Source organism: Bacillus sp. BS3(2021), assembly GCF_021043345.1.
Lineage (GTDB): Bacteria > Bacillota > Bacilli > Bacillales > Bacillaceae > Bacillus > Bacillus paralicheniformis.
Window position 1 is genome coordinate 55,540 of record NZ_JAJNDM010000008.1, and the last position, 57,671, is coordinate 113,210.

The following is a 57,671-nucleotide window of genomic DNA, read 5'->3' on the forward strand; positions in this document are numbered from 1 at the left end:
CCCGGGTAATTTCGCTCTCTCCGCTAATATGAAGCTGCAGGACGCGCTGGCGCTTGAGAACATGCCTGACCGCTACCGCAATCAAGTGGTAGTGGATGAAAAAAACAAAGACAAGCCATTCGCCAAAGATCTCAAAGAAGCGGTAAAATCCAAAGCTTTCGAAGATGCGATCGATCGGGAATTCGCCGGTTTCGGAAAGCCAAAATGGATGACGCAATCATAAAAAAATTCCCCCTTTAAAAAGGGGGTTTTTTATGTTGAAAATCGAAATCGTGTCAATTGAAAAAAATGGGCAAAACGAATAGAATCTAGAGGGAATGCTAAAGAGAAAGAAGGAAACGCTATGCCGCGCACATTATGGCTTTTGGTCATCGGAATGTTTATCAATGTCACAGGGGCATCTTTTTTATGGCCGCTGAATACCATCTATATCCATCAGCATTTGGGAAAGTCGCTGACAGCGGCCGGATTTGTGCTGATGCTGAACTCAGGGGCAAATGTGCTGGGCAACCTGTTCGGAGGATATTTATTCGATAAAATCGGCGGATTTAAAACGGTCGTACTTGGAATTGTGATCACGTTTGCGAGCCTTTCAGGCCTCGTCTTTTTTCATGAGTGGTTCCAATACATTCTTTTCTTAACATTGGCCGGTTTTGGATCAGGGATCGTGTTTCCGGCATGCTATGCAATGGCCGGCTCGGTTTGGCCGGAAGGCGGCAGAAAGCCGTTCAATGCTGTATACGTGGCGCAAAATGCAGGGGTGGCAGTTGGTTCAGCGCTCGGCGGAATTGTCGCGTCTTTTTCATTTACGTATGTTTTTCTGGCGAATGCGATGCTATATGCCGTCTTTTTCTTGATTGCGATTTTCGGATTTAGACGCATCCGGTCTGAAAAAGCCATGCAGTCTTCTGTTTTGGATCATGCCGATTCAGTCAGCGGGAAATCTAGATTCTCCGCGCTTTTGGTTATATGTACGGGCTACCTGCTCGGCTGGGTCGCTTATTCGCAATGGTCCTCGACCATCGCTTCACACACCCAGGAGCTGGGGATATCTCTTGGGCAGTACAGCGTACTTTGGACAGTGAACGGGGCGCTCATTGTTTTCGGTCAGCCGCTGATCGGTTTTTTTGTGAAACGGTTTGCCGAATCGCTGAAAAACCAAATCGTCATCGGATTTGTCATTTTTATGATGGCATACGGAATTTTGTTTGGCGCTGAACGGTTTCCGGCGTTTCTTGCCGCGATGGTTGTGCTAACCATTGGCGAAATGCTTGTATGGCCGGCTGTGCCGACAATCGCCAACCGTCTCGCTCCGAGGGGAAAAGAAGGGTTTTATCAAGGGTTTGTCAACAGTATGGCGACCGGCGGAAGAATGATCGGGCCGCTTTTTGGCGGAATGCTGGTTGATTATTTCAATATGCAGCTTTTGCTCGCGGTTCTGCTCGTATTGCTGCTGTTCGCAATAGGAACGGCGTTTTTATACGACAGGAAGGAAAAGCAGCTCTCCGCTCAATCAGATGCATAAGTGTTATAGAAAAAATAGGTAATTGTAATTATATGAAAATGAATCGAAGGAATCAAGATTATCAACCAAATCTTCACATATAATGGAAGAAACAAGCTTTTTTTCTTCTCAGACAGAACACATTTTCTGTATGGTAGTATCGAATATCATCGCAAGGGGTCTAGGGGGGCTGCTCGATGGCCTGAAGTCGCTTGACTAAACTAAGGGCTTTAGGAAGGTGATGAAGATGCTGCATCAAGTTTTGGTTGCTTGTTTGATTGGAGGGATTATGGGGGTTCTCGGGCACGTTAAAAAAAGAGGGCGCCTCGAGAAACCGAGAACAACGAAACGATTCATTTACCTTGGATTTTTTGAAGATATTCTTGTCGGAATGGTTGCTTCTATTTTGCTTGTTTTATCTGCGGAACCTGATTCTGGAATTCAGCTTGTCGTGTTATCGATCATTGCCGGCTACGGCGGTGAAGCTGTATTGAGAAGCTTTGACTTTGTCAGAGAACAGCAGGCAAATGTACAGAACTCCGAACGGCAAAACAAATCTCCACACGATTAAGATCCTCACTCTTACCCTTTTTTCAGCACATTCCCATTGTATACAAACCTGCTTGCACTTATGAACAGAATTCTATAAAATACAGATAAGATTACGGTTACGGCAAGAACAGTGAAGAGGAGCAGTAAGAAGCCCATTTTGTTTCAGAGAGTTGACGGCTGGTGAAAGTCAATCAAATGAGCTTCCGAACTCGCCTCAGAGTTGCAGCAGTGATGAGCTGCTGCCGCGTATCTGCGTTACAGATATCAAGTGAGTGTGCCCCATGCACACTAACAAGGGTGGTACCGCGGGAAATCTCTCGTCCCTTCTTAGGGATGGGAGAGTTTTTTTGATTTTAGAATAATCTGAATATAACGCTGCCAGTCCCGTCCATACTTGAATACAAAGAAGCCGTACTCATATTCAAAGGAGGTTTTTACAATTGAGTTTTGACCATCAAACAATTGAGAAAAAGTGGCAGGACTATTGGCTTAAAAATAAAACGTTCGCCACGCGTGAAGATAAATCCAAACCGAAATTTTATGCATTGGACATGTTTCCGTATCCGTCAGGCGCAGGCCTTCACGTCGGACACCCTGAAGGCTATACGGCAACTGACATTTTGTCCCGCATGAAACGGATGCAAGGGTACAATGTCCTCCATCCGATGGGCTGGGATGCATTCGGGCTTCCTGCGGAACAATATGCGCTGGATACGGGAAACGATCCTGCCGTCTTTACCGAGCAGAACATTGACAACTTCCGCCGCCAGATCAGAGCGCTCGGCTTTTCGTATGACTGGGACAGAGAAGTCAATACAACAGATCCGGACTACTATAAATGGACGCAGTGGATTTTCTTAAAGCTTTACGAAAAAGGTCTCGCTTATGTAGATGAAGTCCCTGTAAACTGGTGTCCTGCGCTTGGAACCGTTCTTGCCAATGAAGAAGTCATCGACGGCAAAAGCGAACGCGGCGGCCATCCTGTAGAACGCCGTCCAATGAAGCAGTGGATGCTGAAGATTACCGCTTATGCCGACCGTCTGCTTGAAGATCTGGAAGAACTCGACTGGCCGGAAAGCATCAAAGAGATGCAGCGCAACTGGATCGGCCGTTCCGAAGGGGCGCATGTTCATTTTGCGGTCGACGGCACAGACGAAACGTTTACGGTTTTCACAACGCGGCCTGATACATTATTCGGTGCCACATATGCCGTTTTGGCTCCGGAGCACGATTTGGTTCAAAAAATCACGACGCCTGAACAGCAAGACGCGGTCGACGCCTATATCGAAGAAGTTCAATCAAAGAGCGACTTGGAGCGGACAGACCTTGCCAAAACAAAGACAGGCGTCTTCACAGGTGCTTATGCCGTCAATCCGGCAAACGGGGAAAAAATTCCGGTCTGGATCGCGGACTATGTCTTGGCTACATACGGAACCGGAGCGGTCATGGCCGTCCCTGCCCATGATGAGCGGGACCACGAATTCGCATCAGCATTCGGGCTGCCGATCAAAGAAGTCGTCAAAGGCGGAGATGTTGAGAAAGAAGCTTATACAGGCGACGGCGAACACATCCATTCAGATTTTCTGAACGGCCTTGATAAAGCGGCTGCGATCGAAAAAATGATTCAGTGGCTTGAGGAAAACGGGAAGGGCGAGAAAAAGGTAACATACCGCCTCCGCGACTGGCTGTTCAGCCGTCAGCGCTACTGGGGCGAGCCGATCCCGGTCATCCATTGGGAAGACGGCACATCGACTCCGGTTCCTGAAGAAGAGCTGCCGCTGATCTTGCCGAAAACGTCGGAAATCAAACCGAGCGGAACGGGTGAGTCCCCTCTTGCGAACATTAAAGAATGGGTGGAAGTGACAGACCCTGAAACAGGCAAAAAGGGAAGACGCGAAACGAATACGATGCCGCAATGGGCGGGAAGCTGCTGGTACTTCCTGCGCTACATCGATCCGAAAAACCCGAACGAACTGGCTTCCCCTGAAAAATTACAGGAATGGCTTCCTGTCGATATGTATATCGGAGGTGCGGAACACGCCGTTCTTCACTTATTGTATGCGCGCTTCTGGCATAAATTCCTTTATGACATCGGGGTCGTTCCGACGAAAGAGCCGTTCAAACAGCTTTATAACCAAGGAATGATTCTTGGTGAAAACAACGAAAAAATGAGCAAATCCAAAGGCAATGTCGTCAATCCGGACGAAATAGTGGAGACTCATGGTGCGGACACGCTCCGGCTGTACGAAATGTTCATGGGGCCTTTGGATGCATCGATCGCCTGGTCAACGACAGGACTTGACGGCGCCCGCCGCTTCCTTGACCGCGTATGGCGTCTGTTCATCGATGACAATGGCAGGTTAAACGAGAAGATCGTTGAAGGAGCCGGCGAAACGCTTGAGCGCGTCTACCACGAAACGGTCATGAAAGTAACAGACCATTTCGAAGGTCTGCGCTTCAATACAGGTATTTCTCAGCTGATGGTCTTCATCAATGAAGCATATAAAGCTGATCAGCTTCCGAAAGAATACATGGAAGGCTTCGTGAAATTGCTGTCTCCTGTTGCGCCTCACTTGGCTGAAGAGCTGTGGAGCCGACTTGGACATGAGGAAACGATCACGTATGAAGCATGGCCTGTCTATGATGAAGCAAAGCTCGTTGATGACGAAGTCGAAATCGTCGTTCAGCTGAACGGAAAGGTGAAAGCGAAGCTGAACGTTCCAGCCGACGCCGACAAAGAACAGCTTGAAGAGCTGGCGAAAAACAATGAAAAAGTAAAAGAACAGCTCGAAGGAAAAACGATCAGAAAAGTGATTGCTGTACCTGGAAAGCTTGTAAATATTGTCGCAAATTAATGGAAAAGCCCCTTCAATCCGAAGGGGCTTTTCAGCGTGCCGACAAACCCGCGCATTCGTTGGCAGGCCTGCTAAGCCGGTGCTTACGATAGGAGGAAAGATCAGGCGGCTAACCGCCCGGGCGCCTGACTGAACACCGCCGTCATCAAAGACCGCTCCGATGCTCGGCTTTCCCAGACTGCAAGGATTGCGGGACAAAGGATGACAAAATCCCAAAACTAAAAGTGTTTTGGGATTTTGTTAATAATCTGAAAGCCCTGTCATTCCGCCGAAAGGATGAAAATATTTCAGCCTTTCGCTTCGTTTCAAATGATCCGTGACCGCTTAAAATGGGAAAAAAGGAGATGATTAAGATGCATTTTTCCGATTTTTCCGCCGTACAGGTCAGAATCGCCCGGCCTACAGACCGTTTTGACGAAATCGTTGCGTTTTACGAAAAGGGGCTCGGCCTGAAAAAGCTTGGCGGTTTTTCCGGACATCAAGGGTATCATGGCGTCATGTTCGGCCTGCCGAATGTCCAATATCACCTTGAATTCACCTCCCATATCGGAGGCAGCCCTTGTCCGGCACCGACCAAAGACAATCTGCTCGTCTTTTATATTCCTGATCAGAAGGAAATCAAGAGTATTTTAAAAAGGCTCGCTGACATGGGCCATCACGAAGTGCCGCCTGAAAATCCGTATTGGAAGGACAAAGGAGCAACAGTGGAAGATCCGGACGGCTGGCGGATCGTGCTGATGAATACCGAAGGCATTTAGATATAGGAACGTTATGCCTGTGCCCAGTCTCTTGCTTTCGTGCGGACGATATCTGTAAAAGCCGCCATTGCAGGAGAAAGCCATTTGTTTTTATGATAAGCCATTTGAGTGGAAAACAGGGCGTCGCGGACAAGCGTGCCCTGAAGCTTTCCTTCTTCGATATCAGTGCGCGTTGTGATCAAAGGAAGAAGGGATACGCCCAAACCGCACATCACGCACTGTTTAATTGCTTCGACACTCCAAAACTCCATCGTATGGTCGGCAATGACTCCCCTTTGACGTAAATACTCCTCAAAAAAATCACGGTAGCTGCAGCCGTGCTCCGTATATAAAAACGTTTCATTTGCGGTAAAAGTCAAATCATCAAGGGCCTTTTGTCCTGCCGGGTGTTCCTTTGGAAAGATGAACACCATCGGCTCATTGACCAGCTTTTCAACATGAAGGTCGTTTTCTTTCCGATCGTTGTCCAAAAGAAAAGCGACATCGATTTTTCCCTGCTTCAATTCATCTCTCAGCTGCCAGCACGTGGAAGACTTTAATGTGACCGTGACCTGCGGATATTTGTTAGTAAATTCGTGAAGAATGGCAGGCAATCTGTAAACCGTTAAAGATTCCGAGGCGCCGATGATCAAGTTTCCCGACGGCTCCTGGTCGTTTTCCGGAATGTGCCTCGCTTTTTCATACAGTTCAACCATTTCTGCGGCATAAGGGAGAAGGTGTTTTCCTGCTTCTGTCAGCATCATTTTTTTCCCCAGCCTGTAGAACAGCGGCTTTCTTAATTCTTGTTCGATTGCTTGAACGTGCGAAGTCACAGTGGACTGCGCATATCCCAAATAATCGGCAGCACGGGTAAAACCGCCGATATCCACGATGGTTTTGAATGTTTTCAAATGTCGGATCTCCATCTCGTCCATCTCCCTTTTATTTTATATCGAAAAATTCGAAGTTGCAGATCGATAATATCTATTTTACTGATGAATTAAACAAGATTACAATCATTTTAAACGACTTTGCGAAAGGATTGTATCAGTATGAGAGAAAAAAAGCTTGGCCCTTTATTATTAAGCGGGCTGATGACGGGGCCTATTTTAGGGTCGGGAATCATTCTGCTGCCGCCGATGATTCATCAGACAGCGGGGGACTATGCGATTTTTGCATGGCTGTTGATGTTGGGAATCGGTTTTTTATTTGCCTGGATTTTTGCCAGATTGAGCGTCGAGTATCCGAATGATGCCGGGATTGCTTATGCGGCTGAAAAAGCGTTCGGTTCCCGTGTTAAAAAGTTGGCAGTCTTTTATTTTATCATGGCTGCGAGCTTCGGCCCCGCCGCCGTATTAATGACGGCCGGCGAATATATTCATTCTCTTGCGGCCGGCACGGCATTTCCTGCTGAACTGTACGGCTTCATTTTTTTTATCTTTTGTATGGTAGTCCTTTGCTTTAATCTTTCATTTGTCGGCATGGTTGCACTCATTTTTTCCACTGCCGCGGCCCTCATTCTGTTTGGAAGCAGCGCAGCTTCTGTGCCTTACTTTCGTGAGGGGCCGCTCGTAGACGGAACATTTCAGTTTGCCGATTTTGGCCGCGGATTGCTGCTGCTGTTCTGGGCATTAGTCGGATGGGAAATCGTCGGCAACTACAGCATGGAAGTGAAAAACCGCGGGAAAACGATTCCCCGGGCCGTCGTGATCAGCAGCCTGACGGTAACGCTCATATATGTGGCGACTGCGGCAGCTGTTCAATGGATTGATCCGGGGTTCTTCGCAAACGGACAATTGAAGCTGGCGATGATGCTGACGCCGTTGTTCGGATCTTTTGCATTGCCGGTGATCGCTGTGCTCACCGCTGTTCTCTGCATGTGCGCTTATTTTCAGGTGACAGGCGGAGCAGCCAGGCTGGTGGCATCGCAGGCCGGCGGGCTGTTTGCCCGCAGATCAAGGGGAAATCAGCCGATGGCAGCACTGGGGCTTATGTTTTTCATTCATACCGTCGTTTTTGTCTGCCTGATGTTTCACTTTCTTAATGTTGAGACACTGGTCCTGATCGCAAACGCCTTTTTCATCTGCAACTCGCTGTGCGGTCTTGCCGCTGCTTACAAGCTGCTGTCCGGTCGCGTTTACAAAATAGGCTGCCTCTTTCTCATGGGGTGCTTCTCGCTGCTTCTTTTGTTTTCATCACCCTGGATATTACTGTTTATCATGCTGACCAGCGCCTTGTTTGTGGTGAACTTCCGTCAACTTATCATCTGGAAAAAGGTAAAACGCCCTTTCAAATCGTATTAATGAATCAAACGGAAAAAAGAAAGGGGAACACGATGCGCAGTCAACTTTTCAAACTGCTCGGCGATTTGCCGGAGAAAAAAAGCATTGATGTGAGTACTCTTAAAATTGAAGAAAAGTCATCTTTTATTCTTGAAACGCTTTTGCTTGATTTAAATGGAATTGAAGCGGTACCGGCCTATTTTGCAAAACCGAAACAGATGAACGGCAAGCGGCCGGCCGTGCTTTACTGTCATTCACACGGAGGACGTTACGAAAGGGGGAAGGAGGAGCTGATTGAAGGAGCGGATTACTTGCAAACGCCGCCGTTCGCCGAGGAATTGACGGCCTTGGGATTTTCCGTGCTTGCGATTGACCATTGGGCTTTCGGAGACAGGCGGGGCAAAACGGAGAGTGAGATATTTAAAGAAATGCTTTGGACAGGACGGGTGATGTGGGGAATGATGGTCTTCGACAGCATCAGAGCCATCGATTACCTGAGCATGCGTGAGGACACAGACGAAAGCCGCATCGCTTCACTCGGCATGTCGATGGGTGGTCTGATGGCCTGGTGGACTGCTGCATTGGATGAACGGGTCAGCGTATGCGTTGATATATGCGCGCAGGTGGACAGCGAAACATTAATCAAGACGCAGAATTTGGACCGTCACAATCTCTATTCGTATGTTCCAGGGCTGGTCAAGCACTTTTCAACCGCTCAAATCGAAAGCCTGATCGCTCCAAGGCCCCATTTAAGCCTGGTCGGAACCGCAGATAAACTAACGCCAGTTCAAGGAATTGACCTCATTGAAGAAAAGCTGTCCGATGTGTATAAAGAAAAAGGCGCCGGTGAACGCTATGAAGTGTTTCGCTCTCATTCAGGGCACTTCGAGACAGCCGGAATGAGGCATAAAGCGATCGGTTTCTTAAAAACATGGCTGTAAAACAGGAGGTGAATCACTGTGAAAAAGGTGACGATCATCGGAGGGAACGGCACGGTCGGCCGCGTGTTAGCGGGCGGATTGGCAGGCGAAGGATACGAGGTGACAGTGCTGGATTTAAAAGAACCGGATGAAAAGCCGGCTGTCCGGTTTGTCCGGGTGGATGCGGCAGATTACAATGAAGTCGTGAAAAGCATTCCTCTGAATACGGATGCGGTGATCAACCTTTTGGCTGTCAAGCCGACAGGCGATTTGCTTGACCAGCGGGAGTTTGAGAAAATGACGGATATCTTTTTTAAAGCGACATATACGATTTTGCGGGCGGCGGCGGAGCTCGGCGTGCCGAAGGTGGTATTTGCAAGCAGCAACCATGTGACAGATGTGTATGAAAAGAACGGCGATTCTCTGCTGGGGAGGAAGATCAACACGGATGACTACCCGCAGTCCAAAAGCTTGTACGGCTTGCTAAAATTGGCGTCCGAAAATCTCGGCTATCTTTTCTCGCACCAATCAGACGCCAAGGTTTCCGTGATCAATCTGCGGATCGGGACAGCCGCTGAAAATGAGCAAGAAACGCTGCGCGCAAAACCGAGGAGCAAAAAAACGCTGTTATCCCACCCCGACCTCGTCCAAATCTTTAAAGCCGCAATCGAATCCGTCAAAACATACGGTACATATTATGCTGTCAGCGACAATAAGGGGCGGCCGTGGTCGATCGATTCCGCCATTCGGGAACTGGGGTTCAAGCCGAAAGTCAGCACCTCAGACATCCTTGATGAAGACTGACGTATCATCTTCTAAGGTGATGATCTTTTTCTCCGCTTTTCTGATCCTGCTTAAAAAATGATTATAGACGCTCTCCTTTCTGTTTGCTACATTTTAGACACGATATCGTAATATTTTGACAGCGCTTACAAGGAGGGGGAAATGACGATCAGGCATTCTGCTGGAAGCCGCGTGTTTGACATATTGAATTATTCATTTTTAACAGGGTTCGGATTGGTTTGTGTGCTGCCGTTCATTCATGTTATCGCAGCCTCTTTTGCGACAGTTGAGGAGGTCATTTCGAAAAAGTTTATCTTAATACCGACAACTTTTTCGCTGGATGCGTACAGGTATATTTTTTCAACTGACATTGTGTACAGAAGCTTAATCATTTCTATTCTTGTCACAGCCGCAGGGACGGCGGTCAGCATGTTTCTATCCTCTTTAATGGCATACGGGTTGTCGAGAAAGGAGCTGATGGGAAGGCGCGTCCTCATGTTCTTGGTCGTGTTCACGATGCTGTTCAGCGGAGGGATGATCCCAACCTTTCTCGTTGTAAAATCGCTCGGCTTGCTCGATACCTATTGGTCTCTGATTCTTCCGACGGCCATCAATGCGTTTAACTTGATCATTTTAAAGAACTTTTTTCAAAACATACCGTCAAGCCTCGAGGAATCCGCCAAAATCGACGGCTGCAATGACATCGGAATTTTCTTCCGCATCATTCTTCCGTTGTCTTTGCCGGCGATTGCGACAATTTCGCTGTTTTACGCCGTCACCTATTGGAATACGTACATGCAAGCGATTCTGTACTTGAGCGATGCGACAAAATGGCCGATACAAGTTTTGCTTCGCCAGATTGTCATCGTATCAAGCGGTATGCAAGGGGATATGACGGAGATGGGGGCAGCCGCGGCGCCGCCGGAACAAACGATCAAAATGGCGGTCATTGTCGTTGCAACCATACCGGTGCTGCTCGTGTATCCGTTTATTCAAAAGCACTTTGCAAAAGGCGCTCTTTTAGGGTCAATTAAAGGATAAAAACGGAGGGGACAATATGGGGAAAAAATGGCTGATAGCGATTTTTGCGTTCGCGCTTTTGGCCGGCGGACTGTTTGGCTGTTCGAAAAGCGGAGCAGATCAGGCTTCTACAAAGGATGAGAAAGTCGATCTGAACTCGCCTTTGGACTTGAGCTGGATGGTAATCCTTTATCATCAGCAGCCGCCGAAGGATACAGCGATTAAAAAAATCGAGGAGCTCACCAATACAAAGCTTGATTTAATGTGGGTGCCTGATGCAGTAAAAGAAGACCGCTTAAACTCAGCGCTCGCCGCCGGAAACCTGCCGAAAGTCGTCACCATTCAGGACATTAAAAATTCATCTGTCATGAATGCGTTCAGATCGGGGATGTTTTGGGAGGTTGGTCCTTATTTAAAGGATTATCCGAATTTAAGCAAGATGAACAAGCTGATCAATAAAAACGCTTCAATCGACGGAAAGCTTTACGGCATCTACAGGGAGCGCCCGTTATCAAGACAGGGGGTTGTCATCCGTAAAGACTGGCTTGACAACCTTGGGCTCGATATACCAAAGACGGTTGATGAACTTTACGAAACAGCGAAGGCATTTACAGAAAAAGATCCTGACCAAAACGGAAAGAACGATACGATCGGCTTTACCGACAGAAACGATTTGATCTACGGCGCCTTTAAAACATTGGGGTCCTATATGGGCATGCCGACTGACTGGGAGGAAAAAGACGGCAAGTTCACGCCTGACTTCATGACAAAAGAGTACATGGATACGATGAAATATATGAAAAAACTGTATGATGAAGGGCTGATCAACAAAGACTTCCCGGTTACGAGCAAAACGCAGCAGCAGGAGATGTTTTCACAAGGGAAAGCCGGCATTTATGTCGGAAATATGGTCGATGCCGTCAATTTAAGAGACCAGTCTGTCGATGATAAAATGGAGCTTGAGATCATCAATCGGATCAAAGGACCGGACGGAGAGGAACGCGTCTGGGCATCAGGCGGGCATAACGGAATCTTTGCCTTTCCGAAAACAAGCGTCAAAACAGAAAAAGAGCTGAAGAGGATTCTGGCCTTTTTCGACCGGATCGCCGAAGAGGATGTTTACAGCCTGATGACTTACGGGATCGAAGGGGTTCACTATAAAAAAGAAGGGGAAAAACAATTCAAACGAATTGATGAAAAACTGAAAGACTGGCAGGCGGAAATTCAGCCGCTCGTCTCTCTCGTCGGCATTGATAAACAATATTTGAAAAATACGGGAGATCCGCTCCGCACAAAATATGAAGAGCTGACAGAGGACAATAATGAGATCATCGTCTCAAATCCGGCCGAAAGTTTGTACTCACCGGCCGCATCTGAAAGAGGCGATGAACTGCAAAAGATCATTGATGATGCCACATATCAATTCATCCTCGGCAAAACGGATGAAAGCCAGTTCGAGAAAGCGGTTGAAAAATGGCGGACGAACGGCGGAGATCAAGTAATAGAAGAATATGAAGAGTCATTTAAAAAAGCAGAAAAATAGAAGGCAATCCCGGGAAGCCGGGATTGTCTTTTTATGCCGAATGAGTTTTCAGCTCGCGGTATTTGCCGGGCGTGATTCCTTCCAGCTTTTTAAATGAGCGGATGAAATTCTGCGGATTTTTGTATTTCAGTTTTTCAGAAATTTCTTTTACGGACAGCGTCGTTTCTGTCAGCCAGTTTTTCGCGACATGATGCCTGTAGGATGACAAGTATTCGCTGAACGATATTTTCATTTCTTTCCTGAAGATGCTGCTTAAATAGTTGGGGTTGTAATGAAGCCTTCCTGCGATCGATTCGAGCGTCAAGTCCGTGTCGAATTCCTGCTGGATAATATGGACGATTTTTTCTGAGATGTTTTTGTATTGTGATTCTTCTCTGATGCTGAGGGTATCGATCATTTTGACGATGATCTGCGCGTTCAGCCAACTTTCGATCTCCTCGATGGTCGTCAGCTCAAAGACGTCGTCGTACAGCATCGTATTTTCGTTCGGTTCAAAAATTTCGATTCCAAGCAAATGCATAAATTCAATCAAGTTGTTCAAGAGCCTTGCAATCGCTACCTGGCAGTGATGCGGATTCATGTTTTCAGAACAAATCGATTCAAGGAGAAGGTGAAGCTGTTCGGCCGCTTGTTTACGGTTGCACGTTTTAATAGCTTCAAACAGTTCATTTTGGATCTGCTTTGGAAACTGGGTTAAAAACGCTTTGTTACGGTCAAGATGCTCATAGAAAATCACCGCGTGTTTTCCTGATTTCAGACGGTATGTCAGCGCTTCAAGCCCTTCCAAATAAGCGCGCTTCGACATTGCAAGGCTTGTAAACGGCTGGCTGATGCCGATGCTGACGAACAATCCAAGCTCCTCATGAATTTTATCCCTGATGGATGATGCTGTATGCTCCAAGTCCTCCTGAAACCTGTCCAGCGGCTGTCCGCGGTTCAGCATGATGATGGTCTGCGTTTTATCAATGACAACCGGCGGGAGGCGCTTATTCTTGGGCACAGATCGTTCGACAAGGCTGTTGATCGCAAACAGCAGGACATCAAGATCCTTTTTATCATATGATGTGTCTTTCAATGTATCAATTTGCAAGGCAAAAACGGACAGGTGGCTCCAATCTTCAGGGAAGCCGAGCCCTGTAAAGCGGTCTTTGATTTCTTCTTCGCTCAGCTTGCCGAGCAAAAGCCTTGTTAAAAAATACTGCTTCAGCTGGGTGACCTGCTGTTCGACGCGCACCTTCAGATCATGGTTTTTATTTTTCATCTCTTTAATATTCCGTTCAATCAGTTCAAATTCGTTTTTCGGTTTCTCCTGGCCGGAAGCGGCCCCCGCAGAAAAGCCTGAGACGGATTCGTACAAAACCTTGATCGGCCTGTAAAAATGACGAGAACCAAACCAGGAAAATAGGTATGAAAGCGCTAACAAAATGACGCAGATCGTAAACGTAAACCAGCCGATTGATGCCGTCTGCTGATAGAGTTCCGGAATGGTCGTTAACGAAATGTATATCCAATTATTGTAATCTGATTTCTGGTATGTAATGTTATAGGCGGTGTCGTTGACTGTTGTATCAAACTGGCCGTTTTTTTCCTGATGCCGGCGGATCGTTTTGAAATAATCGTCTTGTTTGATCGATTGCCCAATCATTGACGGGTCTGAGTGAAGGATGATCCGTCCGTTGTCATCAAGCACCATCATGCTGTTTGTTTTTGAATGATGCGGCATGCGCTTGACAAGCGAACAAGAAGGAATACTTGCGATCGCAAGGCCTCTGTTTTCCATGCTGTTCAGCGGAAGCTGTTTGACCAGATTGACGTTGTACAGGCAGTTGCCCGAAGCCCCTTCTTTTGTGGCGACAAGGTCGTTGTTTTTTTCAAGCACCCAGCTGGAGCGGCTTTTTAAGGCGTTGTAAAGCGAGATCGTGATGGCTTGTTTTCCCTGATCTAAAGGATATAAACCGGAATTGTTGATATACCACTTTTTTTCTTGGCTGATCAGCGTGATATCCGACAGATCGGTATCGAATGTCTGCAGTTCGTTTAATTCCTTGTTGATTTGGTTATACAGCTGAAAGCGTTCTGGTGTAATGGTGCGGCTGAGTGTCTGAATTAAAGGATAGGAACGGACGTAATTGGTGAAGGAATGGTCAACCGTTTTTAAAATATGCTCGATATTTAGCTGTGTCTGGCCAACGGTTTGGAGCTTTTCGTTTGTAACGTTTTGTTCAATGGTTTCCGCTGATCTCTGATAGGAAAAAAAGCCGACGATGATGACCGGAATGGTGCTCAGAACGAGAAAGAAGGTCACCAGCTTATAGTAAAACTTATATTGTTTTCTCTTCATAAATTCCCCCCCAACAAATCTTCGTTTGAGTTGTTCATATATAATTAATCCGACTTTTGTGTGAATTTGTCAATAATCATTTTCTAACCATCGTTTCATTTTATTAGGTTTTGCCGGCTGCCGGGCGAGGTGCGGCCGATGTGATGATATGATTGTAGATTTATTTTTTCATGGTGGGATAAAGTGAAAGCAAACATCACGAAGGGAGGCCGTTTATGAAAGCAGCCGATGTCCAGACCGGAAAAAATCCGGCCCATATTGTTGAAAAAAAACGAAAGACGCGTTTTTGGGAAAAGCTTCTCCAGCAAAAATATTTATATTTGATGATTCTGCCGGGACTGATTTATTTTTTGCTTTTTAAGTATGTGCCGATGTGGGGGATTGTCATAGCGTTTCAGGATTACCAGCCGTTTCTCGGCATAACGGGGAGCGAATGGGTGGGTTTTAAGCATTTTGAAAGGCTGTTCACCGAACCGACGTTTTTTATGCTTCTGAAGAATACATTGATTTTGTTTTTCCTCAACCTTGTTGTATTCTTTCCGATACCGATTATTTTGGCGCTTTTATTGAATGAAGTCAGAGTCGCATTGTTCAAAAAGTTTGTCCAGACGCTGATCTATATTCCGCATTTTATGTCATGGGTCATTGTGGTATCGCTTTCATTCGTTCTGTTGACGGTTGACGGAGGATTGATCAATGAGATCATCGCCTACTTCGGCGGAGAAAAGATCAACTTTTTGCTGAATGAAAGCTGGTTCAGGCCGATGTACATTCTCCAGGTCATCTGGAGGGAAGCCGGCTGGTCGACGATCATTTATTTGGCGGCGATTACCGCTGTCGATCCGCAGCTTTACGAAGCGGCGAAAATGGACGGGGCCAATCGCCTGAGGAGGATGTGGCATGTCACACTACCTGCGATCAGAAGCGTCATCGTTGTTTTACTTATTTTGAAAATCGGCGATACGCTCGAACTCGGCTTTGAGCATGTGTATCTGCTTTTAAATGCAACGAACCGCGAAGTGGCCGAGATCTTTGATACGTATGTATACACGGCCGGATTAAAGCAGGGGCAGTTCAGCTACAGTACAGCCGTCGGTTTATTTAAAGCAGCTGTCGGTCTCATTCTTGTCATATTTGCAAACAGGATGGCGAAGAAGTTTGGAGAAGAAGGAATATATTAATATTTTTTGATGAAAGGAATTGAATGACATGAATCAATCTCTCATCACAAAAACGCCTCTTTACATTGCCGAAGAAGCGGCCAAAACAATAATGAAAGCGTATACACCAAAGGAGCTGCCGCCGGCCGGACGCTGGCACTACCATCAGGGTGTATTTCTGTGCGGCTTGATTCGCCTCTGGGAAGAAACGGGGAAAGAAGCATATTTCAACTATGTAAAAGAATACGCCAATGAGCTCATTGACGGCTGCGGGAATTTTTATTTCAGGAGGGATGAACTGGACGCCATACAAGCCGGACTTATCCTTTATCCTTTGTATGATGAAACGGGCGATGAACGCTACCGTAAAGCCGCCAAAAAGCTGAAGGGCCTTTTTGATACGCTGAATCAAACAGAAGAAGGCGGGTTTTGGCATAAAGATAAATATCCTTACCAAATGTGGCTTGACGGGTTGTACATGGGAGGGCCTTTCGCACTTAAGTATGCAAGAGCGTTCAATGAGCCTGAACTGTACGATATGGTCATCCTCGAAGAAAAACTGATGAGAAAACATACGAAAGACTGCCGGACGGGATTGTATTATCATGCGTGGGATGAAAAGAGGGAAATGCCCTGGGCCGACCCCGTTTCAGGCTGTTCTCCCGAATTTTGGGGAAGGTCAATCGGCTGGTACGCGCTTGCACTGAGCGATATGATCGAACTGCTCCCGCAGGGGCATGACACGAGACAGGAGTGGACCCGGGTGCTTCAAGAGATGGTCAAAAGCATTGCCAATTTTCAAGATGAACGCACAGGGTTATGGCACCAGGTTGTCGATAAAGGCGGACTTCCGGACAATTGGCTTGAAAGCTCCTGCTCGTGTTTATATATGTACGCGATGACGAAAGGAGCTCGCATGGGCTATATCGATTCATCATATATTGATAGAGCCGCAAAGGCTTTCAAAGGACTCGTCGAAGAGAAAATCGAGCTGAGCGCAAAAGAAGGCTTGCTTTTAAAAGATATTTGCGTCGGAACTTCTGCAGGGACATACGATTATTATGTCGGGCGGGAAAAAAGCACCAACGATCTTCACGGTGTCGGCGCATTGATCATGGCTCTTGTAGAACTTGAAAAGACCGGCCGCTTTTCCCGCGAGGCAGCGAAGTGAAGAACTTCGCTTTCTCCGTCCTTCTATTTGCAGCAGTGCTTCTTTTTTCCTCATGCGGACAGGATGGGGGCCGGGGAACAGACGTATTGATCTTTTCGGATGCACCGGCTGAAATAAAGGAAAACGTCCAGCGCGCAGCCGGGAAAGAACAGCTCAACATCACCGTTTTCCCGGCTGCACCGGAAAAACTTCTAGTTGAAATTGCGGCGAAAGAAGGAGATCTGTTTATCGTTCCAGAAGACATGTTTAAACCTTTTTACGATCCTGAAGGACTTCAGCCATTGAAAGTTGCTTCGAAAGAAAAAGAGCCATACAGCGCTCCGGGCAAAAACGGGTACGTACAGCTGTATGCGGCTGTCATTGAAAAAGGAGAAAAACGTTTGAACGGCTATACGTTTCAGCTGAATACAGACATGGCAGCTTTCATACCGGTCTATGCGAAGAAAACCCCTGAAGCGATGGAACTCATCGAAGCGCTTCGCTGAAAATGAAAGGGGGAGGAACCGATGAAAACATATGCGATATGCGGTCTGAGCGGCCGCGCTTTTAACATGTTTATCGAGCCTCTAGTGGGAAAATACGGGGAAGAACACCGCATCGCCGCGCTCCTGGACAGCGATCCGCTAAGGGAAGAAGTCTGCAAAGACAGGTTTCCGGCGCTTCGTCCTGTCCCGTTTTTCAAGGAGAAAGCGTTTACCGAAATGCTTGATAAAATCAAGCCGGACGCCATTATTGTAGCAGGCCGTGATGATACGCATGTCCGCTATATATTGGGCGCTTTACAGGCGAATATCGATGTGGTCACTGAAAAGCCGATGGTGACAACGGCACGGGATGCGGCAGCCGTATTAAAAGCCGAAGCCGCGAGCAAAGGAAAAGTGACCGTTACGTTTAATTACCGCTGCAATCCGTACCACCGCAAGATCAAAGAGCTGATACTTGAAGGAAAGCTCGGCACGATTACGTCGGTTGACTTTAACTGGTACATCGATACGTATCACGGCGCAAGCTATTTTAAACGCTGGAACAGGATGAGAGCATACTCCGGCGGGCTTTCCGTCCATAAGTCAACCCATCATTTCGACCTTGTCAATTGGTGGCTTGCTCAAACGCCTCGCGAGGTTTTTGCCTATGGAGGCCTGTACTACTACGGACCCGGCGGCGAAATGAATCCTGAAAAAGGGGAAAAACGCTATTGCGGAACATGCCATGTCAAGAAGAATTGCCGCTATTATATGAGGTGGCAGGCAGGCGACCCGCAGGACGATCATGTCAAGACCAACGAAAGCCAGCAGCTGCTCTATACCGATTACAGGCCTGACGCGTGTATTTTCGATGAAGAAATCGATATCGAGGACACGTATGCAGCCGTTTTGAAATACGACAAAGGGGCGCTGCTGAATTACTCCGTCCATTTTTCAGCCCCGTATGAAGGCTACCGGCTTGCAATCAACGGGACAAAGGGAAGGCTTGAAACGCAGGAATATCATGCGCCGGCAAGGGTTCCATTTGAAGTTCCCGAACAGACCATCGATTATTATCCGCTGTTTGAATCGAAAGAAACGATTCGCGTCGTCAGGCAGCCCGGCGGGCATGGCGGAGGAGATCCGCTGCTTTTGGAAGAGCTGTTTGGCGGAGGAGACCCGTTGAGGAATTACGACATTCTGGCCGGTGCCGAAGCAGGCGCCTATTCAATTGCAGCCGGCGAGGCAATATGGCGCTCCATCAAAGAAAAAAAGCCGATAGGAATCAGTGAACTTCTGTATACCCGGCAATATACATAAAGGGGGGGAATTCGTGGAACAAAGCGTCTCCATGGGAAGGGTGCTGAGTTTTTGTGAATGGGTGCTGAAGTTTTTTTACGCCAATCTGCTGTGGTTTGTATTTACGCTGCTCGGCCTTGGCGTCTTCGGGTTTATGCCGGCGACGACTGCATTGTTTTCCGTGATGAGAAAATGGATTATGGGCAAAACCGAAATTCCGATATGTAAAACGTTTTGGCAGGCGTACCGCGGCGAGTTTTTTCGTTCCAACGTCATCGGTCTTATTCTGGCGGCAGTTGGCATCATCATTTATGTTGACCTTGCTTTTATTTATCCGGAGCATTTCCTATTGCACGTTCTCCGGTTCGTCATTATGATTTTTGGATTTTTGTTTTTGATTATGCTGTTTTATATGTTCCCGCTGCTCGCCCATTTCGATTGTAAGAAGCGGATGTATTTTAAGTTTTCGCTGATTCTGGGCATATCGTATTTACAGTATACATTAACAATGATGGCGGTTGTTGCCGTGCTTTATATCGCTTTTGCCTTTCTGCCCGGAATTGTTCCTTTTTTCAGCGTCAGCCTGCTCAGCTATGCGGTCATGTGGCTGGCATATCAAGTATTGAAAAAAGCCGAGGCCGTAGAACAGAGGGGAACTGTCGTAACGACAAGACACACCTGAACCTTTGCTTCAGGTGTGATGAGAGGAGATGGCCCACATGAGTGAAGAATTTGAAAAACGATATCTTCACTGGATTGATCAAGCTGTAAAGGAAAGCGAAAAGAAAGACGACTTCAAGTCCCTCCCCGGTTTTGGAAGACCGCTCAGTAAAGAGGCGCTCGAAGGGGATGCGCTTTCGTCAACTCTTAAAAACGCCCGTTATCTGCCGGAGTGGCTGAAGCTGCAAAAGGAAATTAAACAAGAGATTGAAAAAGCGATCAAATCGAATCAGCGCGAAGCGCTGATCGATGCCATCAACCTAAAAATTAAAAAATACAACCTCACCTGTCCGAGCCAATTCCAAAAAGGCCTTGTTTCAGCCAAAAACCTCGAAAGCCAGCTCAAATATTGGAGCTGATGCCACTCCTTGCACTTATTCATAAAAATAATTGCCAATAACAATTATTTTCTGTAAAATAAAGTTAATAAATGTAATTTTTGTGTTTTTAAAAAGAAGAAAGGATGAATGAAGAAGTGGAAGCGAAAGCGGCATACGAAAAAGCGGCCGGGCTCTTGAATCAGTGGTACACCATGATCAAGCGCCATGAAGCGCTCCAGGCTGTATCTTTGAGATACGAGATCCGAAACCTGCTCTCTAAAATGGAGAAAAACAGAGATTTGGAGCTCTATTTTCAGCTTTTGGACTACCGCTGCAAATTGATGATGGAGCAGTTTGCAGAATCAGCCGAGCTCTTCCGGAAGATTAAAAGGCAGAAGGAAACGGTTAAGAACGCGGATGACATCATTCAGTACTATTTTTTCTTTTTTTCAGGCATGTATGAGTTTTATGAGAAAAACTATCTTGAGGCGATCAGCTGTTACAAAAAAGCGGAAATGAAGCTGCATAAACTGACCGATGAAATTGAAAAAGCGGAATTTTACTATAAGATCGCAACTGCCTACTACCAAATAGATGATCATTTCAGATCGTTGAACTACTCCGAAAAAGCGCTCTCACTTTTCAGCAAGCATAAAGAATACATAGACAAAACGATCGGGTGCGAAATGATTCTCGGGTCGGTTCAGTTTGAACTGTTCCGCATCAAACAAGCCGAGGAACACTACGGCCGGGCGCTTGATCAGGCCGTTTCCCTCCAAAACCGGCGAATCATCGGGCTGATCTATCATAATATGGGTCTGAACTACGCCAAATGCAGCATGCCGCTTTTGGCGGAGGAGCACTTTAGAAAAGCTCTTTCAATCGGTGTCCATGAGCAATCGGTCTTTGGCATTAACACCCTTTTTGAGCTGTCCCACCTCATGTACAAAAACGGTTCTCCCGAAGAAGCGAGACGTCTCTGCAAAGAGGGATTTACCAGAGCGGCGGAACAAGGAGAGGATGAATACGCGGCGAAATTCAGGCTGATTTTCGCCCTGTATGACGCGGGCCATCCGCTCGATATTGAACTTTCGCTTGAATACATGAGCGATAAACGGCTATGGCCGCATGTTGCCGAACTGACAAAAGATATAGCCGATTACTACATGAAGTCCGGCGACCATGAAAAAAGCGCGCTTTACCTGGAAAAATCGCAGCATGCCAAGAATCAAATATATAAAATGAAGGAGGGGCTCATATGAAAAAATCCATTTGTTTTTTCACCGTCATGCTTGTTTGTCTGATAGGGGGAAGCTTCACAGCCGATTCTGCAGCACAGGACGGATCGTTCCAGACATTGGGGAAATCAGTGTTTCCTGACAGTGGACGATAGAGAAAACCTGCTGAAATAGAAATTGCCTCCCGACTTTTGCTATAATAGTCTCACCTAAAGGCAATTGAAGGGAGCAGTAACGATGACGATAAAAGAGATTTCGGCTGATGAACTGAAAGGCAGGCTTGCAAAAGGAGAAACGCTGAACATTATTGACGTCAGAGAAGATGAAGAAGTGGCTGAAGGGATGATCCCTGAAGCCGTTCACATTAAAATGGGGGATATTCCTGAAAAACTCGATGTCTTCCAAAAGGAGCAGCCTTATATTTTTGTCTGCCGATCAGGCAAGCGCAGCGAAAATGTCTGCCTCTATTTGCAGGATAAAGGCTTTGATGTCACCAATATGGTCGGCGGCATGCTCGAATGGACCGGAAACACAAAGCCGAAAACAAAATAAGCGGGTCCGGCTTCTTATCTGTACAGATAAGAAGTTTTTTATTTATCACATGTCAGGAAACGCTCGGAGCCTCCTGCCGGCGACCTTCAAGGTTCTTTCGATCAGGATTTTAAGCATAACTTCGGCTGTGTGCGAATACCTTTCATTATAGAAAGGAGAGAGCGTATGCTGAAGGTAGCCGTATTCGATGAAGAACACGAAAAAGATTTGCAGCATGAGATCAATGAATTCTTAAAAAAGCTGTCGGAAGACCAGCTGGTCGATATAAAATATGACGTATCAGCCGCATGCGATCCTCAAGGCGAACAGCTTTACTGTTTTTCTGCGTTAATTTTATACAGGACATAAAAAAACAGCTCTTCAAAGAAAGAGCTGTTTTCGTTTATGCTTTTTTCACCCTTGGGCTTCTTGGCTTCTGGAATTTCTCAGCCTGTTTAATTTCTTTCCGCTCTTGTGACAGAGATTTATACAACGATACAAGCATGAAAATCACGACGACTGAGAACGGCAGTGCGGCCAGGATGGCGGTGTTTTGCAGGGCCGATAGTCCGCCTGAATACAGAAGCGCCGCAGCCATTGCTGACTGGATGATTCCCCATGATATCTTGACCGAATTCGCAGGATTCAGTGAACCGTAAGTCGTTTGCATGCCGAGAACAAATGTTGCCGAGTCTGCGGAAGTGATAAAGAATACGGCAATGAGCACCAAGGCAACGATAGATGTAATCATCGCCAGCGGATAGTGGTCAAACATGCCAAACAGCATCGTGTCTGAAGACAGTTTTGCAATGTTAAAAGTCCCTTTTTGCTGAAGATCCATCGCTGAAACCCCGAAAATTGAAAACCATAGAAACGCCAGCACAGTAGGGGCAAACAATACGGCAATCAAAAATTCCCTGATTGTGCGCCCCCTTGATACGCGGGCGATGAAAATACCGACAAACGGCGACCAGGAGATCCACCAAGCCCAGTAGAAAATCGTCCATGAATTGATCCATTCACGGCTGTCCGGATCATTAGGCGCAAGGCGGAAGCTCATTTGCACCACGTTGGAGATATACGTTCCGATCGTGTCCGTAAACGAGTTCATAATCAACACTGTCGGTCCCACGAACAGCATAAAGATCATCAGGATGCCGGCCAGCACCATGTTCGTATTGCTCAAGTACTTGATGCCTTTTCCGATACCGCTCCATGCGGAAACTAAGAACAGCACGGTAACGACTGCAATAATTGCCAGCTGCACTTGAAAGCTGTTCGGCACTCCGAATAGATAATGGAGTCCGCCGTTGATCTGCGTGGCGCCGATTCCGAGACTAGTCGCTACACCGACGACGGTTGCGAAGACAGCGATGCAGTCAATCCCTTTTCCAAGCGGTCCGTTGACTTTGTCGCCGAAGACCGGAAACAGCGTCGCGCTGATCAAGCCAGGCGCGTCTTTTCTGAATTTAAAGTACGCGATGCAAAGAGCAACGATCGCATAGATCGCCCATGCATGCAATCCCCAGTGGAAAAATGTATACCTCAGAGAATCTCTGAAGGCCTGGGCTGTTTCTGTTTCACCTGATGGAGAGCTAATGGCAAAATGGCTGATCGGTTCAGCCGCGCCATAAAATACGAGACCAATGCCCATACCTGCGCTAAAAAGCATGGCAAACCAAGATAATCGAGAGAATTCAGGTTTTTCTTCAGGTTTCCCTAATTTGATCTTTCCGATCGGACTGAAGATCAAAAAGATGCTGAATGCGACAAACAGAGAAACCACCAATAAATAATACCATCCTAGTGTGTTCGTAACATAACCTTGAATCGAAGTCGTTAACGCCTGAAGGTTATCAGGAGCAACGATTCCCCATAATACAGCTGCTGCTGTGATAACAATCACAATCCAAAAAACGCTTGAAATATTTTTCAAAATCATCCTCACCCTCTAATCATTTTTCGTCCTTACTCCCATCATTATGTTTAGTATGAGTTGCACATATAAAATTCATTCTCTCTCAGGAAGTTTGACCTAGCTTCCCCTATTACCCCACAATCAGGTGAAACAAAACTCTTTAACCGTAACATACTTTTCAAAAAAGGCACAAGTCTCAGCACTGCGCTGAAACTCTGCCATTCCACATTTGTCAAGGGTTTGGAGCAATTTTATTTTTTTCTTCGGCAAAGTGAAAATTCGCCTGCATTCATGCCTGCAAGTCTGCCTGTGACAAGCGCGGATGTGATATTGTACCCGCCCGTATAGCCGTGAATATCGAGGATTTCCCCGCAGAAATAAAGCCCCTCCTTTTTTTTGGACGCCATTTTTTTAGGATCGATTTCTTTTACGGAAACCCCTCCGCCGGTCACAAAGGCTTTGTCAAGCGAAAGAGTGCCGTTCACGTTGACGGTAAACTCTTTACAGTCTTTGACGAAAGCTCTGAAGCGGTCTTTGGAAAGGGATGAAAACGTTTCAGAAGGATCAATCTTGTTGCGCTCGAGAAGAAACAGCAGATACCTTTCCTGCATCCAAGGCTTCAGCATGTTTTTGAGTGATTTTTTCGGAGCGTCCTTTAATTCTTTATGCATGTTTTGAAAAAGCTGTTCTTCATGAATATCAGGGAACAAGTCGATTTTCAGCCTGACGTTTTCCTGCTTTTTCAACTCTTTAACGACAAATTGGCTGCACCTGAGGACAGCGGGCCCAGAAAGTCCAAAATGGGTAAAAATCATATCCATTTGGTGGGTGATGACCGGTTTTCCTTTTTTGTTCAATACGCTGAGAGCGACGTTTCTCAATGATAGGCCCTGCAATGTTTTCTGCTTGATAAAAGGCTCGTCAGACGTAACCGGAACTTCTGTCGGGAACAGTTCCGTAATCGTATGGCCGGCTTTTTCCGCCCATTCATAGCCGTCTCCGGTCGATCCTGTATGCGGGACGCTTTTCCCGCCGACAGCGATAACGACAGAGCCCGCTCCCATTTCTTCGCCGCTGCCTGTCACGATCCCGCACGCTTTTTCTTCATTGTATAGGACTGTTTTCACTTTTTCGTTTGTCCGCACGCTTACATGAAGCTGTTCAAGCCTTGTTAAAAGTGCATCCACTACGCTCTGCGCCTTGTCGGAGACAGGAAACATTCTTCCGTGATCTTCCTCTTTCAGCTTGACGCCCAGGCGCTCAAAAAATTTGATGATGTCCTCGTTGTTAAATTCAGAAAAAGCGCTGTACAAAAAGCGTCCGTTTCCGGGAATATGCCGGATGATCTCATCAACCGGCAAGCGGTTCGTCACATTGCACCGTCCGCCTCCCGAAATGGCCAGCTTGCGGCCGAGTTTGTTTCCTTTGTCAATCAAAAGAACGTCCGCCCCCTGTTCACCGGCCGCGATGGCGGCCATCAGCCCGGAGGGGCCTCCGCCGATGACGATGACATCAAAATACTTCATACCAATATCCTCAACTTTCCTGTCTTGTAGAGCCTGCATTCTGTGCAGGCGGGAGGGATTTCATCAGATAATATCCGCGCTCCATCTTCTTATTATAACGAAAGATCGGCTGGATGAAAAAACGTTAAAACATGGGGATGTTAAAATTTAGCCATGTTATTATTACCTGAGTAATGCGCCTGTATGTTAAAATAGAAAAGTTGAATCTATTGAAGAAAAATGGTGATTGGGAACATGTCAAGCAAACTGTTAAGAGGCACCTTTGTATTAACGCTTGGTACCTATATTTCAAGGATCCTCGGAATGATTTACTTGATTCCGTTCGGAGCCATGGTCGGTGCCACCGGCGGTGCCCTGTTCCAGTACGGTTATAATCAATATACGATTTTTTTAAGCATTGCGACCATGGGATTTCCGGCGGCCGTGTCCAAGTTTGTTTCAAAATATAACTCGATGGGCGATTATGAAACAACGAGAAGGATGCTGCGCGCCGGAATGTCGATGATGCTCGTCACAGGCATCATTGCTTTCTCCATTCTATATTTGTCTGCCCCGTTTTTTGCGGAGATGGCCCTCGGCGGAACAGAAAACAACGGGCTGACGATTGAACATGTCGTGTATGTCATTCGCATGGTCAGTCTCGCTTTACTTGTTGTGCCGATCCTGGCGCTGATCAGAGGCTTTTTCCAAGGTCACCAGATGATGGGGCCGACAGCCGTTTCACAGGTCGTTGAACAAATTGCCAGAATCGTCTTTCTATTAACGGCTACTTATTTGGTGATCAAAGTATTAGACGGAGGGCTTGTCGTCGCTGTCGGCTATGCGACTTTTGCGGCTTTGATCGGCGCATTCGCCGGGCTGTTCACGCTTTATTTTTCCTGGCAGAAAAGAAAAGGGGCGCTTTTGGCGCTGAAGCCGAACCTGGTTCCTTCCGCCAATATTACGTACCGGCAGATGTTTAAGGAGCTGTTCAGCTATGCCGCCCCATACATCTTTGTCGGATTGGCGATACCGCTTTACCAGTACATTGATACGAATACGTTTAATAAAGCGATGATTGCAGCCGGCTATCAAAACATCAGCCAGGATTTGATGGCGATCGTGACGCTGTACGTGCCAAAGCTTGTGATGATACCGGTATCTCTCGCGACGGCATTCGGCCTGACATTGATCCCGGCGGTGACTGAAAACTTTACCAACAAAGATTTCCCTGCTTTAAATAAACAGATTGATCAGGCGATGCAGATCATTCTTTTTATCGTTCTTCCTGCATCAGTCGGTATGGCTCTTTTATCGGGTCCGGTTTACACGTTCTTTTACGGCTCGGAAAGCCTGCTCCCTGAAATGGGACGAGATATTTTGTTCTGGTACGCGCCCGTGGCGCTGTTATTCTCGCTCTTCACCGTCAACGCTGCGATTTTGCAGGGGGTGAACAAGCAGAAATTTGCGGTTGTCAGCCTGATGATCGGGATTGTGATCAAAATTGGGCTTAACGTTCCGCTCATCAAGCTGTTTCAAGGAAGCGGATCGATTTTGGCAACGGCGCTCGGCTATTCAGCGTCACTCCTGTACGGATTTATTATGATTAAACGTCATGCCGGCTATTCGTATCGCAAACTGTTTAAACGGTTTTTGCTGATGCTGATCCTGACGGCGGTCATGGGCATCATGTTGCTGCTTGTTCAGGCGCTACTCAGTCTGTTTATTTCATATGAAGGCGGGCAGATCAAATCTGCTGTCGTCATTTTCATCACAACCGCGGTCGGCGGATCGGTTTATCTGTACTTGGCTTACCGTGTGAAACTGCTCGAAAAAATGTTCGGTCAGCGGTTGAATCGCTTTTTCAAAAGAAAGGCCTCCTAAAAAGGGCTTTTCTTTTTATGTAAAAAAAGGGAGTGTCTTCATGAGATTGGATAAACTGTTGTCAAACAGCGGCTACGGTTCGAGAAAAGAAGTCAAAAAAATGCTGAAAAACGGGGCGGTACGCGTGAATGATCAACTGATCAAAGACGCAAAAGAGCATGTAGACCCGGAATCAGACGACATCACGGTTTACGGCGAACCCGTCGTTTATCAGGAATTTATTTACTTGATGATGAACAAGCCGCAAGGCGTGCTGTCAGCGACAGAAGACAGCCGCCAGGAAACGGTTGTTGATTTGCTCGATCCGGAGCTGCTGAGGTTTGAGCCGTTTCCGGTCGGAAGGCTTGACAAGGATACCGAGGGGCTGCTGCTTTTAACGAATGACGGCCAGTTGGCACACCAGCTTTTATCGCCGAAAAAACACGTGCCTAAAACGTATGAAGTACATGTCGATAAGCCGATTGATCAGGCGGCTCTCGATCAGCTTGAAAAAGGGGTCGATATCGGTGAAGGATATGTCACAAAACCGGCTGAAGCGTCGCTTTTGGCAAGCAAAAACGGCGTGGAACGTCTGCTTTTGACAATAACGGAAGGAAAATTTCATCAGGTTAAAAGAATGCTGAAGGCTGTCGGCCGTGACGTCATCTATTTAAAGCGGCTGAAAATGGGGGATGTCGATCTTGATGGAGAGCTTTTGCCGGGGGAATACAGAGAGCTCTCTGAGCACGAGCTTGCCGCATTGCAAAACAAAAAGACACTCTGATTCGTCGAGTGCCTGTAGAGCTGGTTTATGGGGCATCAAACTTCATCGGGTTTGATGCTTTTTATGTTTGATGGCTGTCCTATATGATATTCAGCGCTAAAGTTCAATTTTTCAGAATATTACTATGAGGAGATTTTTACTTTTTTTCTTGTAGTCTCCCATTTGCCTCTGCTGGGGCTGTGTACTAGATCGTTGTATGCCAACACATTCAGATCACGCTGGATTGTTCTCGGTGTAGTGCCAAATTCATCAACCAGTTCCTGGGTTGTAACGAGTCCTTTTTCTTGAATGAACATGTATACTGATTTGATCCTGGTTAGCATTCGGTTTGTTGAAGGTTTCAAACAACCACTCCCTATCGTATGATCGAATGGACTTGACTACCACAACTTACGACTCCAAAATGCAGCATGGACGGTTAGCGACCATTTCTTGAAAATGATCAATAAATATTATACACGATCTCTTTGCCAAATATCCAGAAAAAAGCCGGAGCCAAATTAATGAAAAAATGAAAATCGTGAGCAGAACATGCAGTACGATCACGTTTTTTTGCCAAAAAAATTTTAAACTTTTTCTAGCTTCATACGTAGTAAAAGAGAGGTGGTAAAGATAATGAAATTAAAAGTGCATATTGAAAAATCCGGTTATGAAGAAAAAAAATCGGCGATCGAAAATATATCGTTTACTGTGGGGGAAGGCGAGCTTGTCGGATTAATCGGACCGAATGGAGCGGGGAAAAGCACGACAATTAAAACGATACTCGGTTTAACAAGGCATATGGCCGGGCAGGTTGAATGGGCTGAAACGTCAAACTATGCATACATACCTGAACAGCCCAGTTTTTACGACGAATTGACTTTATGGGAGCATATCACGGCTTTAGGGACGTTTTTGCAGGAGGACGAGTCCTCGTTTTTGCCGAGGGCGAATCGGCTCATCGAGCGATTCTCGCTGGAGCATGCGCTTCATGATTATCCGGGGAGCTTTTCGAAAGGGATGCAGCAAAAGCTGATGCTGATCCATGCTTTTCTCATGCAGCCTGATCTATATATTATCGATGAACCGTTTATTGGGCTCGATCCGATCGCAAGCCGCCTCTTTTTGGATATGCTGAAAGAAGAGCAGAAGCGGGGAGCGGGTATTTTGCTTTGTACGCATGTGCTGGATACCGCCGAGAAGATCTGTGACCGTTTTTTGCTGATTTCAAATGGCCGTCTGATGCTGGAAGGTACGCTCGAAGAGCTGCAGGAGAAAACCGGCCTTTCGGGTGGCTCGCTGCTTGACTGCTTTTACTTTGCTGTAAAAGGTGCTCCCGCATGAGCGGCCGGGCTCTGTTTATCAGCAGGCTGAAAGCGGACTGTCTTTATCAGCTCCGGATCATCAAACTGGTCATCGATTGGACGGTTGCGCTGTATATTGTACTGCCTGCGGCTGGAATCGGCGTTTATCAATATATCAAATGGCTGAATGGAGGGTCGTTTGATAACGGATGGCAGGCCGGATTGATTGTGCTTGCTCCGGCCGTTTTTACGCTGTTTGGGTCTGTGAGGACATTTTTAATGGAAGCTGATCAGCTTTATTTGTTGCAAAAAAAGACACTCGTGCTGGACATGAAAAGGTGCGGCTATTTATATTGTCTGTTTATCCAGTTTTGCAAATGGCTGTTGGCGGCGGCCGTGTTTACTCCTCTGTTCGTCAGACAATTTGGGATTGAACTGCCCGCTTGTCTCGCCGTATTCTTTTTTTATTTCTGTCTCAATTCCTTGATCACCGTCTTGAAGAGGCGGAACATCGGATGGCAGTACAAGCTGAAACACCGGGTGCTGAACGCCGGACTGATCTTTTTCGTGTGGCTGTCGGCTTGTGCAGTTGTTTTGTTGTTTTCCTGGCCGGTTGTACTCTTGAGCGGCATGGTGCTGTCTGTGGCCGCGCTGAAGACCGCCTGCGGCACTCTCGGCAACATGTATCTATTTTATGAAGAGGTTGAATTTGATAACAGAAGAAAGCTGAGACTCGCAAAATTTTTCCTGTCGCTGAACCTGGATGGAAGCGTGCCGAAGCAGGGGAAACGAGGGGCAAAAAGGCCGCGGCTGTTCTTTAAAAAATCTCGGAACATCTTTAAAGCCCGTACAGTGCAAAATGGCCTTAAGGAAATCTTTTTTAAAGTGATGCTGCGCCATCCGGACTATAAAAGACAGCTTATGCAAATGATCGGCATTTTTACGGCGCTGATCATGGTTGGACCGATCTGGATGAAAGCGGGCGCTCTCCTGGTTTTTGCCTTCGCTTATCGAAGTCTGTTGTCCGTCCATTTTGACAAGGTGATGGAACGCGTTTTTTTGCTGGGGGCAGACAAAGAAAGCGACGCTTTTTATGAAGCCAGGCGGAATTCCATTGACTGGTTTTTCTATCCGGGGTTGATCTGGTGCTGCCTCGTCATCGCGCTCAGCCTGATGCTGAAAACCCCGTCTTTTTAAAAAAGACGGGGTTCAGTCGTTTAATGCCCTTCCAAAAAGAAGAGGTGTATGAAAAAGAGAACGGCAAACACGAAGACAAGCGGATGAATTTCGCGCCATTTGCCTTTCGCGGCTTTGACAATCGGATAAGAAATAAACCCGAGGGAAATGCCTGTCGCAATAGATGATGTCAGCGGCATTGTCAAAATGACGAGAAAGGCCGGGAATGCTTCGTCAAGCTCTTTCCAGCGAATGTTGGTGACAGCGCCGATCATCATGCTTCCTACAATGATCAATGCCGGCGACGTAATCGCCGAGATCCCGGAGACCGCGCTCACAAGCGGGCTGAAAAACAGCGCCGCTCCGAAAAGCACAGCGACTGTTAAAGACGTAAGCCCTGTTCTTCCGCCTGCGGCCACCCCTGCGGATGATTCGATATAAGCGGTCGTCGGGCTTGTCCCGAACATTGCGCCGATCGTCGTCGCTGTCGAATCGGCAAGAAGGGCTTTTCTTGCATTCGGCAGTTTGTTGTTTTTCATGAGTCCGGCTTGTTCGGCGACACCGATCATCGTTCCTGTCGTATCAAAAATCGTGACGAGCAGGAACGAGAAGACAACCGAATAAAGGCCGTAGTGGACGACATCTCCAAAAGCGGCGAAAGGGTTTGTGACGATCAGTTTTTCCGGCAGATGAGGCATTGACAGAATCCCTTTGGTAAACTCAAGCTGGCCGGTAAAAAAGGCGATCAGGCCGGTTAAGATCATACCGAAAAATAGAGCGCCGTTCACATTCATGACCATCAAAACGACGGAGAAAGCCAAGCCGATTAGTGCCAGGATCACTCCGGGCGAGTGCAGATTGCCGAGTCCGACCAAATTGGATTCATTGGCGGTAATGATTCCGGCTCCTCTCAGACCGACAAAAGCGATAAACAAGCCGATTCCGGCGGTAATCCCGTATTTTAGATTAGCCGGAATGGCTTCGATCAGTTGTTTTCTAAGAGGTGTTAGCGATAAGATAATAAAGAGGATGCCGGCCGCGAAAACAGCGCTGAACGCTGTCTGGTAAGAAATTTCGCCGTTGGACGAGCCGACGACTGACACTGCAAAATACGCATTCAGCCCCATCCCGGGTGCAATCGCGATCGGAAAGTTGGCGGAAAGCGCCATCCAAAGCGTTCCGACGACGGCAGCAATGATTGTGGCAGTGAACACTTGATCAAACGGGACGCCTGTACCGGATAGGATACTAGGGTTGACCACGACGATATAAACCATTGTAAAGAAGGTTGTAATACCGGCGAGGATTTCTTTTTTGACTGTAGTTTGGTTTTCTTTTATGTTAAACATCATTTCCTCCAATAACGAACATTATAGCAAAACAATATCTATATTATTCGTTATCGGGTGTTTTTGCAAGGGTTTTTGGCTAAACTGAAAAAAGAAGGGGCGAAATTATGAACTGGGAACAGGAAGTGTCAAAAAGACGGAATGAGATCGTAGAGGATATTCAAGGTTTTTTAAAAATCAACAGCGTCCTTGATGAAGAGACGGCGGGTCCGGGTCGGCCGTTTGGAAAAGGAATTCTAGAATGCCTGACAGCGCTTTTGAATAAAGGGGAAGAAAGCGGATTTACGGTCAAAAATCTTGACGGGTATGCAGGCCATATCGAATGGGGGAAAGGCGAGGAGATCATCGGCGTGCTTTGCCATATTGATGTCGTTCCGCCTGGAGATGGCTGGACGAGCGATCCGTTTGCTGCAGAAATTAGAGACGGCCGCATCTATGCAAGGGGAGCGCTTGATGATAAAGGGCCGACAATGGCCGCGTATCATGCATTAAAAATTGTCAAAGACTCCGGCCTCCCATTATCAAAGCGGATCAGAATGATTATCGGCACTGATGAAGAAAGCGACTGGCGCTGTGTGGAGCATTATTTTAAACACGAAGAGATGCCTTCGGCCGGTTTTGCGCCTGATGCTGATTTTCCGATTATCTATGCGGAAAAAGGCCTGATTGACGCGGCTTTAAAAATTGAAACTGATCAAGCGGAAACAGGTGCGGACTTAACATTGGAGACTTTCCGGTCCGGCCGGCGTCTGAACATGGTGCCTGATGACGCCGAAGCCGTCCTGGAGGGGTCTGCCCCATCAGGTTTTGAAGAGTCATTTGTCCGGTTTGTAAAAGAAAAGCGCGCAGAAGGGCGTATTCTTCAAGAAGACGGCAGACTGACATTAACCGTGTACGGCAAATCAGCTCACGCCATGGAGCCTAATAACGGTGTCAATGCCGGCCTCATTTTGTCCGAGTTTTTACATACCCAATCCCTTGACAGAGCCGGGCTCCAGTTTGTTCAAACGGTTAGCGGGGCTTTTGCCGGAGATACGAGAGGGGAAAAAATCGGCATCGGCTGCCGCGATGACATCAGCGGAGAGCTGACGTTGAATGTCGGCCGGCTGCAGTATGAACAGGAAAAAGGCGGAGAAGCCCATATTAACATCCGCTATCCTGTGACTGAAGAGAGCGATCGGGTGAAATCCGGGCTTTCGCAAATAAAGGGCGCCCGGCTGGTGAGCTTTAAAGACAGCAAGCCCCATCATGTAGCAAAAGACCATAAGCTGATCCAAACGCTGCAGCGGGTCTATGAGGAGCAGACAGGGGAAACGGCACAATTAATTTCGATCGGAGGGGCGACATATGCACGGTCACTGGAAGCCGGCGTGGCATTTGGACCGCTGTTTCCAGGCCGTCCCGACGTTGCCCATCAGAAAGACGAGTATATGGAAATTGATGATCTGCTGAAGGCTGTATCGATATATGCACAGGCCATTTATGAATTGGCGAAGTAGCAAAGAGAGTGATGACATGAGTCATAAGCGAGGCGTTTTATTTGAAATCCCGAACGGGTACGGGCGCTTTCTTCTCGATATGCTGAAGCCGGTTGAACCGGCCGATTTCAATTGGCTGCTTGCCGATGGCGAATGCTATCTCGTGGAAAACGGTGAATTGTCAGATGAAAATCTTTTTCCTCAAGATCCGCAGGTGATGACAGGAGAAGCATTTAAAAAAAGGCTGGAAGACGCAAGGTACTATCTCATCTTCGCCGATCTGAAGGCTTTTCCGAAGGATGGCCATCCTGAAGATGTCAGCACATATGAATCATATATGAAAAGCAGCTGCGAGCTGATTGTGCTTACAGCCGATTCGAGTTTTGTCACGATATACTGCAAAGATCAAAAAAAACTGGAGCTTCTATATCAAAATGCAAAGGACTGCGGTTTCAAGCGGATTGAATATATAACGGATCACAACGATGCCAGGACAGGAATGCATGTGTAGCATAACGAAGACGGCCGCTCTCTAGAGCGGCTTTTTTGCTGTTAAACATTGCTGTTTTCAGGAGAGGGGCTTTTTGAAGCAGGAAAAGGAATTGCTGCATGTGAGGAAACGGTTTTATTCATTTTATTTTTTGTTCTTTTTCGGTTACGGGCGTTTTATCCGCTTCTTTCCGTGTCGGCAGACCCTCGCATTCGTTGTCAGGCCTGCTAAGTCGGTGCTCACGAACAAAAGAGAAACGGCGGCTAACGGAGCAGGCGTCGTCCTACCTGAACACTGCCGTCATCACAATCCTGTGAAAACCAGCTCCAATGCTCGGCCTTCCTAGACTACAAGGGTTGCGGTTCACGCTAAAAAGATGAAAAAATCCCAAAACGTCTCTTAGCTTTGGGATTTTTTCAACAATCTGAGCCTGATTTCACAACAGAAACCAGGCTTTTCTCTCTTAATCAAATTGAAATAAATCGCTTGATAAATAGCGTTCTCCTGTATCGGCTGTCATACAGACGACCACTTTGTCGGGAGGGAGCTTCTTAGCTGTTTCAACAGCGGCGAAGCAAGCGGCCCCAGAAGAAGAGCCGACAAGGATTCCTTCTTCCCGCGCCAATCTGCGCGTCATCTCATAGGCTTCTTCGTCCTTGATCTTTAAGATTTCGTCATAGACGTTTTCGTTTAAAATGTTTGGAATAAATCCCGGACTTGTCCCGACAAGCTTGTGCTTTCCCGGTTTGCCCCCGGATAAAACAGGCGACCCTGCAGGTTCTGCCACATGAACGGTTATCCCCGGAAATAACGCTTTCAGCTTTTCGCCTGTTCCGGTAATCGTTCCCCCTGTTCCTGCTGTTGCAACAAATGCGGCAAGCGGTTTGCCGATTTCTTCTATTGCCCGGGCAATTTCCAGAGCGGTTGATCTCCGGTGAGCCTCCGGATTGGCTTCATTATCAAACTGCATCGGAATAAAGCTGCCCGGAATTTCCCGAGCAAGCTCCTGCGCTTTTTTGATGCTGCCCGGCATCCTTTCATCCCCCGGCGTCAGGACGACCTCAGCTCCGTACGCTTTCAGAAGGTTGATCCGCTCTTTTGTCATCGTATCAGGCATAACAAGAATGGCTTTGTAGCCTCTTGCCGCAGCGTTCATCGCAAGGCCGATGCCGGTGTTTCCGCTCGTCGGTTCGATGATGGTTGAACCTGGTTTCAGCAGGCCTTTTTCTTCGGCATCCACAATCATTTGGTAGGCCGCGCGGTCTTTCACGCTTCCGCTCGGATTAAAAGATTCAAGCTTGATATAAACTTGGGCTGCGTTTTCGGGCTGAACGCGGTTCAACTTGACAAGGGGCGTTTCCCCGATTAATTCTGCAATATTGTGAACGGCTTTCACGGCTGTGCACCCTTTCCAAAAAACATGATTCTGTCATTATCCTATCATAAGGCCTCGGAAAGTGGAAAATAGAGAGGTTATAAGTCCTTATATTTTTTGTTAAAATATAGAGAAGACGAATGAGGAGGAAGCCATACATATGTCAGTCAAACCGCATTACTTTATTGGAATTCCAATTCCGGCGGAGCTTAGTGAGCCGCTTTATCGAACAGTCAGCAGCCGTCCGGAATTTTCTTTTCATAGATGGGTGCATCCTTTGGACTACCACATCACCCTCGTGTTCCTCGGCTCCGCTGAAGAAGAGCAGCTGGCTATGCTTGCTGACAGCCTCAAGCTGATCTCCACTGAGACGGCTCCGTTTCAGATTGCCTTGAAACGTTTCGGAACCTTCGGCAAGCCGTCGGAGCCGAGAATTCTTCATGTGAAACCGGAATACTCAGACGCTCTCTTTCACGTGAGGGAACGGGTGAAGCATGCTGCAGATGCGGCGGGATTTGAAATTGAAAAACGGCCTTTTCATCCACATATGACGGTCGCCAGAAAGTGGAATGGATCGGCCTCTTTTAACGGCCGCCTGGAGCCTCTTGAAGACGCGATGTCTTTTACGGCCGGGCATTTCACCATCTTTCAAACTCATTTAGACAGGCTTCCCAAATATGAGCATCAAGCCGTTTTCCATTTTGGTGAACGGCCGGCTGCAGAAAAGCAGGATTCGGAGATGAACGCAGATGGCACAGATTATTAAAATACAGGACTGCATTTCAAGGTATGAACAGGATCCTTATCATTATATCAACCAGTTTATCCGCTTGAAAAAGCAGCGCTGGCAGTCAATTAAAGAGATGGCTGAGAAAAAGAAAGACAGCCTTCATTACGATAAAGAAGCCGCCGATGATGAAACGGTCGGAAAAAGAAAGAAGACATTTACATTAAAGAGAAAAAAAGAAGCATCCGATATTAATAAAGGAAAAGAAGCCGATGAATGGTTTAACGGACTGGACGGAGAAATGGATGAAAGCTTGATTGCAAGAATTCCTGCGGCAGGGGAGGAACTCGTGTCGTTTTTCAAAGAATACGTGTACGAGTTTCAGCTGAAATGGGCAAGCTCGACAATCTCTGACATATCCAGGCTTTCCCGGGAAATAAAAAGCGATAAAATCCTGCACATTTTGGCACAGCAGCTGCCGGATTCATATTTCATCATGTATCGGCCGGTGCTGCAGGTGAATCAGGCTGCGGTAGAGCTCAGCGTCTTGATTCTCACACCTCTTGAGATCTACTGTATATCATTTCTCGAAGGTGAGAAGGACAGCGCATTTATCGGTTCCAAAGATCGTTTTTGGAAAGAAAAAACGGTAAGGGGAAGGGAACGGTCACTGTTAAATCCGGCTGTTGAGCTTCTCAGGACAGGCACGGTTCTTTCCGGCTTGTTAAAGGGATCGGGGATTGAACTGCCTGTGCGCAAAGTCGTTGTCAGCCGGACATCGTATATCGATTATCCGGAACCTCCTTACGGAATCGGCATTTGCGACAAAAGACACTGGAAAGAGTGGCTGGAGAAGCAGCAAAAGAACTTCGCCCCGATTAAAAGCCAGCAGCTGAAAACGGCGAAAATTCTGTTGTCGCACGGCGTCTCCGACTCGATGCGGAGACAGGAATGGCTGAGCTGACCGCCAGAACGTTATCCCGGCTTTTTCATACTATAAAATGGAGAATGGAATCATGAGCGATTGGTATATCATCATAAATCCAAAGGCGGGAAATGCGACGGCCTTCAGAGTATGGAAATCATTGCAGAAAGACCTTCAAAAGGCAAATATATCGTACCGCTCATTTATGACCCAGCATCCCGGGCATGCTGAAGTGTTGGCAAGGCAAATATCAACGATGCAGGATGACAGACTGAAGCGTCTGCTGGTGATCGGCGGGGACGGAACCGTCCATGAAGTGCTCAACGGCTTAGTCAGCTTGCGGGACATTCAGCTGAGCGTCATCCCGTCGGGCTTAAATAATGATTTTAAACGCGGCTTTGCCGTGAAAAAATCGAATGTCATTAAAGAAATGAAGCGAAAAGGGCAATCGCTGACCCGGACCTATGCCCTCGGAAGCTTTCATACGAAAGACAGTGAAAACGAACTTTATTTTACCAATCATCTCAGCCTGGGATTTGATGCCTGCGCCGTCAAAAAGATGACTGCTTTGCCGAAATGGACGGCTGCTCTCAGGCTGAATCATTTGATTCAGCCGCTGATTTTCTTTGTTACGGCGTTTTCGTTTAAACCGTTTGTTCTTTCGTATGAGAATGGGGATGACAAGCGTACGTTTAAAAAAATCTGGTTTGCGTCGGTTTCAAATCACCCCTACTATGGCGGAGACATGAAGATTGCACCGAACGCAAATCCTCGGGATGAGTTTTTAGACGTGATCATTATTGAAGACCGCTCCGTATTGAAAAAAGCCGGCCTCTTGTTTGCAATGATATTCGGCAAACACATCGGTAAAAACGGTGTTACGGCGTTTAAGACGAAAGAAATTTATTTTCATACGAATGAGCGGGTGCTCTTTCAAGCGGATGGAGAGGTGATCGGCTGGGCGCCCGTTTTCATCAAAACAGGGACCGAATCTCTTCGGTTAAGAGCATAAATCTTTCGAATGAAGGAGAGACTGAGATGCCGGGTATCAGCCGCCCCTTTGAAGCTTATCTCGATGAAATGAGAACGATCACTGTTTTAGTTCCGAAGAGCCGCGCGTCAAGCTGCAGCCCCCCTTTTCTGCTTGAAGATGATCAAGGAGGGAAGATAGAGCTTTCGGTAAAAGCGACGGAGGAGCTTGAGGAGAAATTCAAGTATGTTCTCGAAAGCAGCCGCCCCGTTCCATTCGGAAGAGTTCATAAAGTATGCTGTGAAGAAAGCGTCTGGACAGACCTGCAAATCGGTTCTGTTACGCGAAGTGCGGCGTTTGACAAGGCTTTTTTTTATGACGGCCGTCTCGGTGCTTTTTATTCAAAAGAGCGTACTTTATTTAAGGTATGGGCGCCGACCGCGAGTACGGCAGCGATCAAGCTGGAGAGCCCTGATTCGCTTCAAACAAATACTTTTCAAATGATGCGCAGAGAAAAGGGTGTTTTTGAGGTAACGATCGAAGGCGATCTGAACGGCTGGTCCTATTTATATAAGCTTTATGTAAACGGGACGCCGTTATTGACAGTCGATCCTTATGCGAAAGCTGTTACGGTAAACGGGGAAAAGGGCGTTGTAATAGATCCTGAGGAAGTCAAAGTGGAAAAATACCGTGCGCCAAGCCTTCACAGTCCGTGTGATGCGGTTATATATGAGGTTCACATCCGCGATTTTTCGATTCATGAAGACAGCGGTATGCGCCATAAAGGCAAATATCTTGCTTTTACAGAGGACGGAACTGAAACGTCCGGCGGCTTCTCAACGGGAATTGCCTATTTGAAAGAGCTCGGTGTTACCCATATCGAGGTTCTGCCCTTTCACGATTTTGCCGGAGTTGACGAGCTGTCTCCGGACCAATCCTATAATTGGGGCTATAACCCCCTTCATTTTAATGCGCCTGAAGGAAGCTATTCGCTCGATCCGCAGAACCCCAAAAGCAGAATCACCGAGCTGAAAACGATGATTCAGACGCTGCACAAACACGGCTTCTCCGTGATCATGGATGCCGTATATAATCATGTGTACAAGAGGGAAACATCCCCTTTTGAAAAAACGGTTCCCGGGTATTTTTTCAGACATAATGAATACGGTTTTCCAGCCGACGGAACAGGCGTCGGAAATGACATTGCATCTGAGCGGCTGATGGTGCGAAAATATATTCTCGATTCTGTCCGCTATTGGCTTGAAGAATATGATGTCGATGGAATTCGTTTTGATTTAATGGGCATTCTTGATATTGAAACCGTCCGCCAAATCAGTAAGCTTGCCGAGAATGTGAAGCCGGGCGCGCTCCTGTTCGGAGAAGGCTGGGATTTAAATACCCCGCTTGAAAGCGGGCAAAAAGCAACATTGCAAAATGCCGGGAAAGTTCCGGCGGTCGGCTTTTTTAATGATCGGTTCAGAAACGCAGTCAAAGGGAGTACATTTGAGCTCGGTGACCGCGGATATGCTTTAGGGGACACTGGAAAAAAAGCTGAGCTTCAACATGGAATTGCCGGCTCACCGGGATTCTTGCTGCCGCCACAGTCAATCAATTATGCGGAGTGCCATGACAATCATACGTTTTGGGATAAGATGGCCTTCTGTTCGGAAGAAGATGCCTGCACAAAACGGCTCAGACAAAGGCTCGCGCTGTCGATCGTCCTGCTTTCGCAAGGCGTTCCATTTCTTCATGCCGGGCAGGAATTTTGCCGAACAAAGAATGGGGACAGCAACAGCTACAGGTCGGGAGATGGCATCAACAGGCTCGATTGGGAAAAGCGGGCGGAGCTTTGCGAGGACGTCGAATATGTGCGCCAGCTGATCAGGCTGCGGAGAAGCCATCCCGCTTTTCGTCTGCAAAAAGAGGAGGACGTCAAGGAACATCTTTCTTTTATGAGCGGTACAGGAGAAGTGACGGCCTACAAGCTGAAGAACATTGCAGCATTTGATCCCTGGAACGAAATCATAGTGGTGCATTGTCCGTCTGCAAAAAAGGAAACGCTTGAGCTGCCTCCCCAGAAACAGTACTTGCTGCACTGCGATCCTTTTACGTTCTTCAATGGGAAGGTTCAAGCGGAAAAAAGGCTTCGGCTGAACGGCATCGGAACCTATGTTCTATACGAACCAAAAGGGATTTTTTAGTTTTGCTTGACGAAGTTTGGCGTCTAGCGCTAAAATTTAAAAGACGGCTATTGTTTAGCACAAATGACTCTCAATAGCCGTCTTTTTATTTGAATATAAAGAGACGACAATACAAGCGGTTTGCTGCCCGCTCTAGGGAGCAGATGCTTTTTAAAATCTTTTAATGAAATGATGGGTTGAAAATCGATATGAACTGGTTGGGACAATTACTAGGTAGCGAATGGGAGATTTCCCCCGCAGGAGGAGCTACAGGAGACGCATATTATGCAGAACATAATGGACAGCAGCTTTTTTTAAAGCGCAACAGCTCTCCTTTTTTGGCTGTCCTGTCCGCGGAAGGAATTGTTCCTAAGCTCGTTTGGACAAAACGAATGGAAAACGGGGATGTGATTACAGCACAGCACTGGCTCAAGGGAAGAGAACTGAAGCCGAAGGATATGAACAGCCAGGCGGTGGCTGAGATGCTTCGGAAAATTCACAGCTCCAAAGAGCTTTTAGACATGCTGAAGAGACTCGGCAAGCAGCCTTTTCAGCCAAGCTCTGTAATCACTCAATTGAAGCAGTTTATCCAGGCCCGGCAATATCCGATACCGCAGCTTGACCAAGCCCTTTTGTATCTGGAGCACCATCTCGATGATGTACAGTCCGGAGAAAAGGTCGTCTGTCACTGCGATGTGAATCATAACAATTGGCTTCTTACAGATCAGAACCAGCTTTATTTAATCGATTGGGATGGAGCGATGATTGCAGACCCCGCGATCGATCTGGGGCCGCTTCTTTATCATTACGTTGAAGAGCGGGAATGGGGAAGCTGGCTCGAACGCTACGGCTCTTCGTTAACGGACAATCTCAGGCTGAGAATGGCCTGGTACGTATTGGCGGAAAAAGCAATGACAACACTCTGGCAAGAAGCGAAAGGCAATCAGGAAGGCTTTCACCAAGGGCTGGAACAGCTTCACGCATTAATGAAGCGTCTCGCCGGAGCTTCATGAAAATGAGCCGATATCTTCCACCCATTGTGTGAGATGATCCTGGTGTTCCTGAATGTGGCTATTGATTGAAGCGGACGATTTTCCCCTCTGGCTGTACAAATAAATGTCTTCGAGAACGCCTTTCAGGCCGGCGTCAAGATTCGTATTTGCCATTAAAGACTTGATAATCCGCTCCATCTGTTCGCACTCAGCGACGGTTCCGGTGCAGTCTGCCTGATGGTCTGAGAGAATATCTTTTAATAGATGAATCTGATTTTGCTGATTTAAGCCCATAATATTGGCACTTCCCTTCATTCTCGGAGTATATGGATTAAAATGTTCAGAAAGCTGTAATTTATACGCGAAAGACCCGGAGGCCGATCTTCGGTCTTTTTTGCTTTGGAAGAGGCCTTGCGGGATTCCGGGATTTCATGGTATGTTGTAAGACGATATAACAAATAGAGGTGTAAGTACATGCGAATGCGTCACAAGCCTTGGGCGGATGACTACCTGGCTGAAAACTCTCATATTGTGATCAGCGAGCCGTCTCAATGTAAAGGGAAATGGCATTCCATTTTTGGAAATGACAACCCGATCCACATCGAAGTAGGAACCGGAAAAGGGCAATTTATTTCAGGAATGGCCCTGCAAAATCCGGATGTAAACTATATCGGAATCGAATTATTTAAAAGCGTCATCGTAACCGCTGTTGATAAAGTAAAGCAGACAGAGGCGCCGAATGTAAAGCTTTTGAACATTAATGCCAATATGCTTTCAGACGTTTTTGCAGATGGGGAGGTCGACCGGGTCTATTTGAATTTTTCCGACCCGTGGCCGAAAAAACGCCATGCAAAGCGCCGTCTGACCAATCAAGCGTTCTTGAAAAAGTATGAGCAGGTGCTCGGAGGCAAGGGAGCGATTCATTTCAAAACCGATAACCGAGGGTTATTTGAGTACTCCCTTACCAGTTTTTCCGAATACGGACTCGTTTTGACGTTCGTTAGCCTTGATCTGCATCAAAGCGATTTTCAAGGAAACGTGATGACCGAATACGAAGAAAAGTTCGCCGCTAAAGGCCAGCCGATCTACAGAGTAGAAGCTGAATGGCGAACATAAAAAACAGACTGCTTCCGGCGGTCTGTTTTTTTGCTTTCAAATGAAGCTTCGGGTTGCGTTTTTTGCTACGATAGGAGAAGGAGGGATGATCATGGAAACTTTAACAATCGGACGAATCAAGCTGACATGGCTGAACGGAGGCGTTACACATATGGACGGAGGCGCCATGTTCGGCGTTGTGCCCAAGCCGCTTTGGTCTAAAAAGTATGAGGCCAATGAGAAAAATCAGATCGAACTGAGAACAGACCCTATACTTGTTCAGAAAGACGGCACAAATTTGCTGATCGATTCCGGTATCGGACGCGGCAAACTGACGGATAAGCAGAAACGAAATTACGGGGTCACCGAAGAATCGTCAATTGCTGACTCGTTAAAAGCACTCGGGCTCTCAACGGAAGATATCAACGCCGTTCTGATGACACATCTCCATTTTGACCATGCATGCGGATTGACGCGCTATGAGGGAGAAAGCCTTGTTTCCGTGTTTCCGAATGCAGCGATTTACACGTCTGCGATCGAATGGGAAGAGATGAGAAATCCGAATATCCGCTCCAAAAATACATATTGGAAAGAAAACTGGGAAGCAGTTCAGCATCAAGTGAGGACCTTCGATGAGAAGCTTGAAGTTTTGCCGGGAATTACGATGCATCATACAGGCGGCCACAGCGACGGTCATTCCGTGATCGTTTTTGAGGATGCCGGCGAAACGGCCCTTCATATGGCTGATATTATGCCGACGCATGCCCATCAGAATCCTCTCTGGGTGCTGGCGTACGACGATTATCCGATGACATCGATTGCGGCGAAGCAAGCATGGCAGGCGAAAGCCGCCGAGAAAAACGCCTGGTACATTTTTTACCATGACGCCATTTATAGGGCATTAAAATGGGATGAAAACGGCGAGATTGCAGAGTCAGTAAAGAGAGAAAGGCGCTAAGCTATTTTGGTGAATGGTTTGCTTTGTAGTTATCCATCCTAAGGATAACTAACTTTTGAAAGGAAGACGACGGGTGAGCCACAATAATCTGAATGAACAAGTGATCGAGACGCAATTAAGAGGATTTGAAGTCCTTGCAACGCCCCTGCTGAACAAAGGGGTTGCCTTCCCTCCGGAGGAAAGGGAAGCTCTCGGCTTGACAGGATTGCTTCCTCCCAAAGTGCTGACGCTTGAAGAACAGGCAAAACGGGCGTATAAACAGTTCCAATCACAACCTGATGACTTGAGCAAAAACGTCTATTTAACGGCGCTTCATGACCGAAATGAAGTGCTGTTCTACAGGCTTCTGAACGACCATATGACAGAAATGCTGCCGATTGTTTATACCCCGACTGTCGGAACGGCAATCCAGCAATACAGCCATGAATACAGAAAGCCGCGGGGGCTGTTTTTGTCGGTTAATGACCCTGAAGGCATGAAAACGGCATTTGAAAATCTGGCCGCTAAAAAAAGCCGGATCGATTTGATTGTGGCCACTGATGCTGAAGGGATTCTCGGAATCGGGGATTGGGGAGTCGGAGGCATCGCCATTTCGATCGGAAAGCTTGCCGTTTATACTGCGGCTGCGGGCATCGATCCTAACAAGGTCCTTCCCGTTGTCATTGATGCGGGGACGAACCAGGAAAGGCTTCTCAATGATCCGCTTTATGTCGGGAATCAGCATTCAAGAATCAGAGGCGAGCGTTATGAATCGTTTATTGATCAATACGTTCAAATCGCAACCGAGACGTTTCCGGGCGTTTTGCTGCATTGGGAAGATTTCGGAACGCAAAATGCACGTCAGATTTTAAAAAAATACAAAGACAAAATTTGCACCTTTAACGACGACATTCAAGGCACAGGAGCAGTCACCCTTGCAGCGGTGCTTGCGGCCGTCAAAATATCGAAAATGCCCCTAAAAGATCATAAAGTGGTCATATTCGGAGCGGGGACGGCCGGGATCGGCAACGCAGAGCAAATTCGCGCCGCTCTTGTTCAAGAGGGGGTGTCGGAAGAGGAATCATACCGCCGTTTTTGGTGTGTTGACCGGAACGGTTTGCTGACAGATGATATGAACGACTTGCAGGACATTCAAAAGCCGTATGCACGGCCTGCCGACGAGGTCAAAGACTTTAGCCGGAACGGCCCGGGGGATACAATCGATCTGCTTGAGGTGGTAAAACAAGTGCAGCCTACCATTTTGATTGGAACCTCTACTGTATCGGGCGCATTTACAGAAGAAATCGTAAAAGAAATGGCAAAGCATGTGAAACGGCCGGCTATATTTCCGATGTCCAATCCGACGCCGTTATCTGAAGCAAGACCAGAAGATTTGATCAAATGGACGGAAGGGCGGGCGCTCGTCACCACAGGAAGCCCGTTTGCGCCTGTCGATTACAACGGCACCCGTTATGCGATCGGCCAGGCGAACAATGCCTTTGTATTCCCCGGTCTCGGTCTCGGAACGCTCGTATCAAAAGCAAGGCTGATTACGGACAACATGTTTTACGCTAGCGCAGCTGCGATCGCGGGTATGGTTGACACCGGACGGCCCGGCGCAGCGCTCCTTCCGGAGGTTGAGGATTTGCGCACGGTTTCCGCAACAGTGGCAACGGCTGTCATTAAAGCAGCCATAAAAGACGGAGTTGCAGAAAATGAGCCGGGCGATGTGATTCAAGCTGTACAGGATGCGATGTGGCATCCGGTCTACCGGCCGATTCGCGCCATATAAAAAATGCGGCCATTTCAGGCCGCATTTTTTTGATGCTATGCTGCGGTATCAATCACATCTACGATCATGCCTGTCTTCGCATCAACCATGACTTCGTACTGTTCAAGCTCTCCGAAAGCAGAACGTGTAATGCCTGTTTTGTACACCATGACGGTTTCGCCGTTTACGGTATAGGCTTCCGGAACGGTATATATCCATGAACCGTCGATCGGGCCTCTCTGTTTAAAAGCGGACTTGACGATGCGCAGCGCTTTTTCAGAAGAAATGTAAGGCTGCATGACATATTGTTTGACAACAACGGCCGCGGCAATGCCGATGCCGGCCCCAAGAAGAAAATGGCGCAGTTTCATCTTTTCAGCACCTCCAAAGCTTGTTTTTTTCATTATACAGAACATGTCCGTCCGTGTTAAGGATAGGCTCTCTTCTGGAAACACATCGCACACTTATGTAAAATGTAGAGAGATACATAAGAAAAGAGGGAAACAGATGAATCAGGAAACGAGAACGCTTTTTCAAACGCTGACGGAGCTCCCCGGCGCCCCGGGAAATGAACATCTAGTCCGCCGTTTCATGAAAAAAGAGCTTGAAAAATATGCTGATGAGATCCTCCAGGACAGACTGGGAAGCGTGTTCGGCGTTAAACATGGACCTGAAGACAGTCCGAAAATTATGGTGGCCGGCCATATGGATGAAGTGGGATTTATGGTGACATCAATCACAGACAACGGACTGCTTCGGTTTCAAACACTGGGCGGCTGGTGGAGCCAGGTTTTATTGGCTCAGCGGGTGGAAATCCATACGGACAATGGGCCGATCCCCGGCGTCATCGCGAGCACGCCTCCTCATCTTTTAACAGATGAGCAGAGGAGACGTCCAATGGATATCAAAAACATGATGATTGATATTGGTGCGGATGACAGGGAAGATGCCGAACGCATCGGTGTCAAACCAGGCCAGCAAATCGTGCCGATCTGTCCGTTTACCCCGATGGCAAATGAAAAGAAGATCATGGCGAAAGCATGGGATAACCGCTACGGCTGCGGACTCAGCATTGAGTTGCTGAAAGAACTGCAGGGAGCAGAACTTCCGAACACGCTTTACTCAGGCGCGACCGTTCAGGAAGAGCTCGGCACAAGAGGCGCGCAAACTGCGGCCAATATGATACAGCCTGACTTGTTTTTCGCGCTTGATGCAAGTCCGGCAAACGATGCGAGCGGCGACAAAAATCAATTTGGCCAGCTCGGCAAAGGGGTGTTGTTAAGGATTTTCGACCGGACGATGGTGACGCACAGCGAAATGAGAAATTTTGTGCTGGATACGGCAGAGACTCATGACATCCCGTATCAATATTTTGTTTCCCCTGGAGGAACCGATGCCGGTCGTGTTCACATCTCAAATGAAGGCGTTCCTTCGGCCGTGATCGGCATTTGTTCAAGATATATCCATACATCTGCTTCCATTATCCACGTTGATGACTACCTTGCTGCAAAAGAATTGCTGCTCAAGCTTGTCAAAGCTTGCGACAGTTCTGCCGTACAATCGATTTTGCGAAATGATTGAACAAAGAGACCCTGTGCCGCTTTACGCACAGGGTCTCTTTTTGATGATACAGCTACCGGCTTTCAAATACGTACGACAACGATTTAATCGCCTGATTGACAGTTTCTACGGTAATGTTCGCTTTGTTTGACAGTTCTTTTAACGGATGATGGAGTGACTCAGGACGGATGATGATCAGCGGCTTGCCTTTGGCAATCGCGTATGAAGCATCCATCGCCGTGTTCCATTGCTTGTATTTTTCCCCGAAAAGAGCGATGACCACATCCGCTTTGTTCATTAAAACGGAAGTTCGAAAATTATTCAAATCCGAGGCTGCATCATCTTTCGCGATCGAATCAGCCTGCTTGCCCATAATTTCTTCACCGATGTTGTCGGAGCGGTCGTGATTTTCCATCGGTCCGACGAACGTGATCGGTAGCTTGAGCGATTTTGCTTTTTCCTTCACTTCTTCACGCCAATTGCTATGTATTTCTCCGGCAAGATAAACGATAAATTCCATACATGCTCCTCCTGACTGTCATGGGATCACGGCGCAAGGCGCCTTAACGGATATTTTTACCCTATTACTTACCATGTTAAACGAGAATGGCTTGATAAAGCAAAAAAATTATGCTTATGATATGAAAGAGGATCGGATCGTTAAGATTTTCCCTTTTTAAAACGGGTAAGATACATAAAGAATCGTCCATCTTTTAAAAAAGCAGGTGGACAGCAAAAGGCTGGATATGGAGCCGGTTGTCTGGTATGATCCGAATGGATGATAAGAACATATATTGGAGGCGTTGAGTGATGAAAACAATCGAGACGAATGAAGAACTGCAAAAAGTTGTGAAAGACGATTTATCCTTGTTGATGTTTTCGGCTGACTGGTGCCCGGACTGCCGTTTTGTAGAACCGTTTTTGCCCGAGCTTGAGGCGAACTATCCGGAATTTACATTCTATTATGTTGACCGTGACAAATTTATTGATACGTGCGCGGAGTGGGACATTTTCGGAATCCCGAGCTTCCTCGTATTTAAAGAAGGAAACGAAATCAGCCGCTTTGTCAGCAAAGACCGAAAAACGAAAGAGGAAATCGAGCAATTTTTGACAGATTCCCTGAATAAGTAGCCGAAAGGAGAGTTCCTCTATGAAAATGACGTCAAGGAAACTTTCCGATATATTAAAAAAACGTTTGCAAAATGACAACTGGTCCTTTCATTTCGATAGGGAAAAAGACACCTTGAGAATCGAGGATAAAAATACAGGAAAAGGCATTACACTCGAACTCCCGGGGATCATCGCCAAATGGGAGCAGAAAAAAGATGATGCGATTGACGAAGTCGTCTATTATACTGAGGAAGCACTCAATGCCATGAAAGGCCAGTCGCAGGAAATGGAAGGGCGGGAAAGTCTCATCTATCCCGTCATCCGCTCGACTTCCTTTCCCGAGAAATCCAGCGCAGGCGTTCCCTTGATTTTTGACGGCCACACGGCTGAAACACGAATATACTACGCGCTCGACCTTGGAAACACATACCGGCTGATCGACGAAAAAATGCTGGAAAAAGAGGGCTGGACAAAGGAAAGGATTCGGGAAACGGCTTCCTTTAACCTTCGCTCGCTCCAAACCGTTGTCAAAGAAGACGCAGTCGCCGGCAATCACTTCTACTTTTTCAGAGCAAATGACGGCTATGACGCCAGCAGGGTGTTGAACGAATCGATTCTCGCAGAGTATGAGAAAAGCGCGGAAGGGACACTGGCGGTGTCAATCCCGCACCAGGATGTGCTGATTATTGCCGACATCCGCAACAATGCCGGATACGATATTCTCGGTCAAATGTCGATGAGCTTTTTTGCAAACGGAACAGTGCCGATCACTGCGCTTTCTTTCCTTTATGAGGATGGAAAGCTTGAACCGATCTTTATTCTGGCTAAAAACCGCCCTAAAAAGAAATGATAGAAAGGAATTTTTCTCATGAACGCATTTTATAATCCAGAAGGCGTAGGCGATACGCTGCTCATCTCATTGAACGATATTCCGCGCGAAGAGATCGCTTTTGAGCGCTGCGGAGACGTCGTGAAAATTTTTCATAAAGACACAAAGGAAACAGCTGGCTATAACATTTTTAATGTCTCCTCATATGTGAGCATTGAGGAAAGCGGAGCTGTTGCGCTTTCCGAATCCTTTGTCCAGGATGTGAATGAAATTCTGGTCCGCAACGGTTTGAAAGATGAGCTGACCGTCGATCTTTCTCCGAAGTTTGTAGTCGGATATGTCGAAGAAAAAGAAAAGCATCCGAATGCCGATAAACTGAGTGTCTGCAAAGTGAATGTAGGGAGCGAGACGCTGCAAATCGTCTGCGGAGCTCCTAATGTTGAAGCCGGCCAAAAAGTCGTCGTAGCCAAAGTTGGAGCCGTGATGCCGAGCGGTATGATTATTAAAGATGCGGAACTTCGCGGAGTGGCGTCAAGCGGTATGATTTGTTCTGCCAAGGAACTGAACCTCCCAGACGCGCCGAAGGAAAAAGGCATTCTTGTCCTTGATGACAGCCGTAAAGCAGGAGAAGCTTTTACATTTTAACGGCATAAAATGAACAAAACTTTCGAATAGATGTAAAAAAGAAGCCGCTGGGTAGACAAACTTGGCGGCTTTTTTATTCGGAGGGCGGACACATGAGAAGGACTTGTCCTTTTCTGGGTGGGGAAGCAGTGGTATACTTAAAACCGTCCCCGAAAAATTTAAGGGAGTTAGAGAGTGATGATTCATGAGCTGGTTTAATAAAATGTTCAGCCTGTTTTTAGGCGATGATGAAGATAATGAAAAACAAAAAAAGCACATAGAAGAGTTTGAGGCGGATTCATTTATAGAGAAAGAAGAAGAAATGCCGCAAATTTCCGACGCAAAAGTCGTATATGAATATCCAAAAGGGAAATTCCGCTTCCCGGTTATACCTGATCAAAACTCGCGGCCGCGGGAAAAGGATGACAGCCGCGAACAAAGGACCCGCCGCCCGGCAGGCCGACACACAGCTTCTCAGCCGAAACCCGGAAATTCCTATCATCATGAAGAGAAAGCGGCGAAAAAACCCTTTAGGCCGTCCGTCATCCCGTCACCGGTTTACGGCTTTCATGAACAGAAAAGAGTCAAACCGGAAAATTATACATATCGTGCAAACAAACAAATGGAAGCGCGTGTCACGCTGTTTAACGAAGAAATTGAAAAAGAGCAGAAGGTTGCCGGAAATAAGCAGCCGGTACGAGAAGAACCTTCCTTGCAAACTGAAAAGAACGGCCGTCCGCTGACTAAAAGCGAGAGCCGCAATCCGGCGTGGCGAGCCGAATTTGAAGATGTTCCACATATGTCGGAGGAAACGGATTTCCGCCGAGAGCAAATCACAGAAGGTGGCGAAGCCGCTGAAGAAAAAGCGCTGCGGCATGAATCCGAACGAACGGAAACCCCTGTCTCAACACATACTCCGGAAGAAACGGAAATCCGCCAAGAGCGAATGACAGAAGATTCTGGGCTCGCCGAAGAGAAAGCGCTGCGGCATGAATCCGAACGAACGGAAACCTCTGTCTCAACGCATACTCCGGAAGAAACGGAAATCCGCCAAGAGCGAATGACAGAAGGCGGCGGGCTTGCCGAAGAGAAAGCGCTGCGGTATGAAGCTGAAGAAGAGACAGCCACCGCATCATGGAACATAACGGAAGAAGAAGCAATTCCCGCCGAGCAAACGCCGGAACAAATCGAAAAGCTTTTGGATCAGATCGAGGAAACCGGAGAAGAGAAGGAAACTGCAGAGGATGCAGAAACCATCGTAGAAGAACATGGGGAGACTAACGGCTCGGACGAAATGCTGCCTGACCCGGAAGCTTCAATTCCAGAAAAGCAGTACACTGGCCGCAGTTCTGAAGTATCCGACCAGAGCGATGGTCCTTCCGATAACAAAAACCGGACAGATTCCAACACGCCGGCTGACGCTCGTGAAGAAACAAGCGGAAGCAGCCAGGCTGGCTGGAGACATGAGCATGCATCATTTTCACCGGAACCGGAAGAGACAGCGTCAAGCGCGGGTGAACCCGAAAACAGCGAACAGGACCGGGAGAGTACAGGGACAGTTGAGGGGCGGCCTGAGGCTCCGCGGAAACGGGAAACAGGAGCTGCTCCGGGATCGAAGAAAGGCTCTGTTCCGTTTAATGTCATGATGCTTGCATCAGATAAACAAAAAGAAAAAGCGCCTCAAGGATATCAGTTCCCGAATATGTCTTTGCTTGATGTGCCTCCGGCGCAAAAGCAGGATGATCAGGCCTGGATACACGAGCAGCGCGAGCTGTTGGACGTCACGCTTGAGAACTTCAATGTCAAAGCAAATGTCGTTCATGTCACCCAGGGGCCTTCTGTGACAAGATTTGAGGTGCATCCTGAACCCGGAGTGAAAGTCAACAAAATTACAAATCTGTCAGATGATATTAAACTCAGCCTGTCAGCGAAAGATATTCGGATCGAAGCCCCGATTCCGGGAAAAAATACGATCGGAATTGAAGTGCCGAATCTGCATAGTAAAATGGTTTATTTGCGCGAAATGATCAGAAGTTCGGAATTCAGAACGAATCCGTCCCCTCTGACCGCAGCCCTCGGACTCGACATTTCCGGAAAGCCCGTCGTGGCAGATCTGAAAAAAATGCCCCACGGGTTGATTGCCGGGGCTACGGGATCAGGGAAAAGCGTATGCATCAACACGATCTTAGTCAGTCTGCTGTTCAAATCGGCGCCGAGGGATGTCAAGCTTCTGCTTATCGATCCTAAGATGGTGGAGCTTGCTCCGTATAATAAAATTCCTCATCTCGTCAGTCCTGTCATCACAGATGCCAAAGCGGCAACTGCTGCATTAAAATGGGTTGTCGAAGAAATGGAGCGGCGCTATGAATTATTTGCCCATTCCGGTGTTCGGGAAATTGAACGATTTAATGAAAAAGTCCGGGAACAGAACATGGGTGAAAAACTTCCTTATCTTGTTGTCGTGATTGATGAACTTGCCGACTTAATGATGGTCGCTCCGAATGAAGTGGAAGAAAGCATCTGCCGAATCGCACAAAAAGCAAGAGCGTGCGGCATCCATCTTCTGATCGCGACGCAGCGGCCTTCAGTTGATGTCATTACCGGCTTGATTAAAGCCAATATACCAACAAGAATAGCGTTTTCTGTATCAAGCGCCGTCGATTCAAGAACGATTATCGATATGGCGGGAGCTGAAAAGCTGCTTGGAAAAGGGGATATGCTGTTCCTGGAGAACGGTTCAGGCAAACCGGTCCGCCTGCAGGGCAACTTTGTTTCCGACCGGGAGATTGACCGTGTCGTTTCACATGTCAGACGGCAGCAGGAGCCGAACTATTTATTTGAACAAGAACAATTGGTCAGACAAAATCCGGCCGGATTTGATCAGGATGAACTGTTTCTGGAAGCGTGCGAATTTGCCGTGGAACAAAACAGCGCCAGCACTTCAAGCCTGCAGCGGCGCTTTCGCATCGGCTATAACAGAGCTGCCAGATTAATCGATATGATGGAAAGGGAAGGCATGATTTCTGAGGCGAAAGGAAGTAAGCCGAGAGAAGTCCTGATTACAAAGGCCGAGCTGGAACAGTTAATAGAAAGTAGTTCACTTTTCGGCTAAACATGGTATGATAGCAGATGGGCGTGTTTTTTTTAGAGCGCCGCATATTAAAGCGCCGGCAGCGGCGTTTTAATCCGTTTTTAAGAGCACTTCCGTGAAAGGGTTCAAAAAAATCCTTTACGCAGGAGGTTTATTCACTCTTGAAAATGTCTGATACTGAATATAATGATGACTTTGAAGAAAACGATGCGGCCGAGCTTAGGTTGCAAATTGAAATAAGCGTCATATACTGGGAAGCAGATAGACGTTTGTTGGAGGTACAATTATGACTGTTTATCATTTTGTCGGAATAAAAGGGACAGGTATGAGTCCGCTTGCCCAAATTCTCCATGATAATGGATATAATGTCCAAGGATCGGATATCGAAAAGTACATTTTTACACAAACCGCTTTAGAGGAGAGAAATATCCCGATATATCCGTTTGATCCGGAAAATATCAAGCCGGGAATGATTGTTATTGCCGGAAATGCTTTTCCCGACACCCATCCTGAAATTGAAAAAGCGCGAGCCGAAGGCCTGCAAGTCGTGCGGTATCATAAATTCCTCGGTGACTATCTGAAGAAATTTACGAGTATTGCCGTGACAGGGGCACATGGCAAAACGTCAACGACGGGTCTTTTATCCCATGTCATCCAGAAAGCAAAACCGACATCTTATCTGATTGGAGACGGGACTGGAAAAGGCTGCGAAAACAGCGAGTACTTTGTGCTTGAAGCCTGTGAATACAGAAGGCATTTTCTGAGCTATCAGCCTGATTATGCGATCATGACAAATATTGATTTTGATCATCCCGATTATTTCGCGAATATCGATGATGTATTTGACGCATTTCAAACGATGGCATTACAGGTGAACAAGGGAATTATCGCATGCGGCGACGACGAATATTTGATGAAAATCCATGCGAACGTTCCAGTCGTATACTACGGCTTTGCCGAGGAAAACGATTTTCAGGCGAGAAATGTCATCAAAAATACCGAGGGCACAACGTTCGATGTTTTCGTCAGGAACACATTCTACGATACCTTCTATATACCGGCATACGGCAGCCATAACGTTCTGAACGCTTTGGCCGTTATCGCACTCTGCCATTATGAACAGGTCGATGTCGATATCATTAAAGAAGGATTGCAAACCTTTGGCGGCGTTAAACGCAGATTTAACGAAAAACATGCCGGCAGCCAAGTGTTGATTGACGATTATGCCCATCATCCGACTGAAATCACGGTGACGATTGAAGCAGCCAGACAGAAGTATCCGGAACGGGACGTTGTCGCAGTATTTCAACCGCATACATTTACGCGCACGCAGTCGTTCCTGAATGAGTTTGCCGAAAGCCTCAAGAAAGCCGATTATGTATATCTTTGCGATATATTCGGATCTGCCCGGGAAAATGCAGGAAAGCTGACGATCGGCGATTTGCAGGAGAAAATCCCGCAGGCGAAGCTGATCGATGAAAATGACACATCGATTTTAAAGGAGCATGAAAATGCAGTGTTAATTTTCATGGGCGCAGGTGACATTCAAAAGTATTTAAAAGCATATGAAAATGTATTAGCATAATGAAAAAGGCAGTGTGAGTCAATCCGCTGCTTTTTTGTACATATGGAGCCGGGAGTTTCTGTTAAAGGAATTCTCTCGTGCGTGTAGAAAAAGTAAATATAAAGGTTTACGATTTAAACAATTGGGTATACATCAATTGTAAGACCTTAGCTCGAGGAGGATAAGATGATTATTATTCTATATTTAAGCGCCGCACTCATCGCTGTCAGCTTTCTTATTCTGGTTATCTATTTATCAAAAACATTAAAATCGCTTCAAGTCACACTCAATCATGTTGCCGCAACGCTGGAAGGTGTTGAAGGACAAATGAAAGGCATCACAGCTGAAACAACGGAGCTCCTGAATAAGACGAACCGGCTCGCTGATGATATTCAGGAAAAATCTTTGAAGCTGAATACGGTCGTGGATGCCGTTCAGGAAGTCGGCACATCGGTCAGGCAGTTTAACAGCTCCATTCAGCAGGTTTCAGAGTCCGTCACATCAGCCGCAGAGCAAAACCGTGAAAAAATTTCTCAAGTTGTCAGCTGGAGCAATGCAGCTTTGGAAATTTGGAATAGATGGAAACAAAAGAAGATGAAGGAGGAATAATTTATGAGTAAAGATGGAATGAATACTAAGGATTTTTTAATCGGCACGTTTGTAGGCGGAATCATCGGGGCAGCCGCAGCTTTATTTTTAGCACCGAAGTCAGGGAAAGAGCTTCGCGATGACCTCGGAAATCAGGCTGTCGTTTTAAAAGATAAGACCGGAAAGCTCACAAGCGAAGCGAGGGAGAGAGGTTCTGAGTACGTCAGCATCGCCAAAGAGAAGACATCTTCGATTTCACAGCTTGTTGCCGACCAGTCTTCACAGATCATGGATAAAGTCAAAGACTTGCGAAACAAAGGTGCTGAAAAAGCTGATGAACTAAAGGAAGAAGCATCGACTAAAATCGAAGAACAGGCTGAAGAAGCCAAAAATGAAATAGAAGATGAAGCAAGGGAAACAGCGGATACCGTCCAGAAATAATGGAGGAAAGGGAGATCACCGTGTCGAAACAGCTCATTCAAACAGAGGATGAATTTAAAAAGCTTGCAGAAAACAACGATACATTTATCTTTTTGAAACATAGTGTGACATGCCCGATCAGCAGGCGCGCGTTTGAAGAATTTGAATCATTCGCCAATCAGCATGAAGACATACCGGCTTATTATCTAAAAGTGCAGGAAAGCCGACCGCTGTCAAACTATATCGCTGAGCAGTACGGAATTAAACACGAAAGTCCTCAAGCCTTCATTTTTACAAACGGGAACGTGAAATGGCACGCCTCCCATTCGCAAATTACAGCTCAAGCACTTGCGGAAAACAGCAGATAATCCGCAGGTAAAAACGGCCAAGACGTATAGCGTTTTGGCCGTTTTCTATGTTGTTATGATGCTTTTGCCTCATGGAAATGCCTTTTTAGGAAAATGTATCGTTTGATCCATGGTTGTACGTTATAATTAATAAAACAGGAGGTGATGAGTTGAACACTGAATTAAAGGACATGCTTCAATCCGTTCTAAAAGAAGAATTGAGTCCGATCAATCAGCGTCTTGATGGAATCGACAAGCGCTTAGACAAAATCGACGCACGCTTCGTTGAGGTCGACAAGCGCTTCGATGAAGTGGATGCACGCTTCGCTGAGATCGACAAGCGCTTCGATGAAGTGGACGCACGCTTCGCTGAGATAGACAAGCGCTTCGATGAAGTGGACGCACGCTTCGTTGAGATAGACAAGCGCTTCGATGAAGTGGACGCACGTTTCGTTGAAGTAGATAAGCGCTTTAACGCAATCGACAAGCGCTTCAAAGAAATAGACGGGCGCTTAAACAAAGTAGAAAACCGCTTAAACGCAATGGACAAGCGGCTGAATCGGCTTGAAACAGATATAGATGAACTGAAAAGAGGACAGGAGAGGCTCCCGAAAACGATCATCGAGAACATCGGACAATTTACGGAGAACATTGTCGAACATGCCGATGATAAGGCGGCTGCCTTGAATGACAGGGTTTTTAGCGTCGAAACCGCAATACAGAGAATATACAGGTTATCAAGTTAAAGAATCAAACAGGATTCTTTTTTTTATTCTTCCGACAAACACCCGCACAGCAAGGGATAAACTGCATATAATGCTTTATCGCTTAAAAGCGTTTTGGTAATAAAGAATTTTTTCGTGACATTTTAAGAAACATTGTTTATAATAAACCCTAATCAATTGAATCATTCTTATTCTCATAGAGGGTGAAGTTAAAAAGAAAGGATGGATAACATGAGCAACACTGAACTTGATTTGCTGAGGCAGCAGGCGAATGAATTAAACTTGCAAATATTAAAGCTGATTAATGAGCGAGGAAGAATCGTTCAGGAGATTGGAAAAGCGAAGGAAGCGCAAGGCATCAACCGCTACGATCCAGTCAGAGAAAGAGCGATGCTGAACGAAATTATTGAAAATAATGACGGACCGTTTGAAAACTCGACGATCCAGCATATTTTCAAAGAGATTTTCAAAGCTGGACTTGAGCTTCAGGAAGACGATCACAGCAAAGCACTGCTCGTTTCCCGCAAGAAAAAGCCTGAAAATACGATCGTTGATTTGAAAGGCGAAAAGATCGGCGACGGAGAACAAAGATTTATCGTCGGTCCGTGTGCGGTTGAAAGCTATGAGCAAGTAGCCGAAGTTGCAGCCGCAGCTAAAAAGCAAGGCTTGAAACTGCTTCGCGGCGGAGCCTTCAAACCCCGTACAAGCCCGTACGACTTCCAAGGCCTCGGTGTTGAAGGCCTGCAAATCTTAAAGCGTGTTGCTGATGAGTATGATCTTGCCGTCATCAGTGAGATCGTGAATCCGCAGCATATTGAAGAAGCCATTGATTACATTGATGTTATCCAAATCGGCGCCCGCAACATGCAAAACTTCGAGCTCTTAAAAGCCGCCGGTTCAGTGAAGAAGCCGGTTCTGCTGAAGCGCGGACTTGCCGCAACGCTGAAGGAATTCATCAATGCAGCGGAGTACATCATGTCACAGGGCAATGATCAAATCATCCTTTGCGAACGCGGAATCAGAACGTATGAGACAGCGACTAGAAATACGCTTGATATCTCAGCTGTGCCGATCCTGAAGCAGGAAACTCACCTTCCTGTATTCGTGGATGTCACTCATTCTACCGGACGCCGCGACTTGCTGCTTCCGACAGCAAAAGCAGCGCTTGCGATCGGAGCTGACGGCGTCATGGCCGAAGTTCACCCTGATCCTTCTGTCGCGCTTTCCGACTCTGCTCAGCAAATGGATATCCCGACATTTGAAAAATGGTTAAATGAACTGAAGCCGCTCGTTCAAGTAAAAGCATAAGATTCGTTTATGGACCGCTTTCGAGCGGTCCTTTTTTTAGTTGTCATCAAAAATTGTCGAAAAAATGTCTTATTTTTAATTAAAAAGCTGTTTATTCTTATTTAAATTAATTATAAAAATAAAGGGAACGTTTTCATATTAGGTAAAACCGTGTATAATTTCAGAGAGCCCCTTTTGTTTTGGCAGGTTATGAAAAATAATGTAAACTTGAGTTCTGTTTATTTTACATAAAGTTTTACATTTTGACATTTCTCTACATGAAAATGTTTATGCTATAGGAAAAGAAAAGTGTACCCAGTTGAAGGAGTGGTAAAAATGAGTAATGTGACAATATATGATGTAGCACGCGAAGCAAATGTAAGTATGGCAACCGTTTCCAGGGTTGTGAACGGAAATCCGAACGTCAAGCCGACGACGAGAAAGAAGGTGCTTGAAGCCATCGAGCGTCTTGGCTATCGTCCAAATGCCGTGGCAAGGGGCCTTGCAAGCAAAAAGACGACGACTGTCGGTGTGATCATTCCCGATATTTCCAGCATCTTTTATTCAGAGCTGGCGAGGGGAATCGAAGATATCGCAACGATGTACAAGTACAATATTATTTTGAGCAACTCCGACCAGAATATGGACAAAGAACTTCATCTTTTGAATACGATGCTGGGAAAACAAGTTGACGGTATCGTCTTTATGAGCGGAAATGTCACTGAAGAGCATGTGGAGGAGTTTAAGCGGTCACCAGTTCCGATCGTGCTTGCGGCATCTGTTGAAGAAAAAGGGGAAACGCCGTCGGTTGCGATCGATTATGAACAGGCGATTTATGATGCGGCTACCATGCTGATTGAAAAAGGCCATAAGCGCCTTGCGTTTGTATCAGGACCTATGACTGAGCCGGTCAATCAAGCGAAAAAACTTCAAGGCTTTAAAAGAGCGCTTGAGGATAAGGGGCTGACATTTAAAGAAGAGTATGTCGCAGAAGGCGATTATACGTACGATTCAGGAATGGAAGCGCTGGAGGCGCTAATGAAGCTGGATGAAAAACCGACGGCCGTCCTGTCAGCGACAGACGAAATGGCACTCGGCGTTATTCACGCAGCACAGGATAAAGGACTGGCTATTCCGGATGACCTTGAAGTGATCGGCTTTGACAATACAAGGCTTTCATTAATGGTTCGACCGCAGCTGTCGACTGTCGTCCAGCCGACGTATGATATCGGTGCCGTAGCGATGAGACTTCTGACAAAGCTGATGAA

General features: G+C 46.8%; 56 protein-coding genes and 1 other annotated feature (2 of these 57 only partly in view). Of the genes, 46 read left to right on the top strand and 10 right to left on the bottom strand.

Annotation, left to right across the window (positions count from 1 at the left end):
- From LQ247_RS17225 to LQ247_RS17245, 5 genes are all read left to right on the top strand, one after another.
- A protein-coding gene (locus LQ247_RS17225) for a MetQ/NlpA family ABC transporter substrate-binding protein (protein WP_231006338.1) crosses the window boundary here: on the top strand, positions 1 to 223 show its end. 602 nt of this gene lie to the left of the window's left edge; only the last 223 of its 825 coding nucleotides appear in the window; its start codon lies beyond the left edge, outside the window; it ends in the stop codon at positions 221 to 223.
- A gap of 120 nt (positions 224 to 343) precedes the next feature.
- A complete protein-coding gene (locus LQ247_RS17230; RefSeq protein WP_105981155.1) occupies positions 344 to 1,525 on the top strand; it encodes an MDR family MFS transporter in 1,182 nt (393 codons plus the stop codon).
- A 220-nt stretch (positions 1,526 to 1,745) separates the two neighbouring features.
- Positions 1,746 to 2,075 carry a DUF4257 domain-containing protein gene (locus tag LQ247_RS17235; RefSeq protein ID WP_016885609.1) on the top strand — a complete coding sequence of 110 codons (330 nt, stop codon included), beginning with the start codon at positions 1,746 to 1,748 and terminating at the stop codon, positions 2,073 to 2,075.
- A gap of 102 nt (positions 2,076 to 2,177) precedes the next feature.
- Positions 2,178 to 2,384, top strand: a binding site (T-box leader).
- Between the two features lie 112 nt (positions 2,385 to 2,496).
- Positions 2,497 to 4,911 carry a leucine--tRNA ligase gene (gene leuS / locus LQ247_RS17240; protein WP_231006340.1) on the top strand — a complete coding sequence of 805 codons (2,415 nt, stop codon included), beginning with the start codon at positions 2,497 to 2,499 and terminating at the stop codon, positions 4,909 to 4,911.
- 353 nt (positions 4,912 to 5,264) lie between these two features.
- The gene (locus LQ247_RS17245; RefSeq protein ID WP_020452652.1) at positions 5,265 to 5,669 is read left to right on the top strand and encodes a VOC family protein; all 405 of its coding nucleotides are present in this window, start codon (positions 5,265 to 5,267) and stop codon (positions 5,667 to 5,669) included.
- Positions 5,670 to 5,680: 11 nt separating this feature from the next.
- Here LQ247_RS17245 and LQ247_RS17250 read toward each other — a convergent pair whose 3' ends face one another.
- On the bottom strand, positions 5,681 to 6,574 hold the full coding sequence (locus LQ247_RS17250; protein WP_020452651.1) for a LysR family transcriptional regulator: 894 nt from the start codon (positions 6,572 to 6,574) through the stop codon (positions 5,681 to 5,683).
- 126 nt (positions 6,575 to 6,700) lie between these two features.
- Between LQ247_RS17250 and LQ247_RS17255 the strand changes: the two genes are divergently transcribed.
- The 5 genes from LQ247_RS17255 to LQ247_RS17275 all read left to right on the top strand — a co-directional run bounded on the left by LQ247_RS17255 (position 6,701) and on the right by LQ247_RS17275 (position 12,196).
- Positions 6,701 to 7,951, top strand: coding sequence for an APC family permease (locus tag LQ247_RS17255; RefSeq protein WP_095290793.1), 1,251 nt, complete (start codon positions 6,701 to 6,703; stop codon positions 7,949 to 7,951).
- A 32-nt stretch (positions 7,952 to 7,983) separates the two neighbouring features.
- Positions 7,984 to 8,871, top strand: coding sequence for a dienelactone hydrolase family protein (locus LQ247_RS17260; protein ID WP_023855844.1), 888 nt, complete (start codon positions 7,984 to 7,986; stop codon positions 8,869 to 8,871).
- An 18-nt stretch (positions 8,872 to 8,889) separates the two neighbouring features.
- The gene (locus tag LQ247_RS17265; protein WP_105980024.1) at positions 8,890 to 9,654 is read left to right on the top strand and encodes an NAD-dependent epimerase/dehydratase family protein; all 765 of its coding nucleotides are present in this window, start codon (positions 8,890 to 8,892) and stop codon (positions 9,652 to 9,654) included.
- Between the two features lie 141 nt (positions 9,655 to 9,795).
- Positions 9,796 to 10,674 carry a carbohydrate ABC transporter permease gene (locus LQ247_RS17270; RefSeq protein ID WP_020452647.1) on the top strand — a complete coding sequence of 293 codons (879 nt, stop codon included), beginning with the start codon at positions 9,796 to 9,798 and terminating at the stop codon, positions 10,672 to 10,674.
- 16 nt (positions 10,675 to 10,690) lie between these two features.
- A complete protein-coding gene (locus tag LQ247_RS17275; RefSeq protein WP_039072931.1) occupies positions 10,691 to 12,196 on the top strand; it encodes an extracellular solute-binding protein in 1,506 nt (501 codons plus the stop codon).
- Between the two features lie 31 nt (positions 12,197 to 12,227).
- Here LQ247_RS17275 and LQ247_RS17280 read toward each other — a convergent pair whose 3' ends face one another.
- Positions 12,228 to 14,537, bottom strand: coding sequence for a helix-turn-helix domain-containing protein (locus LQ247_RS17280; RefSeq protein WP_026579047.1), 2,310 nt, complete (start codon positions 14,535 to 14,537; stop codon positions 12,228 to 12,230).
- Between the two features lie 215 nt (positions 14,538 to 14,752).
- Between LQ247_RS17280 and LQ247_RS17285 the strand changes: the two genes are divergently transcribed.
- From LQ247_RS17285 to LQ247_RS17325, 10 genes are all read left to right on the top strand, one after another.
- Positions 14,753 to 15,718 carry an ABC transporter permease gene (locus LQ247_RS17285; protein WP_020452644.1) on the top strand — a complete coding sequence of 322 codons (966 nt, stop codon included), beginning with the start codon at positions 14,753 to 14,755 and terminating at the stop codon, positions 15,716 to 15,718.
- 28 nt (positions 15,719 to 15,746) lie between these two features.
- Positions 15,747 to 16,868: a glycoside hydrolase family 88/105 protein gene (locus LQ247_RS17290; RefSeq protein WP_075212782.1), complete on the top strand. Its 1,122-nt coding sequence runs from the start codon at positions 15,747 to 15,749 to the stop codon at positions 16,866 to 16,868.
- Positions 16,865 to 17,353: a lipoprotein YteS gene (locus tag LQ247_RS17295; RefSeq protein ID WP_075212781.1), complete on the top strand. Its 489-nt coding sequence runs from the start codon at positions 16,865 to 16,867 to the stop codon at positions 17,351 to 17,353. Before LQ247_RS17290 ends, LQ247_RS17295 begins: the two co-directional genes overlap by 4 nt.
- 21 nt (positions 17,354 to 17,374) lie before the next feature.
- Positions 17,375 to 18,652, top strand: coding sequence for a Gfo/Idh/MocA family oxidoreductase (locus LQ247_RS17300; RefSeq protein WP_075212780.1), 1,278 nt, complete (start codon positions 17,375 to 17,377; stop codon positions 18,650 to 18,652).
- A gap of 13 nt (positions 18,653 to 18,665) precedes the next feature.
- Positions 18,666 to 19,313 (top strand): YesL family protein, encoded by a 648-nt coding sequence (locus LQ247_RS17305; protein ID WP_231006341.1) that lies wholly within the window; start codon positions 18,666 to 18,668, stop codon positions 19,311 to 19,313.
- Between the two features lie 37 nt (positions 19,314 to 19,350).
- Positions 19,351 to 19,710 carry a J-domain-containing protein gene (locus LQ247_RS17310; protein WP_105980030.1) on the top strand — a complete coding sequence of 120 codons (360 nt, stop codon included), beginning with the start codon at positions 19,351 to 19,353 and terminating at the stop codon, positions 19,708 to 19,710.
- A gap of 104 nt (positions 19,711 to 19,814) precedes the next feature.
- Complete coding sequence (locus LQ247_RS17315) at positions 19,815 to 20,933, top strand: response regulator aspartate phosphatase (protein WP_180806814.1); 1,119 nt, start codon at positions 19,815 to 19,817, stop codon at positions 20,931 to 20,933.
- The gene (locus LQ247_RS22085) at positions 20,930 to 21,064 is read left to right on the top strand and encodes a hypothetical protein (RefSeq protein ID WP_023855526.1); all 135 of its coding nucleotides are present in this window, start codon (positions 20,930 to 20,932) and stop codon (positions 21,062 to 21,064) included. Before LQ247_RS17315 ends, LQ247_RS22085 begins: the two co-directional genes overlap by 4 nt.
- Positions 21,065 to 21,146: 82 nt before the next feature.
- Positions 21,147 to 21,461, top strand: a complete 315-nt coding sequence (locus tag LQ247_RS17320; protein WP_095290799.1) for a rhodanese-like domain-containing protein — start codon at positions 21,147 to 21,149, stop codon at positions 21,459 to 21,461.
- A gap of 165 nt (positions 21,462 to 21,626) precedes the next feature.
- Entirely contained in the window at positions 21,627 to 21,809 is a 183-nt protein-coding gene (locus tag LQ247_RS17325; RefSeq protein WP_003184510.1) for a sporulation protein Cse60, read from the top strand.
- Positions 21,810 to 21,843: 34 nt separating this feature from the next.
- Here the strand turns inward: LQ247_RS17325 and opuD are convergent, their stop codons facing one another.
- Positions 21,844 to 23,379 (bottom strand): glycine betaine transporter OpuD, encoded by a 1,536-nt coding sequence (opuD, locus tag LQ247_RS17330; protein WP_105980601.1) that lies wholly within the window; start codon positions 23,377 to 23,379, stop codon positions 21,844 to 21,846.
- Between the two features lie 230 nt (positions 23,380 to 23,609).
- A complete protein-coding gene (locus LQ247_RS17335; RefSeq protein ID WP_105980032.1) occupies positions 23,610 to 24,884 on the bottom strand; it encodes an NAD(P)/FAD-dependent oxidoreductase in 1,275 nt (424 codons plus the stop codon).
- Positions 24,885 to 25,118: 234 nt separating this feature from the next.
- Here LQ247_RS17335 and LQ247_RS17340 point away from each other — a divergent pair, with 234 nt between their 5' ends.
- The gene (locus LQ247_RS17340; protein ID WP_020452634.1) at positions 25,119 to 26,747 is read left to right on the top strand and encodes a putative polysaccharide biosynthesis protein; all 1,629 of its coding nucleotides are present in this window, start codon (positions 25,119 to 25,121) and stop codon (positions 26,745 to 26,747) included.
- A 40-nt stretch (positions 26,748 to 26,787) separates the two neighbouring features.
- Complete coding sequence (locus LQ247_RS17345; RefSeq protein WP_020452633.1) at positions 26,788 to 27,510, top strand: pseudouridine synthase; 723 nt, start codon at positions 26,788 to 26,790, stop codon at positions 27,508 to 27,510.
- Positions 27,511 to 27,632: 122 nt separating this feature from the next.
- On the opposite strand, the gene LQ247_RS17350 is transcribed toward LQ247_RS17345, so the two are convergent.
- Positions 27,633 to 27,854, bottom strand: a complete 222-nt coding sequence (locus tag LQ247_RS17350) for a DeoR family transcriptional regulator (protein WP_003184500.1) — start codon at positions 27,852 to 27,854, stop codon at positions 27,633 to 27,635.
- A 271-nt stretch (positions 27,855 to 28,125) separates the two neighbouring features.
- Between LQ247_RS17350 and LQ247_RS17355 the strand changes: the two genes are divergently transcribed.
- Positions 28,126 to 28,833 (top strand): ABC transporter ATP-binding protein, encoded by a 708-nt coding sequence (locus LQ247_RS17355; RefSeq protein ID WP_144499118.1) that lies wholly within the window; start codon positions 28,126 to 28,128, stop codon positions 28,831 to 28,833.
- Positions 28,830 to 29,990, top strand: a complete 1,161-nt coding sequence (locus LQ247_RS17360) for an ABC transporter permease (protein ID WP_231006342.1) — start codon at positions 28,830 to 28,832, stop codon at positions 29,988 to 29,990. The genes LQ247_RS17355 and LQ247_RS17360 overlap by 4 nt, the downstream gene beginning before the upstream one ends.
- Positions 29,991 to 30,010: 20 nt before the next feature.
- Here the strand turns inward: LQ247_RS17360 and LQ247_RS17365 are convergent, their stop codons facing one another.
- Positions 30,011 to 31,318 carry an NCS2 family permease gene (locus LQ247_RS17365; protein ID WP_020452630.1) on the bottom strand — a complete coding sequence of 436 codons (1,308 nt, stop codon included), beginning with the start codon at positions 31,316 to 31,318 and terminating at the stop codon, positions 30,011 to 30,013.
- 107 nt (positions 31,319 to 31,425) lie between these two features.
- Here LQ247_RS17365 and pepV point away from each other — a divergent pair, with 107 nt between their 5' ends.
- Both pepV and LQ247_RS17375 read left to right on the top strand, forming a co-directional pair.
- Positions 31,426 to 32,817: a dipeptidase PepV gene (gene pepV / locus LQ247_RS17370; RefSeq protein ID WP_231006343.1), complete on the top strand. Its 1,392-nt coding sequence runs from the start codon at positions 31,426 to 31,428 to the stop codon at positions 32,815 to 32,817.
- Positions 32,818 to 32,833: 16 nt separating this feature from the next.
- Positions 32,834 to 33,307 carry a DUF2691 family protein gene (locus LQ247_RS17375; protein ID WP_020452628.1) on the top strand — a complete coding sequence of 158 codons (474 nt, stop codon included), beginning with the start codon at positions 32,834 to 32,836 and terminating at the stop codon, positions 33,305 to 33,307.
- Positions 33,308 to 33,749: 442 nt separating this feature from the next.
- Here LQ247_RS17375 and cysK read toward each other — a convergent pair whose 3' ends face one another.
- Entirely contained in the window at positions 33,750 to 34,682 is a 933-nt protein-coding gene (gene cysK / locus LQ247_RS17380) for a cysteine synthase A (RefSeq protein WP_231006344.1), read from the bottom strand.
- Between the two features lie 139 nt (positions 34,683 to 34,821).
- Between cysK and thpR the strand changes: the two genes are divergently transcribed.
- From thpR to LQ247_RS17405, 5 genes are all read left to right on the top strand, one after another.
- A complete protein-coding gene (gene thpR, locus LQ247_RS17385; RefSeq protein WP_105980042.1) occupies positions 34,822 to 35,427 on the top strand; it encodes an RNA 2',3'-cyclic phosphodiesterase in 606 nt (201 codons plus the stop codon).
- Positions 35,411 to 36,352 (top strand): hypothetical protein, encoded by a 942-nt coding sequence (locus tag LQ247_RS17390; RefSeq protein ID WP_231006345.1) that lies wholly within the window; start codon positions 35,411 to 35,413, stop codon positions 36,350 to 36,352. Before thpR ends, LQ247_RS17390 begins: the two co-directional genes overlap by 17 nt.
- A gap of 52 nt (positions 36,353 to 36,404) precedes the next feature.
- A complete protein-coding gene (locus tag LQ247_RS17395) occupies positions 36,405 to 37,325 on the top strand; it encodes a YegS/Rv2252/BmrU family lipid kinase (RefSeq protein WP_231006346.1) in 921 nt (306 codons plus the stop codon).
- 26 nt (positions 37,326 to 37,351) lie between these two features.
- Positions 37,352 to 39,484 carry a type I pullulanase gene (gene pulA / locus LQ247_RS17400; protein WP_231006348.1) on the top strand — a complete coding sequence of 711 codons (2,133 nt, stop codon included), beginning with the start codon at positions 37,352 to 37,354 and terminating at the stop codon, positions 39,482 to 39,484.
- A 188-nt stretch (positions 39,485 to 39,672) separates the two neighbouring features.
- Positions 39,673 to 40,476 (top strand): phosphotransferase family protein, encoded by an 804-nt coding sequence (locus LQ247_RS17405; RefSeq protein WP_020452621.1) that lies wholly within the window; start codon positions 39,673 to 39,675, stop codon positions 40,474 to 40,476.
- On the opposite strand, the gene LQ247_RS17410 is transcribed toward LQ247_RS17405, so the two are convergent.
- Positions 40,471 to 40,749, bottom strand: a complete 279-nt coding sequence (locus LQ247_RS17410) for a YtzH-like family protein (RefSeq protein WP_020452620.1) — start codon at positions 40,747 to 40,749, stop codon at positions 40,471 to 40,473. The genes LQ247_RS17405 and LQ247_RS17410 overlap by 6 nt on opposite strands.
- Before the next feature lie 180 nt (positions 40,750 to 40,929).
- Between LQ247_RS17410 and trmB the strand changes: the two genes are divergently transcribed.
- The 3 genes from trmB (at position 40,930) to LQ247_RS17425 (ending at position 44,279) form a co-directional block, all read left to right on the top strand.
- Entirely contained in the window at positions 40,930 to 41,571 is a 642-nt protein-coding gene (gene trmB, locus LQ247_RS17415) for a tRNA (guanosine(46)-N7)-methyltransferase TrmB (protein ID WP_023855521.1), read from the top strand.
- A 91-nt stretch (positions 41,572 to 41,662) separates the two neighbouring features.
- Entirely contained in the window at positions 41,663 to 42,508 is an 846-nt protein-coding gene (locus LQ247_RS17420; RefSeq protein WP_144499111.1) for a YtnP family quorum-quenching lactonase, read from the top strand.
- A 73-nt stretch (positions 42,509 to 42,581) separates the two neighbouring features.
- Positions 42,582 to 44,279, top strand: a complete 1,698-nt coding sequence (locus LQ247_RS17425) for an NAD-dependent malic enzyme (RefSeq protein WP_231006349.1) — start codon at positions 42,582 to 42,584, stop codon at positions 44,277 to 44,279.
- A gap of 35 nt (positions 44,280 to 44,314) precedes the next feature.
- On the opposite strand, the gene LQ247_RS17430 is transcribed toward LQ247_RS17425, so the two are convergent.
- Complete coding sequence (locus LQ247_RS17430) at positions 44,315 to 44,629, bottom strand: PepSY domain-containing protein (RefSeq protein ID WP_020452616.1); 315 nt, start codon at positions 44,627 to 44,629, stop codon at positions 44,315 to 44,317.
- Positions 44,630 to 44,765: 136 nt separating this feature from the next.
- Between LQ247_RS17430 and LQ247_RS17435 the strand changes: the two genes are divergently transcribed.
- Complete coding sequence (locus tag LQ247_RS17435) at positions 44,766 to 45,839, top strand: M42 family metallopeptidase (RefSeq protein ID WP_020452615.1); 1,074 nt, start codon at positions 44,766 to 44,768, stop codon at positions 45,837 to 45,839.
- Positions 45,840 to 45,891: 52 nt separating this feature from the next.
- On the opposite strand, the gene LQ247_RS17440 is transcribed toward LQ247_RS17435, so the two are convergent.
- The gene (locus LQ247_RS17440) at positions 45,892 to 46,338 is read right to left on the bottom strand and encodes a YtoQ family protein (protein ID WP_020452614.1); all 447 of its coding nucleotides are present in this window, start codon (positions 46,336 to 46,338) and stop codon (positions 45,892 to 45,894) included.
- A 290-nt stretch (positions 46,339 to 46,628) separates the two neighbouring features.
- On the opposite strand from LQ247_RS17440, the gene LQ247_RS17445 reads away from it, so the two are divergent.
- From LQ247_RS17445 to ccpA, 11 genes are all read left to right on the top strand, one after another.
- Positions 46,629 to 46,949, top strand: coding sequence for a thioredoxin family protein (locus LQ247_RS17445; protein WP_003184462.1), 321 nt, complete (start codon positions 46,629 to 46,631; stop codon positions 46,947 to 46,949).
- Between the two features lie 19 nt (positions 46,950 to 46,968).
- Entirely contained in the window at positions 46,969 to 47,778 is an 810-nt protein-coding gene (locus LQ247_RS17450) for a DUF1444 domain-containing protein (protein ID WP_020452613.1), read from the top strand.
- 18 nt (positions 47,779 to 47,796) lie between these two features.
- Positions 47,797 to 48,402 (top strand): YtpR family tRNA-binding protein, encoded by a 606-nt coding sequence (ytpR, locus tag LQ247_RS17455; protein ID WP_026579063.1) that lies wholly within the window; start codon positions 47,797 to 47,799, stop codon positions 48,400 to 48,402.
- Positions 48,403 to 48,586: 184 nt separating this feature from the next.
- Positions 48,587 to 51,493, top strand: coding sequence for a DNA translocase FtsK (locus tag LQ247_RS17460; RefSeq protein ID WP_231006350.1), 2,907 nt, complete (start codon positions 48,587 to 48,589; stop codon positions 51,491 to 51,493).
- A gap of 265 nt (positions 51,494 to 51,758) precedes the next feature.
- Positions 51,759 to 53,057 (top strand): UDP-N-acetylmuramate--L-alanine ligase, encoded by a 1,299-nt coding sequence (murC, locus tag LQ247_RS17465; RefSeq protein WP_035338179.1) that lies wholly within the window; start codon positions 51,759 to 51,761, stop codon positions 53,055 to 53,057.
- A gap of 165 nt (positions 53,058 to 53,222) precedes the next feature.
- Positions 53,223 to 53,645: a DUF948 domain-containing protein gene (locus tag LQ247_RS17470; protein WP_020452609.1), complete on the top strand. Its 423-nt coding sequence runs from the start codon at positions 53,223 to 53,225 to the stop codon at positions 53,643 to 53,645.
- A 3-nt stretch (positions 53,646 to 53,648) separates the two neighbouring features.
- Entirely contained in the window at positions 53,649 to 54,065 is a 417-nt protein-coding gene (locus LQ247_RS17475; RefSeq protein ID WP_020452608.1) for a YtxH domain-containing protein, read from the top strand.
- Between the two features lie 20 nt (positions 54,066 to 54,085).
- The gene (ytxJ, locus tag LQ247_RS17480; protein WP_020452607.1) at positions 54,086 to 54,412 is read left to right on the top strand and encodes a bacillithiol system redox-active protein YtxJ; all 327 of its coding nucleotides are present in this window, start codon (positions 54,086 to 54,088) and stop codon (positions 54,410 to 54,412) included.
- 149 nt (positions 54,413 to 54,561) lie between these two features.
- Positions 54,562 to 55,137, top strand: coding sequence for a hypothetical protein (locus tag LQ247_RS17485; RefSeq protein WP_231006351.1), 576 nt, complete (start codon positions 54,562 to 54,564; stop codon positions 55,135 to 55,137).
- Between the two features lie 210 nt (positions 55,138 to 55,347).
- On the top strand, positions 55,348 to 56,424 hold the full coding sequence (locus LQ247_RS17490) for a bifunctional 3-deoxy-7-phosphoheptulonate synthase/chorismate mutase (protein WP_003184447.1): 1,077 nt from the start codon (positions 55,348 to 55,350) through the stop codon (positions 56,422 to 56,424).
- A gap of 315 nt (positions 56,425 to 56,739) precedes the next feature.
- Positions 56,740 to 57,671, top strand: the 5' portion of a protein-coding gene (ccpA, locus tag LQ247_RS17495) for a catabolite control protein A (RefSeq protein ID WP_020452605.1). It continues 70 nt past the right edge of the window; only the first 932 of its 1,002 coding nucleotides appear in the window; it begins with the start codon at positions 56,740 to 56,742; the stop codon falls past the right edge of the window.

Bases quoted from the DNA above. Each gene is read 5' to 3' on its own strand.
- LQ247_RS17230 (WP_105981155.1), top strand. From the start codon at position 344: ATGCCGCGCACATTATGGCTTTTGGTCATCGGAATGTTTATCAATGTC.
- LQ247_RS17235 (WP_016885609.1), top strand. From the start codon at position 1,746: ATGAAGATGCTGCATCAAGTTTTGGTTGCTTGTTTGATTGGAGGGATT.
- LQ247_RS17245 (WP_020452652.1), top strand. From the start codon at position 5,265: ATGCATTTTTCCGATTTTTCCGCCGTACAGGTCAGAATCGCCCGGCCT.
- LQ247_RS17250 (WP_020452651.1), bottom strand. From the start codon at position 6,574: ATGGAGATCCGACATTTGAAAACATTCAAAACCATCGTGGATATCGGC.
- LQ247_RS17255 (WP_095290793.1), top strand. From the start codon at position 6,701: ATGAGAGAAAAAAAGCTTGGCCCTTTATTATTAAGCGGGCTGATGACG.
- LQ247_RS17260 (WP_023855844.1), top strand. From the start codon at position 7,984: ATGCGCAGTCAACTTTTCAAACTGCTCGGCGATTTGCCGGAGAAAAAA.
- LQ247_RS17270 (WP_020452647.1), top strand. From the start codon at position 9,796: ATGACGATCAGGCATTCTGCTGGAAGCCGCGTGTTTGACATATTGAAT.
- LQ247_RS17275 (WP_039072931.1), top strand. From the start codon at position 10,691: ATGGGGAAAAAATGGCTGATAGCGATTTTTGCGTTCGCGCTTTTGGCC.
- LQ247_RS17280 (WP_026579047.1), bottom strand. From the start codon at position 14,537: ATGAAGAGAAAACAATATAAGTTTTACTATAAGCTGGTGACCTTCTTT.
- LQ247_RS17285 (WP_020452644.1), top strand. From the start codon at position 14,753: ATGAAAGCAGCCGATGTCCAGACCGGAAAAAATCCGGCCCATATTGTT.
- LQ247_RS17290 (WP_075212782.1), top strand. From the start codon at position 15,747: ATGAATCAATCTCTCATCACAAAAACGCCTCTTTACATTGCCGAAGAA.
- LQ247_RS17300 (WP_075212780.1), top strand. From the start codon at position 17,375: ATGAAAACATATGCGATATGCGGTCTGAGCGGCCGCGCTTTTAACATG.
- LQ247_RS17310 (WP_105980030.1), top strand. From the start codon at position 19,351: ATGAGTGAAGAATTTGAAAAACGATATCTTCACTGGATTGATCAAGCT.
- LQ247_RS17315 (WP_180806814.1), top strand. From the start codon at position 19,815: ATGAATGAAGAAGTGGAAGCGAAAGCGGCATACGAAAAAGCGGCCGGG.
- LQ247_RS22085 (WP_023855526.1), top strand. From the start codon at position 20,930: ATGAAAAAATCCATTTGTTTTTTCACCGTCATGCTTGTTTGTCTGATA.
- LQ247_RS17320 (WP_095290799.1), top strand. From the start codon at position 21,147: ATGACGATAAAAGAGATTTCGGCTGATGAACTGAAAGGCAGGCTTGCA.
- LQ247_RS17325 (WP_003184510.1), top strand. From the start codon at position 21,627: ATGCTGAAGGTAGCCGTATTCGATGAAGAACACGAAAAAGATTTGCAG.
- LQ247_RS17335 (WP_105980032.1), bottom strand. From the start codon at position 24,884: ATGAAGTATTTTGATGTCATCGTCATCGGCGGAGGCCCCTCCGGGCTG.
- LQ247_RS17340 (WP_020452634.1), top strand. From the start codon at position 25,119: ATGTCAAGCAAACTGTTAAGAGGCACCTTTGTATTAACGCTTGGTACC.
- LQ247_RS17345 (WP_020452633.1), top strand. From the start codon at position 26,788: ATGAGATTGGATAAACTGTTGTCAAACAGCGGCTACGGTTCGAGAAAA.
- LQ247_RS17355 (WP_144499118.1), top strand. From the start codon at position 28,126: ATGAAATTAAAAGTGCATATTGAAAAATCCGGTTATGAAGAAAAAAAA.
- LQ247_RS17360 (WP_231006342.1), top strand. From the start codon at position 28,830: ATGAGCGGCCGGGCTCTGTTTATCAGCAGGCTGAAAGCGGACTGTCTT.
- LQ247_RS17365 (WP_020452630.1), bottom strand. From the start codon at position 31,318: ATGTTTAACATAAAAGAAAACCAAACTACAGTCAAAAAAGAAATCCTC.
- pepV (WP_231006343.1), top strand. From the start codon at position 31,426: ATGAACTGGGAACAGGAAGTGTCAAAAAGACGGAATGAGATCGTAGAG.
- LQ247_RS17375 (WP_020452628.1), top strand. From the start codon at position 32,834: ATGAGTCATAAGCGAGGCGTTTTATTTGAAATCCCGAACGGGTACGGG.
- thpR (WP_105980042.1), top strand. From the start codon at position 34,822: ATGTCAGTCAAACCGCATTACTTTATTGGAATTCCAATTCCGGCGGAG.
- LQ247_RS17390 (WP_231006345.1), top strand. From the start codon at position 35,411: ATGGCACAGATTATTAAAATACAGGACTGCATTTCAAGGTATGAACAG.
- LQ247_RS17395 (WP_231006346.1), top strand. From the start codon at position 36,405: ATGAGCGATTGGTATATCATCATAAATCCAAAGGCGGGAAATGCGACG.
- pulA (WP_231006348.1), top strand. From the start codon at position 37,352: ATGCCGGGTATCAGCCGCCCCTTTGAAGCTTATCTCGATGAAATGAGA.
- LQ247_RS17405 (WP_020452621.1), top strand. From the start codon at position 39,673: ATGAACTGGTTGGGACAATTACTAGGTAGCGAATGGGAGATTTCCCCC.
- LQ247_RS17410 (WP_020452620.1), bottom strand. From the start codon at position 40,749: ATGGGCTTAAATCAGCAAAATCAGATTCATCTATTAAAAGATATTCTC.
- trmB (WP_023855521.1), top strand. From the start codon at position 40,930: ATGCGAATGCGTCACAAGCCTTGGGCGGATGACTACCTGGCTGAAAAC.
- LQ247_RS17420 (WP_144499111.1), top strand. From the start codon at position 41,663: ATGGAAACTTTAACAATCGGACGAATCAAGCTGACATGGCTGAACGGA.
- LQ247_RS17430 (WP_020452616.1), bottom strand. From the start codon at position 44,629: ATGAAACTGCGCCATTTTCTTCTTGGGGCCGGCATCGGCATTGCCGCG.
- LQ247_RS17435 (WP_020452615.1), top strand. From the start codon at position 44,766: ATGAATCAGGAAACGAGAACGCTTTTTCAAACGCTGACGGAGCTCCCC.
- LQ247_RS17440 (WP_020452614.1), bottom strand. From the start codon at position 46,338: ATGGAATTTATCGTTTATCTTGCCGGAGAAATACATAGCAATTGGCGT.
- LQ247_RS17445 (WP_003184462.1), top strand. From the start codon at position 46,629: ATGAAAACAATCGAGACGAATGAAGAACTGCAAAAAGTTGTGAAAGAC.
- LQ247_RS17450 (WP_020452613.1), top strand. From the start codon at position 46,969: ATGAAAATGACGTCAAGGAAACTTTCCGATATATTAAAAAAACGTTTG.
- ytpR (WP_026579063.1), top strand. From the start codon at position 47,797: ATGAACGCATTTTATAATCCAGAAGGCGTAGGCGATACGCTGCTCATC.
- LQ247_RS17460 (WP_231006350.1), top strand. From the start codon at position 48,587: ATGAGCTGGTTTAATAAAATGTTCAGCCTGTTTTTAGGCGATGATGAA.
- murC (WP_035338179.1), top strand. From the start codon at position 51,759: ATGACTGTTTATCATTTTGTCGGAATAAAAGGGACAGGTATGAGTCCG.
- LQ247_RS17470 (WP_020452609.1), top strand. From the start codon at position 53,223: ATGATTATTATTCTATATTTAAGCGCCGCACTCATCGCTGTCAGCTTT.
- LQ247_RS17475 (WP_020452608.1), top strand. From the start codon at position 53,649: ATGAGTAAAGATGGAATGAATACTAAGGATTTTTTAATCGGCACGTTT.
- LQ247_RS17490 (WP_003184447.1), top strand. From the start codon at position 55,348: ATGAGCAACACTGAACTTGATTTGCTGAGGCAGCAGGCGAATGAATTA.